Source organism: Pseudomonas sp. FW215-R2 (assembly GCF_058789255.1).
In genome coordinates this window covers 1-56829 of the sequence record NZ_JBYTBO010000002.1, presented here as the reverse complement: position 1 = coordinate 56829, position 56829 = coordinate 1, and the positions used below count along the sequence as shown (strand labels likewise).

Genomic DNA, 56829 nt, shown 5'->3' with positions numbered 1-56829 from the left:
GCTGCGCAGTTCCTGCTCGAGGTCTATGCGTCGGGCAATTTCCGAGCTCAAGCGGCGGTTGATGCGGATCACCACGGCCAGGATGATCACCAGCAGCAACAGGCCAGGCAAGCCGTAGACCAGCAGATCCGACCAGAATGTCCGATGATCGAGGACGTTGCCTACCCAATGTTCCTGAATGCTGCTGATTTCTTCCGGGGACATGTCGGCCAGGACTTTATCCAGGATGCTCACCAGCATTTTCTTGTCCCGGGGTACCCCCATGGCCAGTTGATAGCGATAGGGGGTTTCGCCGCTGACATACAGCCCGTCGAGCTTGAGCTGGCGCAGGCTCCAGACGCTGGAGGCGAGATCGCCGACCACCGCGTCTACTTCATCTGTGGCCAGGGCCTGCAGGGCCGAGCTGACATTCGGCATGGCGACCAGATTCAGGTCGGGGTGATGGGTGCGCAGCAGTTCGTGAGGGGCATAGTTTTCGACAACGGCGATTTTCAGCCCGTACAGATCCTCGATCTTGCGCGGTTGCGGGCCGCCGACGTGGGCGAGGATGACGATCGGAAAGTCGAGGTAGGGTCGGGTGAAAGCCAGGTAATTCTGGCGTTCCGGGGTGGACATGATGCCCGGCAGCAGATCGATGGTGCCGTTTTTGGCCTGTTCGAGCACCACCGTCCAGCTCACGGGTTCGATCGGTGTCAGTTTGATCGCCAGGCGCTGACGGATCACATCGATATAGTCCGCTGCCAGGCCCTGATAACGGTTCTGATCGTCCCGGAACTCAAATGGCGGCCACGATGCATCGACACCCAGGCGCAAGTCCGGGTGAGCCGCCAGCCAGCTACGTTCTTCATCGGTCAGAGTCAGCGCGTCAGCCGTTGCGGTCCAGATCATCAGTGACAGCAAAAAAAGCACGGACGCCAGTCTGGGCATAACGGTCTCGTTATGGCTCGGGGGAATGTTTCGAGTGTAGACGGGCTGTGCGCGAGGGAAGGGCGGAGCGAGGTATTTAATCTGCCCCATAAACAAAACCCCCGGCCTGGGCCGGGGGTTCTGGTGTCACTCGTCGAGGAAGGAGCGCAGATGCTCGCTTCGCGTCGGGTGGCGCAGCTTGCGCAGCGCCTTGGCTTCGATCTGACGGATCCGCTCGCGGGTCACGTCAAACTGTTTGCCGACTTCTTCGAGCGTGTGGTCGGTGTTCATGTCGATACCGAAACGCATGCGCAGTACCTTGGCTTCACGGGCAGTAAGGCCGGACAGTACTTCGCGAGTCGCTTCTTTCAGGCTCTCAACAGTGGCGACATCGATTGGCGACTGCATGGTCGAGTCTTCGATGAAGTCACCCAGATGGGAGTCTTCGTCATCACCGATCGGGGTTTCCATGGAGATCGGCTCTTTGGCGATCTTCAATACCTTGCGGATCTTGTCCTCAGGCATCTCCATGCGCTCACCCAGCTCTTCCGGGGTCGGTTCGCGACCCATTTCCTGCAGCATCTGCCGGGAAATACGGTTGAGCTTGTTGATCGTCTCGATCATGTGCACCGGAATACGGATGGTGCGGGCCTGGTCGGCGATCGAGCGAGTGATCGCCTGACGGATCCACCAGGTGGCATAAGTCGAGAACTTGTAACCACGACGGTATTCGAACTTGTCCACCGCTTTCATCAGACCGATGTTGCCTTCCTGGATCAGATCGAGGAATTGCAGACCGCGGTTGGTGTACTTCTTGGCGATGGAGATCACCAGACGCAAGTTTGCTTCAACCATCTCTTTCTTCGCGCGGCGGGCTTTCGCCTCACCGATCGACATGCGACGGTTGATGTCCTTGATCTCGGCGATGGTCAAACCGGTCTCGGTTTCCAGCGCGGTCAGCTTTTGCTGGCAACGGATGATGTCCGGTTGCACGCGGCCAATGGCTTCGGCGTACTTGCTCTTGCCTTTGGCCAGGGCGTCGGACCAGCTTTCGTCGACTTCGTTGCCCGGGAACTGGCGCAGGAAATCGGCACGCGGCATACGTGCATCACGTACGCACAATTGCATGATCGCGCGCTCTTGCTGACGCAGACGATCCAGGGCACTGCGAACACGCTCGACCAGGGCTTCGAATTGCTTCGGCACCAGTTTGATCGGCATGAACAGCTCGGCCAGGGCCAGCAACTCGGCAACGGCTGCCTTGTTGTGACGACCGTGCTTTTTCAGCGCCTTGCGGGTGATTTCCATCTGGTCAGCCACGGCGCCGAAACGCTGGGCAGCAATGACCGGATCCGGACCGCTTTCGGCTTCTTCTTCGTCATCGGAAGATTCGGCGTCATCGTCCTCGGAATCGTCGTCCGCTTTCGCGGCTTTCGCATCGATCGGCGGCGGCACTTCGGCGGCTGGCGGCGTGATGCCGTCGTCCGGGTCGATGTAACCGCTCAGAACGTCGGACAGGCGACCGCCTTCGGTGGTGACCCGAGTGTATTCGGAGAGAATGTGGTCAACCGTGCCCGGGAAGTGCGCGATTGCGCTCATCACCTCACGGATGCCCTCTTCGATACGCTTGGCGATTTCGATTTCGCCTTCACGAGTCAGAAGCTCGACCGTACCCATTTCACGCATGTACATGCGCACTGGGTCAGTGGTGCGACCGATATCGGTCTCCACCGCTGCCAACGCAGCGGCTGCTTCTTCCGCAGCGGCCTCGTCGGTATCGGCGTCGGCCAACATAAGGGCGTCCGCATCCGGAGCACTCTCGTGTACGGGGATCCCCATGTCGTTAATCATGCGGATGATGTCTTCCACCTGCTCAGGATCTGAAATATCCTCGGGCAGGTGGTCGTTGACCTCGGCGTAAGTCAGATACTTCTGCTCACGACCCAGTTTGATCAACTCAATAATACGAGACTGCTGTTGCGCTTTTCCGGACATAACACCCTATCCACTGAAGGTCTTGGCGGGCAAAAAACAAGCCGAGGATTATACCTGAGCTATGACCTCACGCGCCAGTTGAGGTCGGGTTTGATGCAGGAACATCCCGTTTAAGCAACTCGAGCAGCAAAGATTTTTCTTCGGCGCTCAAATCGCTTTGACGTGATTTCCTGGAAAGTTGTTCCAGCTTTCGCTCGCGCTGGCGGGCGGACAAGCTAGTTATGGTGTCGAAAAACTGTTGTTCAAGGTTTTCTCCGTTGATCAGCCATTCCTTTTCTGCCAGGCGGGTCAGCAATCGACCCTGCTCGGTGCCGTGCCATCGCGAGATCAACTGAAAAGAGTTTAGCTGAGGATTCTTTTGTACGGCCTCAAGCGAGGCCACCAGAAGCTGGGTGTTGGTATTGTCTTCGTCCGCGAAGTGACCGGCGGTCTCGACTTTCAGGGCCAGCTGCGGGTGGTGGATCACGGTTCGCAGGGCGGCCATGATCGGTGTTTCGACGGCGGCCGGTATCCGTGGGGCACGCGGTTGATCGCGATCACCACCACGTTTGCCATTTTTGTCCCAGGGTTTCTTGTCCCATTTCTTGCCGCCGGCGCCGGATTTCTTCGGCGTCCATTCCTGCTGCGGCACATACATGTCCTGTGCCTGCGGCTGATGGTAGTCGCTGTAGTCCGGTATTGCGTCGTAATCGATGCCTGGATCGTAGGCGGGCGGCGCTTCCTGTGGTGCGCTCTGGGCCAATTGACTGACGGTCTCGCTGCTCAGACCGGTGATTTCGGTCAGGCGCTGACGCATCAGGATGCGCAGGTTGGCCCCCGGCACCTTGTCGATCAGCGGCGCGGCAAGGGTGGCCAGGTGCGCCTTGCCTTCGAGCGAGCGAGGGTCGGCCTCTTCGGTCAGTTGCTGGAAGAAGTAGTCCGCCAGCGGTTGTGCGTGCTGGTTGATTCGCGCCCGGAAGGCGTCGGTGCCTTCGGCTCGGATCAAGGTGTCCGGGTCTTCGCCTTCAGGCAGAAACAGGAAGCGCGCGCGGCGACCGTCCTGCAGGCTGCTCAGTGTAGCTTCCAGCGCGCGCCAGGCGGCGTTGCGGCCAGCCTGGTCGCCGTCAAAACAGAACAATACGTTCGGCACGACGCGAAAAAGACGTTTCAGGTGTTCTTCACTGGTGGCCGTGCCCAGCGTCGCGACGGCATTGCGCAGGCCTTGCTGGGCCAGGGCGATGACGTCCATGTAGCCCTCGACGACGATGATTTCGTCGAGGTTGCGGTTGTTCTTGCGTGCTTCATAAAGGCCGTAGAGTTCCTGGCCTTTATGGAATACCGGGGTTTCCGGCGAGTTCAGGTATTTTGGTTTGTCGTCGCCGAGAACTCGGCCACCGAAGGCAATGATGCGCCCGCGGGTATCGCGGATCGGGAACATCACACGATCACGGAAGCGATCATAGCGTTTGCCGGTTTCGGCGTTCTCGATCAGCAGGCCGGCGTCGATCATGGCTTTCTGCTGCAGAGTGTCGCTGCTCAGGTGCTTGAACAGGTTGTCCCAGCCCGGTGGGGCAAAGCCGAGGCCGAAGTCTCGGGCAATCTCGCCGGTCAGGCCGCGACCTTTTAGGTAGTCCACGGCAGCCTTGCGTGCCGGGTGGCTCTTGAGCGCCTGCCGGTAAAAATCGGCGGCGGCGGTCAGCAGCGGATAAAGCGGCGAATCGGTCGGCTGTCGCGGTTTGTGCGAGCGGCCACCTTCTTCGCGCGGGATTTCCATGCCCGCCGCCTTGGCCAGATCCTCGACGGCCTGGGGAAAGTCCAGGTTGTCGTGATCCATGAGAAAACCAAGCGCGTTGCCGCCAGCGCCGCAGCCGAAGCAGTAATAGAACTGCTTGTCGGGGCTCACGCTGAACGACGGGGTCTTCTCTTTATGAAACGGGCAACAGGCGGTGTAGTTTTTGCCGGCCTTCTTCAGTTGCACGCGCGAGCTGACCACGTCGACGATGTCGGTGCGGTTCAGCAGGTCGTCAATGAAGCTCTGGGGAATCAGCCCGGCCATGGCGTTCTCGTCTGCGCTGTAATGGGTCCGATGCGAAGGGCGGCCGGACGATCATGGTGTGAGGCGCGCAAGATAAAGTGCGGCTCGACCAGTGTCGTTGACGTAATCGCTGTCGGGAAGTGTATCTGCCGAAAATTCACTGACGTTAGTACTCATCAGTCTTCGACTATTTGAAAGTGTTGCGCTGAATCCGCTGACGGCCGGTATGCTGGCCTCGGATAGCTCATGAAACGGGCACGCAAGCAGGTGCCTTGGGCTGATCGTCGTAAGAGGAATCAGTGGGTGTGCTCGTCAGTAGCCTTGAAAGGCTCGTCAGAAAAGACGTGCACCGCTGGCAAAAGAGCCAGGCCTGACGCGGTGAAGCGGATTTGTCTCGGTCGCGTGTGCGGCTTCGACGGTGAAGCATCAAGCGTTTTACGCAAATGCCATAAGCCCGGCTGAGGGCCGGGCTTGGCAGAAGCTTGCTACGATCGTCTGTGTATTAGTACAGACGAACGGCGCGGCGCTGTTCGCGCTGAACTTTCTTGGCGTGACGCTTAACAGCGGCTGCTGCCTTGCGCTTACGCTCAGAAGTTGGCTTCTCGTAAAATTCGCGGCTACGAACTTCAGCCAGTACACCGGCTTTTTCGCAGGAGCGCTTGAAACGACGCAGAGCTACGTCGAAGGGTTCGTTCTCTTTAACTTTGACGGCTGGCATCCAGAGCTACCTTCATTCATTACCGGGGTCAACATCCTCGCGGCAAAAGAGCACTTGAAGACGTCGGTTTTTAAGGGTTGCGGATGTTAACCCCTCAACGCTCGGAATGCAAAGCCTCTGATCGAAAACCGCTGGTCGGGGCATCCAGTGGCGACTATTATGCGCGCCTTCGAATTCAGCCTAAACAAGGCGCAAACCCATGCTAGTACTGGGATTAGAAACTTCCTGCGACGAAACCGGCGTCGCTTTATACGACAGTGAACGCGGTCTGCTGGCCGACGCATTGTTCAGTCAGATCGACCTGCATCGCGTCTACGGCGGTGTGGTGCCGGAGCTGGCCTCGCGCGATCACGTCAAGCGCATGCTGCCCTTGATCCGTCAGGTGTTGGCCGAGGCCGACTGCGTGCCGACCGAGATCGACGCCATCGCCTACACCGCGGGTCCTGGCCTGGTCGGTGCTTTGCTGGTCGGTGCTTCGTGCGCTCAGGCGCTGGCGTTTGCCTGGGGCATTCCGGCCCTCGGTGTGCACCACATGGAGGGCCACTTGCTGGCGCCGATGCTGGAGCCAAAGCCGCCGGAATTTCCGTTCGTCGCTTTGTTGGTCTCCGGTGGTCATACGCAGCTGGTTCAGGTCGATGGCATCGGCCAATACAGCCTGCTGGGCGAAACCCTTGATGACGCCGCAGGCGAAGCGTTCGACAAGACCGCGAAGATGATGGGCCTCAACTACCCGGGCGGCCCGGAAATCGCCAAATTGGCGGAGAAGGGCGTCGCAGGACGTTTCACTTTCCCGCGTCCGATGTGCGATCGCCCAGGCCTTGATTTCAGCTTCAGTGGCTTGAAGACCTTTGCCCTCAATACCTGGCAGCAGTGCGTCAGCGCCGGGGACGACAGCGAGCAAGCCCGTTGCGACATCGCGCTGGCGTTCCAGCAGGCCGTGGTGGAGACTTTGACCATCAAGTGCAAGCGTGCGTTGAAGCAGGCCGGCATGAAGCGTCTGGTGATCGCTGGCGGCGTCAGCGCCAACAAGGCGTTGCGTGTATCGCTGGAGAAAATGCTCGGCGACATGAAGGGCGATGTGTTCTATGCCCGTCCAGAATTCTGCACCGACAATGGCGCAATGATTGCGTTTGCCGGTTGCCAGCGTTTGCAGGCTGGCCAGCAGGAAAGCCTGGCGATCAGCGTGCAGGCGCGCTGGCCGATGGAGCAGTTGTCGGCGCTGTGATGAGCGGCGCTCACGTGCGGTATTTAAAAATGCCGTTCGCGCCCGGCAAACAGGTCGCGTAGATTGCCCCGGTGACGCCAGACGATCAGCAGCGTCAGCGTGCTCATCGGCAGCAGCGCCTCCGGTTCCTGCCAGGCCAGTAATGGCAGGGTCAGGGGCGTGGCGATCAGCGCTGCCAGCGAGCTGGTGCGGGTCAGATAGAACGTCAGCAGCCAGGCGCACACGGCCAGCAGCGCGGCAGGCGGATACAGGCCCAGCAGCATGCCGGCCGCCGTGGCAACGCCCTTGCCGCCGCGGAAACGGAAGTACAGCGGGAACAGGTGACCGATCACGGCGCAGACGCCGATCCAGGCCTGATCCTGTAGTGGAAGGCCCGCTGCCGAAGCGATCAGCACCGGCAGCAGGCCTTTGCACAGATCACCCAGCAGGGTCAGGATCGCGAGTTTGCGACCGGCCAGGCGCAGCATGTTGGTGGCACCGGCATTACCCGAGCCACTCATTCGCGGATCCGGATTTCCGGTCAGGCGGCTGAGCAAAATGGCGAAGGACAGCGAGCCGAGCAGGTAGGCGAGGATCGCCAGTAACCAAAACATGCTAACTATTCCGGGCGAGGACGCCCTGATTCTAACGGCGCATTGCGCCCTTGTCGTGCAGCGGAGAAAAGTGCTTGGACAGAGTGTTTATCGAGGGCCTGGAAGTCGACACCGTGATCGGTGCCTACGACTGGGAGCGCGGCATCCGACAGTGCCTGCGCCTTGATCTGAGCTTCGCCTGGGACAATCGCCCGGCTGCAGCCGGTGACGACCTGACCCTGGCACTCGATTACGCCAGTGTTTCCACGCGGATCCAGGCCTTTGCCGAGCAATCCCAGTATCAACTGGTCGAGACCTTCGCCGAGCGTCTGGTCGAAGTGCTGATGAGCGAATTCAAGATTACCTGGGTGCGTCTGAAGCTGACCAAGCCTGGCGCGGTCCCGGCTGCCAAGGGTGGTGTGGGCGTGGAGATCGAGCGCGGATGTCGCTGACTCAGGTCTATCTCGGGCTCGGTAGCAATATCGAGCGCGAAACCCATTTGCGCGCCGGTCTGGATGCCCTGGCCGGTTTTCTGGTGGATATCCGCTGTTCGGCGGTGTTCGAAAGCCAGCCGGTGGGGATCAAGAGTGGGCCTTTCTACAACTTCGTGGTCTCGGCGTTTACCGATCTGCCGTTGATGGAGCTGGATCGTCGGCTGAAATTCATCGAGGCGGATAACGGTCGTTATGCCCCGGATCGCAAGGGGCTGCCGCTGGATATCGACGTCTTGCTGTACGGCGAGCTGGCAGGCAATTTCGACGGGCTGATCCTGCCCCGGGCCGAAATTCTGAAAAATGCCTTTGTGCTGTGGCCGCTGTCGCTGATTGCGCCGGATCGGGTACATCCGGGCGTGGGGAAAAGTTTTGCCACGTTGTGGGCCGAGGCGCAGATCGATCAGGTGTTGGCCCCGGTCGGATTTGAATGGCGCGGTATTCAGCTCACGCCTTCAGATCTGTTGAACTGACTGGAGCCATCGCGAGCAGTCTCGCGATGGCTCCAGATGTTCTCAGGAAGACGCTGATTCCTTGTAAGCCTTCAACGCCTTGAGCCGTTCGCGCTTGAGCGCTTCGCCCAGTTCGGGGCCCTGGAAGCCCTTCTCCAGCAGCGGCTGAGCCGCAACGCCCCGAGCAGCGCTGGCTGCGCCGCGCAGGTAATCCGCCTGTGGATAACTGCGTTGCTCAAGTCCTTTGCGGCCTCGTGCATCCATCTCGCACGCGACGATAAATTCTTCGAAACGCTGCGGTCGGCGATAAACATCAAAGCTCTGCAGCAATTCCAGCAAGGTCGACGCCTTCAGTTCCAGGGCGCGATGACCGTGGGTGTGGTACTGGCCGACCAGCAAGGCCAGTTCCTGACAATCCTTCGGTGCCTTGAAGCGCTCGTTGACGGCTTTGATCAGCTTCAGGCCTTTGTGCTCATGGGCGATATGCCGCGGCCATTCCTCTTCAGGCGTCAGACCTTTGCCGAGGTCGTGCAGCAGGCAAGCCCAGCGCACCGTCAGCGGTTGCTGGTGCAGGGCGGCTTGCTCAAGCACGCTCAGCGTATGAATGCCGCTGTCGATTTCCGGGTGATGGGCTTCCGGTTGCGGTACGCCGAACAATGCATCGACTTCCGGCATCAGCACTTTCAGAGCGCCGCAATCGCGCAATACCTGAATGAACACCTGCGGCTGATTTTCCATCAGTGCGCGGGAAATCTCTTTCCAGCTGCGTTCGGCGGTCAGAGCCTCCAGCTCGCCGGATTCGCTGAGCTCGCGCATCAGTTCCAGCGTCTCGGGCGCCACCTTGAAGCCGAGTTCCGCGTAACGAGCTGCAAAGCGGGCAACACGCAAGACTCGCAGGGGATCTTCGGCGAACGCGGGGGAAACGTGACGCAGGATTCGATCGTCGAGATCGCGCTGGCCGTGATAGGGATCGGTCAGGTTTTGCTGATCGTCCTCGGCCATGGCGTTGATCGTGAGGTCGCGACGGATCAGGTCTTCTTCGAGCGTGACCTCGGGGCTGGCGTGAAAGGTGAATCCGCCATAACCGCGACCGCTCTTGCGCTCGGTGCGGGCGAGGGCGTACTCCTCGCCGCTTTTCGGGTGAATAAACACAGGGAAATCCGCGCCTACCGGGCGAAACCCTTGGGCGAGCATTTCTTCTGCGGTGGCGCCGACCACCACCCAATCGATCTCGGTGACCGGTTTGCCCAGCAGGCGATCACGTACTGCGCCGCCGACCTTGTAAATCTGCATAAAAAACCTCCGTTGGCCCGACAGGATAACCCTTGCGCCGGACTTTCGGAGGCCAGAACGGGATCAAAGATGAATGACGGCCAGATCGAGCCGGCCGTAATCCCCCTCGCCGTGTTCGCTGCGTGGCGGTACATGGTGGGTTTTCATGATCTGGTCGCCCTGCAGGGTTTCCAGATGAATGTCGAAACCCCACAACCGGTGCAGGTGCTTGAGTACCTCTTCGGTGGAGTCGCCCAGCGGTTTTCGGTCGTGCTGCTGGTGACGCAGGGTCAGTGAGCGGTCGCCGCGCCGGTCGATGCTGTAGATCTGCACGTTCGGTTCACGGTTGCCGAGGTTGTACTGCGCGGCCAGGGTCTCTCGGATGATCCGGTAGCCGCCCTCGTCATGAATGGCGGGCACCAGCAGATCGTCCTTCTGGTCGTCATCGAGGATGCTGAACAGTTTCAGGTCGCGGATCACCTTGGGTGACAGGTACTGCAGGATGAAACTCTCGTCCTTGAAGCTGCTCATGGCGAACTTGATGGTCGACAGCCAGTCGGTGCCGGCGATTTCCGGGAACCAGCGACGGTCTTCTTCCGTTGGTTCTTCGCACATGCGCCGGATGTCGCGGTACATGGCAAAACCCAGTGCGTAAGGGTTGATGCCGTTGTAGTAGGGACTGTCGAAACCTGGCTGGAACACCACGCTGGTGTGAGACGTGAGGAACTCCATCATGAAGCCGTCGGTGACCAGACCCTCGTCGTACAGGTCGTTCATCAACGTGTAGTGCCAGAAGGTTGCCCAGCCCTCGTTCATCACCTGGGTCTGGCGCTGTGGATAGAAATACTGGGCGATCTTGCGCACGATCCGCACGATCTCCCGCTGCCAGGGTTCCAGCAATGGCGCGTGTTTCTCGATGAAATACAGGATGTTTTCCTGTGGCTCTGCCGGGAAGCGTGCATTGTCCTTGTCGCTGTATTTGTCCGCGCCCTTGGGGATGGTTCGCCACAGGTCGTTGATCTGCTTCTGCAGATGCTCTTCGCGATCCTTCTGCCGGCGTCGCTCTTCCTCGGCGGAAATCGGGTACGGACGTTTGTAGCGGTCGACGCCGTAGTTCATCAAGGCATGGCAGGAGTCGAGCAGGTCCTCGACCGCGTCGATGCCATGGCGCTCCTCGCATTGCATGATGTACTGCTTGGCGAACACCAGGTAATCGATGATCGAGCTGGCATCGGTCCAGGTGCGGAACAGGTAGTTGCCCTTGAAGAAGCTGTTGTGGCCGTAGCAGGCATGGGCCACCACCAGCGCCTGCATGCAGATGGTGTTTTCCTCCATCAGGTAGGCGATGCACGGGTCGGAGTTGATCACGATCTCGTAGGCCAGCCCCATCTGCCCGCGGCTGTAGGATTTCTCGGTGCTGAGGAAGTGTTTGCCGTAGGACCAGTGGTGATAGCCCAGCGGCATGCCGACCGAAGCGTAGGCGTCCATCATCTGTTCGGCGGTGATCACTTCAATCTGGTTGGGATAGGTGTCCAGGGCGTACCCGGCCGCGATCCGGGCAATTTCGCGGTCGTAGGTCTGGATCAGCTCGAATGTCCATTCGGAGCCGGTGGAAATGGGTTGGCGCTTCTGCTCTTTGGCGGTCATGTCACTAACCTGCGCTGGAAGAGTTCACGGAAGACCGGATAGATATCTCCGGCCGAGACCAGCTGCTGCTGGGCAAAAGTGTCAGAAAAGGCTTCGGCGATGCGTTCGTACTCGTACCACAGGGCCTGATGTTCGCGCGGGGTGATCTCTACGTAAGTGTAGTACTGCACAAACGGCATGATCTGATTGATCAGGATGTCGCGGCAGATCGGCGAGTCGTCGTTCCAGTTGTCGCCGTCGGAAGCCTGTGCGGCGTAGATGTTCCATTCGTTGCTCGGGTAGCGCTCGGCCATGATCTCCTGCATCAGTTTCAGTGCGCTGGAAACGATGGTGCCGCCGGTTTCCCTCGAATAGAAAAACTCTTCTTCGTCCACTTCCCGTGCGCTGGTGTGGTGGCGGATGAACACGACGTCGATCTTGTCGTAGTTCCGCTTCAGGAACAGGTACAGCAGGATGAAGAAGCGTTTGGCGATGTCCTTGGTCGCCTGGGTCATGGAGCCGGAAACGTCCATCAGGCAGAACATTACAGCTTTGGAGCTAGGGTTCGGCTGCTTGATCAGCAGGTTGTACTTGAGGTCGAAGGTGTCGAGGAACGGCACACGGTGGATACGCGCGCTGAGTTTTTCGATTTCGGCTTCGAGATTCTGGATATCGCCGAAGTTGTCCGGTTCTTCGCGTTTCAGGCGGGCCAGTTCTTCCTTGGCTTCGCGCAGTTTGGCGCGGCTGCTGCCGGACAGCGCGATTCGCCGGGCGTGGGCCGAGCGCAGTGTGCGAATGATGTTGATCCGGGACGGGTTGCCCTCGTTGCTGATCCCGGCGCGGACCGTCTTGAAGGTATCGGTGCCGCTCAGGTTGCGTTTGACCAGGTTCGGCAGTTCGAGGTCCTCGAACATGAATTCGAGGAATTCTTCCTGGGTGATCTGGAAGACGAATTCATCCATGCCTTCGCCGGAGTTGCCGGCCTTGCCCGGTCCGCGACCGCCGCCGCCTCCCGGTGGGCGGGCGATGTGTTCGCCTGCGGTGAATTCCTTGTTGCCGGGGTGAACCACGGTCTGCTTGCCGCCACGGCCGTGGTGAAGCACCGGTTCGTCGATGTCGCGACCGGGAATACTGATTTGCTCGCCGTGCTCCATGTCGGTGATGGAGCGCCGGCTGACCGCCTCTTCGACAGCCTTCTTGATGTGGTCACGGTAACGCCGCAGGAAGCGCTGACGGTTCACCGTGCTCTTGTTCTTGCCATTGAGACGTCGGTCGATCACATAGCTCATGACTGCTCCTTAGAAGCTGTCCTGCAAAGGGGCGAGCGGTCATGCAGCGTTGAACCGAATGCCAAGGGACGCACACGCTCCCCCAAGCGCTTTGGGTGCTGCCTGAACCTCGCTACCGCCTTTCGAACACCTTCCAGAGGCTTGTGTAGCAGAAAATGCGTACACAAGCCTCGGGCTGACGACAACCGGTCTGACCGGCCGCGGTTTACTGTGATTTTCTGACCCGCAGATACCACTCGGAGAGCAGTCGTACCTGTTTGTCGGTGTAGCCGCGTTCGACCATTCGTGTAACGAAGTCGTTGTGTTTCTGCTGATCCTCTTTGCTGGCCTTGGCATTGAAGCTGATGACCGGCAGCAGATCCTCGGTGTTCGAGAACATTTTCTTCTCGATGACCACCCGCAGTTTTTCGTAGCTGAGCCAGGTCGGGTTCTTGCCGTTGTTGTTGGCCCGGGCGCGCAGTACGAAGTTGACGATTTCGTTGCGGAAATCCTTCGGATTGCTGATGCCGGCCGGTTTCTCGATTTTTTCCAGTTCCTCGTTGAGGGCGACGCGGTTGAGGATCTCGCCGGTTTCCGGATCGCGGTATTCCTGATCCTGAATCCAGAAGTCCGCATACAGCACGTAGCGGTCGAAGATGTTCTGGCCGTACTCGCTGTAAGACTCGAGGTAGGCGGTCTGGATTTCCTTGCCGATGAATTCGATATAACGCGGCGCCAGGTATTCCTTCAGGTAGCGCAGATAGCGCTCGCGGGTTTCGGCCTGGAACTGTTCCTGTTCAATCTGCTGTTCCAGCACATAGAGCAGGTGCACCGGGTTGGCGGCGATTTCATGCGGGTCGAAGTTGAAGACCTTGGACAGGATCTTGAACGCGAACCGGGTCGACAGACCGTTCATGCCTTCGTCGACGCCCGCCGAGTCGCGATATTCCTGGATCGACTTGGCCTTCGGATCGGTGTCCTTGAGATTTTCGCCGTCGTACACCCGCATCTTGGAGTAGATGTTGGAGTTTTCCGGCTCCTTCAAGCGTGACAGCACGGTGAACTGCGCCAGCATCTTGAGGGTGTCCGGAGCGCAATGGGCCTTGGCCAGGGAACTGTTGAACAGCAGTTTGTCGTAGATCTTCACTTCGTCGCTGACCCGCAGGCAGTACGGCACTTTGACGATGTAGATCCGGTCGATGAAGGCTTCGTTGTTCTTGTTGTTGCGGAAGGTGTGCCACTCCGATTCGTTGGAGTGGGCCAGCAGGATCCCGGTGAACGGAATCGCGCCGAGGCCTTCGGTACTGTTGTAGTTGCCTTCCTGAGTGGCGGTCAGCAACGGGTGAAGCACCTTGATCGGTGCCTTGAACATTTCGACGAATTCCATCAGACCCTGGTTGGCCCGGCACAGCGCGCCCGAGTAGCTGTAGGCATCGGCGTCGTTCTGCGGATATTCCTCGAGTTTGCGGATGTCGACCTTGCCGACCAGCGCCGAGATGTCCTGGTTGTTCTCGTCACCGGGTTCGGTCTTGGCCACGGCGATCTGGTTGAGGATCGACGGGTAGAGCTTGACCACGCGGAACTGGCTGATGTCGCCGCCGAATTCGGCCAGGCGCTTGGTCGCCCATGGCGACATGATGGTGTTCAGGTAGCGCCGGGGAATGCCGAAGTCTTCTTCGAGGATCGCGCCATCTTCGGTGGCGTTGAACAGACCCAGGGGAGATTCGAAAACCGGTGAACCCTTGATGGCATAGAAAGGCACTCTTTCCATGAGCTGTTTCAGCTTCTCGGCCAGGGAGGATTTACCACCACCGACGGGGCCGAGCAGGTAGAGGATCTGTTTCTTCTCCTCGAGGCCCTGGGCGGCATGGCGGAAATACGACACGATCTGGTCGATGCATTCTTCCATCCCGTGGAAGTCTTCAAAGGCCGGATAGCGGCGGATCACCTTGTTCGAGAAAATTCGCGACAGCCTCGAGTTGGTCGAGGTGTCGAGCAGCTCCGGTTCGCCGATGGCCATTAACAGACGTTCGGCAGCGGAAGCGTAGGCGCTACGGTCTTTCTTGCACAGCTCCAGGTACTCTTGCAGCGAGAGTTCTTCCTGGCGTGTGGACTCGAAGCGTTGTTGGAAGTGGCTAAAGATACTCATGACGTCACCTCGCTCGATACGTGGAGCCGACGCCGGATCACTCAGTCGATGCTGGCAAGCAGCCGCTAAGGCAGCTGTTGTTTACCCCCCAGAACCCCTCCGCGATCGACAACCGCGAAAGTCACTCCCGATGACCCGTGCGCCGGTGTACCGGCTCTCCCCTGTTTTGGATGGCCTGGGCTTAAGGATAGTTGGGAATTCAGGAGGTAAAGGCGAGATACGTAATTAGTTGTGGCAGACCGTTCGTCTGCCACCGCGCGAGCCCACGGGAGCCGGGGCTTGCACGTTACAAAAAAATTATTCGGAGATGCCTTGCGCGGTTTCCGAAGGAAAAGTCGTACGCCACAGCTCGAAGCCACCGTCCATGCTGTAGACGTCGGAGAAGCCCTGGCTCACGAGATACGCCGCGGCACCCTGGCTCGAGTTGCCGTGATAGCAGACCACGACGGTCGGAGCATCGAGGTCGGCCCCCTGGATGAAGGCGTGCAGGGAATGATTGTCCAGATGCTTCGAGCCGCTGATGTGCAGCGCCGCGAATGTGGCTGGGTCACGGACGTCGACCACCACGGCACCTTGCTCGCGCAGGGCCTGGGCCTGTTCCGGGGGGATACGTTTGAATTCGCTCATGGCGGGTTCCTGTGGCTCGGCTGAAAACGCAGTCTAACGCGCAGCGCTGACTGGCGAGGATTCGGTGATCAATGGTGCGACCGGGGGCAGGACGCCGCCGTGTTCGTCGCATTTGCATGACAGCCGTTCAAAGCTGTCGACGTTCATCAGGGTCAGGCTGCCGCCCCACACGCAACCGGTGTCGAGGGCTGAAATGCCGGGTTCATGGACATTGCCTTCCAGCGCCGCCCAGTGGCCGAAAATGATTCGCAGGCCACGGGTCTTGCGCTCCTTGTGCTGGAACCAGGGCTTGTAGCCCGGTGGCGCGGTGTCGAGGCCTTCCTTGCTCTTGAGGTCGAGCTTGCCCTCGGCGGTGCAGAAACGCATGCGCGTGAAATAGTTGGTGATGACCCGAAGGCGGGTGACGCCTTTGAGCTCGCTGTCCCACTTCGCCGGCTCGTTGCCATACATGCCATCAAGGAAGGCCGGGAACAGGTTGTCGTCGCGCAGGGCGGTCTCGACTTCTTCGGCGTACTTCAAAGCCTTGCGCAGCGACCATTGCGGTGCAATGCCGGCGTGCACCATGGCGACTTCACGTTGCTCGTCGTAGTGCATGAGCTTCTGCTGGCGCAGCCATTCCATCAGTTCGGCGCAGTCCGGCGCTGCGAGAATCTCGCGCAGCGTGTCGGACTTCTTCATCCGCTCGATGTTTTTCGCCGCCGCCAGCAGGTGCAGGTCGTGGTTGCCCAGTACGCAGACCAGCGATTCACGCATGCCATAAAGGAAACGCAGGGTTTCCAGCGATTGCGGGCCACGGTTGACCAGGTCACCCACCAGCCACAACCGATCCACTGCCGGGTCGAACGCGACCTGCTTGAGCAGGCACTTGAGCGGTTCGAGGCAGCCTTGCAGGTCGCCGACGGCATACGTCGCCATTAGTGCAGGGCTCCGGGAACGGCGAGGCGGAAGGGTTTGATGATTGCGTCGAAATGCTTGCCGTCGCTGGCGACCATTTCATAGCTGCCCTGCATGGTGCCGACCTTGGTGGTCATGACCGTGCCGCTGCTGTAGGTGTGGCTTTTTCCCGCGTCGATCAGTGGCTGTTGGCCCACCACGCCGGCGCCGCGCACCTCTTCGACATGACCGTCGCCATCGGTGATCACCCAATGCCGGGAGATCAGTCGGGCTGGCTGCTCGCCATTGTTCTGCACGGTGATGGTGTAGGCGAAGGCAAAGCGGTCGTGCTCGGGTTGCGATTGGTCTGCCAGATAGTGAGTTACGACACTGACATCGACCTGATAACGAGGATCAGACATGCAAAAGGCCTTAAGGACAAAGCGGAACGCGGGGTGTCGCCGATGGGTTGAGTCTAGGCAAGTATCGGGCAGGAGACCAGAGCGGTGTCCTGCCCGAGCGCAATGCTTGCCTGTCAGTCGGCAGCGGGTGTTGGTGCGGGCTGTTCGGCGAGCTTGTCGGCCAGGCGTACGAATGCCGCCAGATCAAGCTGCTCGGGACGCAAACTGCCATCGACGCCGGCGGCCTCGATTTCAGCGTTGCTCAGCAATTGCTTGAGGGTGTTGCGCAAGGTCTTGCGACGCTGGTTGAAGGCTTCGCGCACGACGCGCTCCAGCAGGCGATGGTCCTTGGCCGGGTGCGGCAGTACCGCGTGCGGCACCAGGCGGACGATGGCCGAGTCGACCTTCGGCGGCGGGTTGAAAGCACCCGGGCCGACGTTGAACAGGTGCTCGACCCGGCAATGGTACTGAACCATGATCGACAGACGGCCCCAGTCACCACCACCCGGACCTGCGGCGAGACGCTCAACCACTTCCTTCTGCAGCATGAAGTGCATGTCGCGGATGATGCCGGCGTTGTTCAGCAGGTGAAAAATCAACGGCGTGGAGATGTTGTACGGCAGGTTGCCGACCACGCGCAGGCTGTTCGGTGCGGCGTTCAGGGTATTGAAGTCGAACTTCAGCGCATCGCCCTGATGCAGGTTGAAGTTGCTCTTGCCGGCGAACTGCTGGTTGAGGATCGGGATCAGGTCCTTGTCCAGTTCCACTACGTCGAGCTGTGCACCGCTGTTCAGCAGGCCTGCGGTCAATGCGCCCTGGCCCGGGCCGATTTCCAGCATCCGGTCGTCAGGCTTGGCGCTGATGGAGCGCAGAATGCGGTCGATGACGCCGGCATCGTGCAGGAAGTTCTGGCCAAAGCGTTTGCGCGCCTTGTGTTGGTATTGCTCGGTCATAAACGGGTCTCGGCCATCTGGTAGGCGGTTTCCAGGGCGACCTGCAGGCTGCCGGTGTCGATCTTGCCGCTACCGGCCAGATCCAGGGCGGTGCCGTGGTCGACGGAGGTGCGGATGATCGGCAGGCCCAGGGTCACGTTGACCGCTGCGCCGAAGCCTTTGTACTTGAGCACGGGCAGGCCCTGGTCGTGGTACATCGCCAGCACTGCGTCGCAGTGCTCCAGATATTTGGGGGTAAACAGAGTGTCGGCAGGCAGCGGGCCACGAAGGTCCATGCCCTCGCCGCGCAGGCGCTCCAATGTGGGTTCGATGATGTCGATTTCTTCATGGCCCAGGTGTCCACCTTCACCGGCGTGCGGGTTGAGTCCGCAGACCAGGATGCGCGGTTGGGCGATGCCGAATTTGTCTTGCAGGTCGGCGTGCAGAATTCGCGTGACCCGTTCCAGTCGCTCCGGCGTGATCGCATCGGCGATGTCGCGCAGGGGCAGGTGAGTGGTGACCAGCGCCACGCGCAAACCGCGGGTAGCGAGCATCATCACGACCTGGGCGGTGTGGGTCAGGTCGGCGAGGAATTCGGTGTGGCCGGAAAAAGCGATGCCCGATTCGTTGATCACGCCCTTGTGCACCGGGGCGGTGATCATCCCGGCGAAATCGCCGTTCAGGCAGCCATTGCCGGCGCGGGTCAGGGTTTCAAGAACGAATGCGGCGTTGGCCTTGTCCAGTTGCCCGGCAACCACGGGGGCGCTGAGCGGGGTGTCCCAGACATAAAGGCTGTTGGCCGGCGCCGGAAGGTCCGGCCATTGACCGGGCGACACAGGCAGCAGACTGACGGCCAGCCCCAGCTGCGCGGCCCGCTCTTGGAGCAGGTCGCGGCTGGTGATGGCAATCAGGGGATGTGGCTGGGCTTGCGAGGCGAGCAGCAGGCACAGGTCGGGACCGATGCCGGCTGGTTCGCCGGGTGTCAGCGCGAAACGCTTGGGTTTCACTGCGCTGCCTGGTCTGCACCAGGGAGTTTGATCTCTACGTACGCTTCGTCACGGATCTGACGCAGCCAGGTTTGCAGCTCTTCATCGTATTTGCGGTTACGCAGTACGGTCATGGCTTGCTGCTCACGGGCCTGTTCGGTGCTGTCAGTGGCGCGACGGCCAAGGACTTCCAGAACGTGCCAGCCGTACTGGGTCTGGAATGGCTTGGACAGCTGACCCTGCGGGGACTTGGCCATCACGGCGCGGAATTCCGGTACCAGTGCGTTCGGGTCGATCCAGTTCAGGTCGCCGCCGTTGAGGGCAGAGCCTGGGTCTTCCGAGTATTTCTTGGCCAGTTCAGCAAAATCTTCGCCGGCCGAGATGCGGTTATACAGCGATTGAACCAGTTCCTTGGTTTTCGCTTCGTCACGGACCGGACTTGGCTTGACCAGGATATGGCGCACATGCACTTCGTCGCGCATCTGGCTTTCGCCGCCGCGTTTTTCCAGCAGCTTCAGGATGATGAAACCACCCGGAGTGCGTGCTGGCTGAGTGATTTCACCCGGCGACATGCTGCTCAGTTCGCGGTCGAACGGCGGTGGCAGTTGAGCAGCTTTACGCCAGCCCATGTCGCCGCCTTCCAGAGCGTTGTCGCTGCCGGACTTGGCAACGGCCAGTTGACCGAAATCAGCGCCTTGCTTGAGTTGCTGGTAAACCTCCATCGCCTGACGTGCGGCGCTCTGAATTGCTTCAGAGTTGGCGCTTTCCGGGGTCGGGATCAGGATGTTGGCCAGGTGCAGCTCTTCGGACAGTTGCATCTTGCCCAGGTCGGAGGCGAGGAAGTTCTTCACTTCCTGCTCCGATACCTGAATGCGTTCTGCAACACGGCGCTGACGCACGCGGCTGATGACCATTTCCTTGCGGATCTGCTCACGGGCGCCTTCGTAACTCAGGCCGTCGTGAGCCAGGGCTGCGCGGAACTGATCGACAGTCATGTTGTTGCGCTGGGCAATAGTGCCGACAGCCTGGTTCAGTTCTTCATCGGTGATGCGAATACCGGAACGTTCGCCGATCTGCAGTTGCAGGTTTTCGACGATCAGGCGCTCGAGCACCTGTTGATCCAGTACGCCCGGAGGCGGCAAGCCGCCACCGCGCTTGGCGATGGTTTGCTGAACTTCGTGGACGCGTTGATCCAGCTGGCTCTGCATGACCACGTCGTTGTCGACGATGGCCACCACTTTATCGATGGACTGCACCGCGGCGTTGGCCGCGGTACCCAGGAACAGCGCGCCCAGCATCAGCGGGCGCAGACAATCAGAAAGCTTGGTCTTCACGTTGACGATAACCTTGGATGCCTTTGTCGAGGAAGCTCTCTACCTTGGCGCCAGTAAGGCCGCCGAGTCCCTTCAGAACAATTTGTAGGAAGACGCCGTGGTCGCCTTTTTCGTTTTGCGGAGCTTCCTGACTGAACTCGTCGTAAGAAACCCAGTAACGGTTGATCAGGCGCAGTTTCCAGCAGCAGTTGTCGTACTCGAAACCACCGAAGGCTTCCAGTGTACGGTTGCGGTTGTAGTCGTACTGCCAGCGGCTGATTGCGCTCCACTGTGGAACGATCGGCCAGATGACCGAGAAGTCATGCTGCTGGATCTTGTAGTAGTCCTTCACGTAGCCAGGCTGGCCCGGGGTGCCGTAGTCGCCACCACCCACCGACCATTTGCCGGTGTTCTGGTCGTAACGAACCTGGTCGTTGCGATAGCGATAACCGAGGTTGACCACCTTGTTCGGGTTGTCTTCAGGCTGGTAGTGGAACATCGCGCTGCCGGAACGTGGGCTGCGGCTGTCCGGATCCCAGTTGTAGTCGGCAGTGGTGCGCCAGTCGCGGTTCCAGCGGTATTCGTATTCCAGCGCATAAGGCGAAACGTTGGAATGCGCATCGTCGCGGGTCTTTGGATCGATACCTGGCAGTTGGACTTCGCGATCCTTGAAGTACAAGGCCTGGCCGACACTGATGCGTTGACGTTCGAAACCGTCGTCTTCGATCCAGCGGCTGGTCACACCCAACGAAAGCTTGTTCTCGTCACCGACCCGGTCGGAACCGGAGAAGCGGTTGTCTCGGAACAGCGAGGCATAGTTGAAGGTGTATTCGCTGGTGTCGAACACTGGAATGTCTTCCTGATCCTTCTCCGGTACATAGAGGTAGAACAAGCGCGGTTCCAGGGTCTGGCGGTAGTTCTTGCCGAAGTACGACGTGTCGCGGTCGAAGTACAGGCCGCTGTCGATGCTGGCGATCGGCACGCCACGGCTCTGGTTGCTGCCAAAATTACCGTTGACGTATCGGGTGCCGTTCGCTGCTGCGAATGCCTTCTGGACAATGATGTCGTCTTTGCCCTGGCCGTCCAGGTCCAGTTGGTACTGGGTGTACTGGTACTTGAGCGATGGCTTGAGGAAACCATACGTCCAGTTCATCGGCAGGCTGACGCCAGGCTTCAGATTCAGGCGATCGCCGTTGGCACGAGCCAGGCCGGTCACGTTGGTATCCAGGCGTGGCGAGACGGTGCCGTCTTCGTTGACGAAGTCACCGGTTTTCAGATCGCGGTCAAAGCGAACGAGTTCGGTCTCGTAATCGAAGTTCAGGCCTTCCGGGTGGTACGGCAGTTTGCCATTGAAGGTGATCTGCGGCAGGCGCCCGTAAGGTGTGATGTTCGAAACGGTTGCCAGCTGATATTGCTGAGCATTCAGGATGGCGGTGTAGTTATCACCACGGTAGGCAACCAGACCCTGCTGATTCACGAAGTCCTGGCTCTTCACACCGATCTGGTCGGTGGTCAGGTCCTGGAAGTAGTACGGATCGCTGATCTTGGTGTAGTCAACCTGGGTGTACACGCGGGAGTCCAGGCCACCCTTGTGTTGCCAGTTGTACATGTAGCGATTTTTTTCGTAATCGGTCTGCTTGCTGCGATCGGTGTCTTCGTCGTTGAGGTACGCGGCGCCGAACTGACCTTCGCTGGATTTGGTCAGGTAACGGAATTCGCCTTCCACCAACATGCCGCGCTTGCTCATGTAGCGCGGGTACAACGTGGCATCGTAGTTCGGCGCCAGGTTGAAGTAGTACGGGGTGACCAGCGTGAAGCCGGTGTCGCTGCCGGTGCCGATGGTCGGCGGCAGGAAGCCCGACTGACGACGGTCGTCGATCGGGAAATAGATGTACGGGGTGTACAGGATCGGAATGTCCTTGACCCGCAGTGTCACGTTGGTCGCGGTACCGAAGCCGGTGGCAGGGTTCAGGGTGATGTTGTTGCCCTTGAGCTGCCAGGCGTTGCTGTTCGGTTCGCACGTGGTGTACGTGCCGTCCTTCAAGCGGATGATCGCGTTCTCGGCGCGCTTGGCGTACAGCGCGTTACCGCGGATGCGCGACTTGTGCATCACGTATTCGGCGTTGTCGACTTTCGCTTCACCGGTGTCGAGCTGCACATCGGCGTGGTCGCCGACGATCAGCGCGCCATTGTCGCGGATGCGCACGTCGCCCTTGAGTTCGGCGCGGCTTTCGGCCTGGTAGAGGCTCGCTTCCTGGGACTCGACCTGCATGCTGCCCTGACGCAGAACCACGTCACCGGCCAGCGTGCCGACCTGATCTTCGGTGTTATAGCGCGAGGCTTTCGCGCCGATGAAGGTCGGAGCGTCACTTTTATTCGTCTTGTCATTCATGCCAGGACGAATTGGTTCGATATAGGAACCAGAGCAGTAAGGACCTGTCTCGGCCAGTTGGGCGGCGGTGAGCTTCTCGCGCGGAACCCAGTCGAGGTGACTGTAGTCTTCGCTACGGGATTTCAGGCCGCGGCCCTTGGACTCGGTGACCAGCACGGGTTTGGGACCGGAGTCCGAAACGCTGCCGTTCTCGGCCGGGGTTTCGCCGGTGGCGCTGACAGCACTGCCGTCATGCACCGGACGCGGTGGCAATGCAGCCGCCGACGTCTTTGGCGAACAGGCCCAACCGCCCGTAGCCGAGACGGCGCAGTCATACTGCTCGGCGGCGACAACGAATGAACTGGCCAGAGGTTGCATAGCCAGCAGACTGCCGGTTACCAACAACGGAAATTTTTTACGAAACGCGGGGGATTTCAATGCCATCTTATTAGTCCGGGCTTCCTGCGTGCCATCTGCCCGCGGTGTGGGCCGCACGCCTCTCGATGGTCTGAAAAAGATGCTGGATAATAAAGCATGACCCGCTTGACGGCTAGCGCCGTCGGAGACCCTTGCAATGCCTGACCAAGATGTACGCTTGCAACACCTGAAAGTTTGGCTCGATGAGCAGTTGGCAACCCTTTTTGCCGATCAGGGCTGGGGTGTCGTACCCCCGGCCACGTTGACTGCGGCCAGCAGCGACGCGAGTTTCCGCCGTTATTTCCGTTGGGAAGGCGCCGGTCGCAGTTTCGTCGTGATGGACGCACCGCCGCCCCAGGAAAACTGCAAACCGTTCGTGGATATCGCCTTTTTGCTGGCGAAATCCGGAATTAACGTGCCGAAAATTTATGCCGAGGACCTCGAGCGCGGATTTCTTTTGCTCAATGACCTGGGCAACAAGACCTATCTCGACGTGATCGACAGCGAAAATGCCGATGCATTGTTCAGCGATGCCTTGCAGTCGCTGCTGGCATTTCAGCAGTTGCCGATGGTGGCACCGCTGCCGAGTTATGACGTCGCACTGTTGCGTCGCGAGCTGGAACTGTTCCCCGAGTGGTACGTGAAACGCGAACTGGGTGTGGAATTCGACGCCACGCAACAGCAGCAATGGCAGCAGGTCAGCGATCTGCTGATCGACAGCGCGCTGGCCCAGCCAAAAGTGCTGGTGCACCGCGACTACATGCCGCGCAACCTGATGCTCAGCGAGCCGAACCCCGGCGTGCTGGATTTCCAGGACGCGGTGTACGGCCCGGTGACTTACGACGTGACCTGTCTGTTCAAGGACGCCTTCCTCAGTTGGCCTGAAGAACGCGTACGTGGCTGGCTGGAAAACTACTGGCAGCAGGCGGCAGCGTTGAACATCCCCGTGCAGCCGGACTTCGAAGACTTCCTGCGCGCCAGCGACCTGATGGGCGTGCAACGTCACCTCAAAGTCATCGGTATCTTCGCCCGCATCTGTCACCGCGACGGCAAGCCGCGCTACCTCGGCGATGTGCCGCGCTTCTTCTCTTATATAGAAGCGGTGATTGCCCGTCGTCCGGAATTGGCGCAACTGCAGGCATTGCTGGTCAGCCTGCGTGGCGGAGTGACTGCATGAAGGCAATGATTCTGGCGGCCGGCAAAGGCGAGCGCATGCGCCCGCTGACCCTGACCACCCCAAAACCGCTGGTGCGTGCCGCTGGCGTACCGTTGATCGAGTACCACCTGCGTGCCCTGGCGGCGGCGGGTTTCAGCGACATCGTGATCAACCATGCCTGGCTCGGTCAGCAGATCGAAGATTACCTGGGCGACGGTTCGCAATTCGGCCTGAGCATCCGTTACTCGCCCGAAGGCGAACCTCTGGAGACCGGTGGCGGTATCTTCCGCGCCTTGCCGTTGCTCGGTGACGAAGCGTTCCTGGTGGTCAACGGTGACATCTGGACCGATTACGACTTCAGCGTGCTGCACCAGCCGATCACCGGGCTGGCGCATCTGGTGCTGGCGGACAATCCGGCCCATCACCCGACGGGCGATTTCTGTCTGGTCGGCGACCAGGTGCAGGACGGGCAACCGGAGACGGCGACCCTGACCTACAGCGGCATCGCTGTGCTGCACCCGCAATTGTTCGATGGCTGCACGGACGGCGCCTTCAAACTGGCACCGTTGCTGCGCAAAGCCATGGCGGACGGGCAGGTGAGCGGTGAGCGACTGAAAGGCCACTGGGTCGATGTCGGTACGCACGAGCGTCTGGCTGAAGCCGAAACCTTGATAGAAGCGAGTCGCTGATATGTTGTGGCCAGGGACTCTGATTGGAGCCGGAGCGGGTTTTGCTATCGCCAGCATTCCGGGGGCCATGCTTGGGGCTTTGTTGGGGCAGGCGCTGGATCGGCGCCTGCATTTGCAGAGCTGGGGGCATTTGCGGGAAAAACTCGGCGGCCAGCCGATGCTGCGCAACGACGAGTTGTTGTTCGTCTTGCTCGGGCGTCTGGCCAAGAGTGACGGGCGGGTCACCGACGGTCATATCCAGCAGGCGCGTCAGGAGATGCGCGCGCTGGACATGAGCGAGCCGGCGCAGCGCCGGGCCATTGCCGCGTTCAATCGCGGCAAGTCCGGCGGGGATCGCCTGCGCGGTTATCTGCGGCGTCTCAGCGCTCAGCCCCATGCGGCCGAAGGCGTGTTGCGCGCCTGCTGGCGGATGGTCTGGGCCGATGGCCGGGCCGGCAGCAGCGAACGCGAACTGCTGGCGCAATGGGGCAAGTGGCTGGGCTGGACGACTCACCAGATTCAGGCGCTGGCAGCGGATTACGAGCCGAACAAGCGCCCGATCGTCAGCGCAGCGGTGAGTTATCAGGATGCGATGCGCCTGCTCGGCGTGTCGGCGACCAGCGAACCGGCACAGATCAAACGCGCCTATCGTCGCCTGCTCAGCCGCCATCATCCGGACAAGGTGGCCGGGACCGGTGCGACGGCGGCCCAGGTACTCGAGGCAACTGAAAGAACTCGCGACTTGCACAATGCCTACACATTGATTCGCGAGCGGCGGGATTTCCGCTAGACGAAAAAAAAGATCGCAGCCCAGGCTGCGATCTTTTTTTGTGCGGTCGGTCAGTCCGGGTTTTGCGGATTCAACCAGCCGCGCACCCGGCGGAACAATTGTTCCTGCTCGGCCTTGTTGTCGGGCAACGCCTTGAGCGCGACCTGGCTGAACGCCGACGTCTTCAAGCGCTTGCTGGCCTGCAAACGCTCCAGTGCGGCGTTGCGATCCAGCAGCTTGTCCGTATAGAAGATATCGGCGGTCGGCAGCTTCAGCAGTGGCGTCAGTTCTGCCAGTTCAGGCTTGGCCTTGGGCGGCACTTGCGCGGCGACCATCACCAGTTTTTCCACTTGTGCCGTCTGCTTTTCGTTCAGGAAGCGCGCGGCCCAATAGGCACCGGTGCCGTGCCCGAGCACCACGATGCTGTGCGCGCCTTGCTGTTCGGCGTAGGCAATCGCTGCGTCGATGCGGGCGAAGATTCGTTCGGCGTCGGCCTTGGCCTGTTCTTCGGTGGTTTCGGCGACGACCTTGTCCGCCACATCCGCTTCACCGCCAGCGGCTTGCTCGATCGGTTCGGCAGTGGTCGAATCCTTGCTGCCTGCATCGGCGGTTTTCGGCGCTGCGGGCGCTTCGATCACGCGCGGTGCGATGGCATCGCTTTGCAGGTCGGGCAGGGTGATACTCAGGCTGTTCCACTCGACGTCCGGCAATTTACGCCGCAGCGGGCCGATTGCCTGGGGCCAGTCAGCGGTTTCGCCGGCGCCGGGGATGAGGATCACCACGCCTTTGGGGTCAGCCGTGTTGGCCGGTTTCCACAGCGCGAGGAAAGTGTCGCTGCCGGCCTGCAACTGTTGCTGTTCCTGGGCCGGGACTTTGCGTTCGAGTGCCGAGGCTTCTTCCTGACTACGCTCAAGCAATGGCTGGCGTTCGACCGGTTTTTCTTCGGCGGGTTTTTCCGCTGCTGCGGCGGGTGCCGGATCGGCGGCTTCGACGGAAAACGCACAAGGCAGGATCAGCGACAGGCACAATGCTGGCATTGCCAGGCGAGAGACAGGGGGCATCGGTTATTCCAGGCCAGAAAGTATCCCGGCAGCCTAATGGGTTGGTCAGAATTTGTCAGTGTATGGGATTTCAATGATGCGTTTTTGCTGCCTGTGGGTTATCGGCTGTCTGGCGTTTCCCTTGATGGGGTGGGCCGCGCCTGCGCCGCCGAGCCATGTTGCGCAGTTGTCGGCGGGCCAGCAACAGTGGCTGACCCAGCACAATGAATTGCGCGTCGGCCTGATTCTTCAGGCACCGTACGCGCAATACGACCGGCGCTTGCAGCGGCTGTCCGGGGCCAATGTCGAGTTGATGAAATGGATGGCCAAGGCCCTCGACATCGAACTTAGCTGGCGCAACTTCCCCGATCTGGAACAACTTGAAGCCGCCGCGCGGGACGGCGAAATCGATATTGCGCCGGGCCTGACCCAGACGCCCGGCTCGCTGCGTCTCTGGCAGTTTTCCGATCCCTACATGCGCGTGCCGCAACTGGTGGTCAGCGACCAGAAAGTGAGCAGTTCGGTCGAGCTGGAAAAACTCGACAGCCAGGCCCGGGTCGCCGTGCGCATGCCCAGCGTCACCGCCGATTACTTGCGCGGCAATTATCCCCACTTGAATCTGCAAGGCGTGCCGCTGGAGCGTCAGGCGTTGCAGTTGCTGTTGAGTCAGCAGGCGTCTTACGCGGTGGTGGACGAAGCGCAATTGGGGCGGCTGTCGACAGAACCGGAGTTTGCCGGGCTGGTCGTGGTCGGCGACATTGGTCTACCGCAGCTGCTGCGGGTCGCCACCCGTCGTGACTGGCCGGAGCTGGCCGGGATTGTCGAAAGTGCCTTGCGGGCGATCCCGGCAAAAGATCTGGAGCGCCTGCACACCCAATGGCTGCAACCCAAGTACCCGCGGCTTTCGGAGTCGCCGGGGTTCTGGCAGAACCTGAGCCTGTTGTTCGCCGTGTTGCTGCTCAGTTGTGCGGCGATCGTCTTCTGGCAGCGGCGCCAGCAACACAGCCTTGAACAACGCCTGCTCGCCGCCCGGGAAGACATCGCCCTGCGCGCCGCCAGCGAAGAAGCCCTGCGCCTGACCCAGTTTTCCATCGACCAGAGCACCGTCGGCATCCTCTGGGTCAACTGGGACAGCCACGTGCGCTACGCCAACCGCGCGGCGGAACACATGCTCGGTTATCCACAGGGCGCGCTGATCGAGCGACCACTGATCGACTTCGAACCCGGCCTGCACATGGATCGCTGGCTCAACCTGTGGAAACGCGCCCGGGCCAGTGAGGAAGGGCCGCTCAGCTTTGAAACGAGTTGTGTGCGCGCCGATGGCAGCATCCTGCCGGCGGATGTGTCGTTGAGTTTTCTGCGCTTTCGCGACAGCGAATATCTGGTGGTTTATCTCACTGACGTCACCGAACGCCGGCGGGCCCTGGCCGCGTTACAGGAAAGCGAGGCGCGCTTGCAGGGCATCGCCGCCAACGTGCCGGGGCTGGTGTTCCGCCTGGAGCGGGCGCCGGTGACCGGGCAGATCGACTTTGCCTACATCAGTGAGGGCAGCGAAAGTTTGGTGGGCTACGCGCCGGCCGCCATCGCTCATCGCGACATGGGCCTGCGCAGCCTGGTGCACCCGGACGACAAGGCCGGTTATCACCAGACTCAGGACCGGGCGCTGGACACCGACAGCGACTGGTCGTGGCAGGGGCGGATCCTTACGCGACAGGGCGAACAGCGCTGGGCCGAGATCAAGGCCATCACCCGGCAACTGGAGGACGGCGCCTACGTCTGGGACGGCATCGTCTGGGACATCACCGAAAGCAAGCGCATCGAACTGGAACTGGCGGCATCGCGCGAACAGCTGCGCGAACTGTCGGCGCACCTCGAAAGCGTGCGGGAAGAGGAGAAGGCGCGCATCGCCCGCGAGGTTCACGATGAGCTGGGGCAGATGTTGACGGTGCTGAAACTGGAGACATCGATGTGCGAACTGGCCTACGCGCAACTCGATCCGGGTCTGAACGAACGCCTGAACAGCATGAAGCGCCTGATCGCCCAGCTGTTCCAGTTGGTGCGCGATGTGGCGACGGCATTGCGCCCGCCGATCCTCGATGCCGGGATTGCCTCGGCAATCGAGTGGCAGGCCCGGCGATTCGAGGCGCGTACGCAGATTCCGTGTCTGGTGCAGGTGCCGGACAATCTGCCGCCGCTGAGCGATGCCAAGGCCATTGGCCTGTTCCGCATCCTTCAGGAAGCGCTGACCAACGTCATGCGCCATGCCCAGGCGCATACTGTGGAACTGACGCTGGCGCTCGAAGGCGCCGATTTGTGCCTGACAGTCAGCGATGATGGCGTAGGATTTGTCGCCGCTGCGGGCAGGCCAACATCCTTTGGGCTGGTGGGCATGCGTGAGCGGGTGTTGATCATGGGCGGTCAGTTGTCACTCGACAGCGAACCGGGCGAGGGCACCACACTGAGCGTGCGGGTGCCATTGGATGAGGAGAAGTAAGTGATCCGTGTACTGGTAGCCGAAGACCACACCATCGTTCGCGAAGGCATCAAGCAATTGATCGGCCTGGCCAAGGATCTGCAAGTGGTGGGGGAGGCGAGCAATGGCGAGCAGTTGCTTGAAACCCTGCGCAGTGTGCCGTGCGAGGTGGTGCTGCTGGATATTTCCATGCCCGGGGTCAACGGGCTGGAAGCGATTCCGCGTATCCGCGCACTGAACAATCCGCCGGCGATTCTGGTGCTGTCGATGCACGATGAAGCTCAGATGGCCGCCCGCGCGCTGAAGGTCGGCGCCGCCGGGTATGCGACCAAGGACAGCGATCCGGCGCTGTTGCTGACGGCGATTCGCAAGGTCGCGGCGGGCGGGCGCTACATCGATCCGGAACTGGCCGACCGCATGGTCTTCGAAGTCGGCCTGACCGATACACGACCGCTGCATTCGTTGTTGTCCGAACGCGAATTCTCGGTATTCGAGCGCCTGGCCCAGGGCGCCAACGTCAACGACATCGCCCAGCAACTGGCCCTGAGCAGCAAGACCATCAGCACCCACAAGGCGCGGCTGATGCAGAAGCTCAACATCACCTCACTCGCCGAGCTGGTGAAGTATGCGATGGAACACAAGCTCCTTTAATCCGCATATCCAATAACGACAGGCGCTTTTGCCGGTTCCTGCGGCTGGAACTTCAGGGCTCGCACCTGACGTGTCCAAACGCGCCATCCTTGTAGGGCAATCCCTACCCCCGGCCTTCCATCCGGCTGAGGCGATTCTCTCCTGCGCCCCGATTTGCGTGACCGCAAGCAGCCACTAGGCTTAATCCCACAGCAGTCATCAATAACAAAGGTGTGGGTATGAGCCAGGTCGAATCAAACGCAGGGGCCAGTGATGTGCTGGTCAGCTTTCGTGGAGTGCAGAAGAGCTACGACGGCGAGAACCTGATCGTCAAAGACCTCAACCTGGACATCCGCAAGGGCGAGTTCCTGACCCTGCTCGGGCCGTCCGGCTCCGGCAAGACCACCAGCCTGATGATGCTCGCCGGTTTCGAAACACCGACCGCCGGTGAAATCCTCCTGGCCGGGCGGGCGATCAACAACGTGCCGCCGCACAAACGCGACATCGGCATGGTGTTCCAGAACTACGCGCTGTTTCCGCACATGACCGTGGCCGAGAACCTGGCGTTCCCGCTGACCGTGCGCGGTCTGAACAAGAGCGACGTCAGTGACAAGGTCAAGAAAGTCCTGAGCATGGTGCAGCTCGATGCCTTCGCTTCGCGCTATCCGGCGCAGTTGTCCGGCGGCCAGCAACAACGTGTGGCGCTGGCCCGTGCGCTGGTGTTCGAGCCACAACTAGTGCTGATGGACGAACCCCTCGGCGCCCTCGACAAACAGCTGCGCGAACACATGCAGATGGAAATCAAACACCTGCACCAGCGCCTCGGCGTGACCGTGGTCTACGTGACCCACGACCAGGGCGAAGCCCTGACCATGTCCGACCGCGTTGCTGTATTCCATCAAGGTGAGATCCAACAGATCGCCCCGCCGCGCACCCTCTACGAAGAACCGAAAAACACCTTCGTCGCCAACTTCATCGGCGAAAACAACCGCCTCAACGGTCGCCTGCTCAGCCAGAGCGGCGAGCGCTGCGTGGTCGAGTTGGGGCGTGGGGAAAAGGTCGAGGCGCTGGCGGTCAACATCGGCCAGACCGGTGAACCGGTCACCCTGTCGATCCGTCCGGAGCGCGTCAGCCTCAACGGTTCGAGCGATCAATGCGTCAACCGCTTCTCCGGGCGGGTGGCCGAATTCATCTATCTGGGCGACCACGTCCGGGTGCGCCTGGAAGTCTGCGGCAAGACCGACTTCTTCGTGAAACAACCGATTGCCGAGCTCGATCCAGCGCTCGCAGTCGGCGACGTGGTTCCGCTTGGCTGGCAGGTCGAGCACGTTCGTGCACTCGACCCACTTCTAGAGGCGCATTAATCGCCCCGGCAATACCAACACCAACCCTGCACGTGGAGAGAACAATAAATGTTGAGATCCCTGAAGTTCACAGCCCTGACCCTGGGCCTGATGGGTGCGGCAAGCGCAATGGCCGCTGGCCCGGATCTGACCGTGGTGTCGTTTGGCGGGGCGAACAAGGCGGCGCAAGTCAAAGCCTTCTACGCACCGTGGGAAGCAGCAGGCAACGGCAAGATCGTCGCCGGCGAGTACAACGGTGAGATGGCCAAGGTCAAAGCCATGGTCGACACCAAGAGCGTGTCCTGGGATCTGGTAGAGGTTGAATCGCCGGAACTGTCCCGTGGCTGCGACGAAGACATGTTCGAGCAACTCGATCCTGCGCTGTTCGGCAAGACCGAAGACTACGTCAAGGGCGCGATCCAGCCGTGTGGCGTGGGCTTCTTCGTGTGGTCGACCGTGCTGGCCTACAACGCCGACAAGCTGAAAACCGCACCGAGCAGCTGGGCGGACTTCTGGGACACCAAGAAATTCCCGGGCAAGCGCGGCCTGCGCAAAGGCGCCAAGTACACCCTCGAATTCGCACTGATGGCCGACGGTGTTGCGCCGAAAGACGTCTACAAAGTGTTGGCCAGCAAAGATGGTCAGGATCGCGCATTCAAGAAACTGGACGAACTCAAGCCAAGCATCCAGTGGTGGGAAGCCGGCGCCCAGCCGCCGCAGTACCTCGCCTCCGGTGACGTGGTCATGAGCTCGGCCTACAACGGCCGGATCGCGGCGGTGCAGAAAGAATCCAACCTGAAAGTGGTGTGGAACGGCGGCATCTACGACTTCGACGCATGGGCCATCCCGAAAGGTCTGGACGCCAAGCGTGCGGAAGCGGCGAAGAAATTCATCGCCTATTCGGTGCAACCGCAACAGCAGAAGACCTATTCGGAAAACATCGCCTACGGCCCGGCCAACACCCAGGCTGTACCGCTGCTGGCCAAGGATGTCCTGAAAGACATGCCGACCACCCCGGAAAACATCGCCAACCAGGTGCAGATCGACGTCAGCTTCTGGGCTGACAACGGTGAGCAACTGGAGCAGCGCTTCAATTCCTGGGCTGCGAAGTAAGGCGTGATGCCTACGCGGCGTCACCCCAAGGGTGACGCCGTCATTCAAAAGATTTCCGGAGTACGTCATGGCCATCGCCGTTCCCCTGAACGAGGGCAACAGCCCCACCTTGAAGCAGCGGCTCAAGCACGCCGAGCGGGTCAACCGCTGGAAGGCCCAGGCGCTGATCGCGCCGCTGGTGCTGTTTCTGTTGCTGGTGTTCCTGGTGCCGATCGTGGCGCTGCTCTACAAAAGCGTCGGCAACCCGGAAGTGGTGGGCGGCATGCCACGCACCGTGGCAGCCATTGCCAGTTGGGACGGTCGCGGACTGCCCGCTGAGCCGGTCTACAAGGCCGCCGGCGAAGACCTCGCCGAAGCTCGCAAAAACCAGACCTTGGGCGATCTGTCCAAGCGCTTGAACATGGAGTTGGCCGGCTATCGCAGCCTGCTGACCAAAACCGCCCGTTCGCTGCCATTCGCCAGCGAGCCGGCCTCTTATAAAGAAGCGCTGGAAGGCCTCGACGAGCGTTGGGGCGATCCGGCCTATTGGCAAGCGGTGAAGCGCAACACCAGCAGCATCACCCCGTTCTACCTGTTGGCGGCGGTGGATCATCGCATCGACGATCTCGGCGAACTGGCCCCGGCCACCCCGGATCAGGCGATCTACCTCGACATCTTCGCCCGGACCTTCTGGATGGGCCTGATCATCACCGTGATCTGCCTGGTGCTGGCCTATCCATTGGCGTACCTGTTGGCCAACCTGCCGTCGCGTCAAAGCAACCTGCTGATGATTCTGGTGCTGCTGCCGTTCTGGACCTCGATCCTGGTACGAGTCGCCGCGTGGATCGTGTTGCTGCAATCCGGCGGATTGATCAACAGCGCGCTGATGGCAATGGGCGTGATCGATAAACCGCTGGAGCTGGTGTTCAACCGCACCGGGGTTTACATCTCGATGGTGCACATCCTGCTGCCGTTCATGATCCTGCCGATCTACAGCGTGATGAAAGGCATCTCGCCGACCTACATGCGTGCCGCGATTTCCCTGGGTTGCCATCCGTTCGCCAGTTTCTGGCGGGTGTACTTCCCGCAGACCTATGCCGGTGTTGGCGCCGGTTGCCTGTTGGTGTTCATCCTCGCCATCGGCTACTACATCACCCCGGCGTTGCTGGGCAGCCCAAACGATCAGATGGTCAGCTACTTCGTCGCGTTCTACACCAACACCAGCATCAACTGGGGCATGGCCACTGCGCTCGGCGGGCTGTTGCTGCTGGCGACCGTGGTGCTTTATCTGATCTACAGCTGGCTGGTGGGCGCCAGTCGCCTGCGCCTGAGCTAAGGGGAGTTTGAAATGCTGAGTCCTTATATGTCGCCCGTCGAGCGGGTGTGGTTCTACAGCTTGCGGATCCTCTGCGGCTTGATCCTGTTGTTCCTGATCCTGCCGGTGCTGGTGATCGTGCCGCTGTCGTTCAACTCGGGCAGTTTCCTGGTGTACCCGCTGCAAGGTTTTTCGCTGCACTGGTATCAGGACTTCTTCGCCTCGGCGGAATGGATGCGCTCGCTGAAGAACAGCATCATCGTCGCCCCGGCCGCGACGGTGCTGGCAATGGTCTTCGGCACGCTGGCGGCCATCGGCCTGACCCGTGGCGACTTCCCCGGCAAGGCGCTGGTGATGGCGCTGGTGATTTCGCCCATGGTGGTGCCGGTGGTGATCATCGGTGTGGCCAGTTACCTGTTCTTCGCGCCGCTGGGCCTGGGCAACAGTTTCTTCTCGCTGATCGTGGTGCACGCGGTGCTCGGTGTGCCGTTCGTGATCATCACGGTGTCGGCAACATTGCAGGGGTTCAACCATAACCTGGTGCGGGCGGCGGCCAGCCTTGGCGCTTCGCCACTGACCACGTTCCGCCGGGTGACCTTGCCGCTGATTGCGCCGGGGGTGATTTCCGGTGCGTTGTTTGCCTTCGCCACCTCGTTCGATGAGGTGGTGGTGACGCTGTTCCTTGCCGGCCCTGAGCAAGCGACGCTGCCTCGGCAGATGTTCAGCGGGATTCGCGAGAACCTGAGTCCGACGATTGCGGCGGCGGCGACTCTGTTGATTGCCTTCTCGGTGATCCTGCTGCTGACTCTTGAGTGGCTGCGTGGGCGTAGCGAGAAACTGCGCACCGCTCAGGTCTGACGACTGCACGATCCGGGTTGTCTGCCATTCATGCGCTGAATGACAGACAACCCGAATTCCCCAGCTACGCTTGTGCTCAGCTCCCACATCTATAAGAGGCTGCGCACGATGAGTCTTTCCTCGTTCAAGATTGCTCACAAACTGATCACCGGCGCCGGGGCCATCGAGCAACTGGCGGCCGAGCTCACACGGCTGGACATCGACAACCCGCTGATCGTCACCGATGCCGCGCTGGTCAAGTCCGGCACGGTGCAGTTGGCGCTGGCGCAGATCGGCGAGCGCGAGTACGAAATCTTCGACCGCGTGTTGCCGGATCCGGAAATCGCCATCGTCGAGGACTGCATGCGCGTCTACCGCGAGGGCGGGCATGACGGGTTGATCGGCCTCGGTGGCGGCAGTGCCATCGACATCGCCAAGAGTGTCGCGGCGTACGCCGGTTATCACGGTGCGCTGGAGGATCTGTTCGGCGTCGATCAGGTGCCGCGCAAGGGCCCGCCGCTGATCGCCATCCCGACCACGGCCGGCACGGGTTCTGAAGTGACCAACGTCGCCATTCTTTCGGACAAGGTCGCGCAATTGAAGAAGGGCATTGTCAGCGATTATCTGTTGCCGGACGTGGCGCTGGTCAGCCCGCAAATGACCCTGACCTGTCCGCGCGGCGTCACTGCCGCCAGTGGTGTCGATGCGCTGGTGCATGCCATTGAGTCCTATCTGTCGCTGAATGCCTCGCCGATCACCGATTCGCTGGCGATCGGCGCGATCAAGCTGATTGCCCGGTCATTGCCCAAGGCCTACGCTAACCCATCCAACCTGCAGGCGCGGGAAGACATGGCCACCGCCAGCCTGATGGCCGGCATGGCGTTCGGCAATGCCGGGGTTGGCGCGGTACATGCGCTGGCGTATCCGCTGGGCGGGCGTTTCAACATTACCCACGGCGTCAGCAATGCCCTGTTGCTGCCGTATGTCATGACCTGGAACAAGATGGCCTGCGTCGAACGGATGCAGGATATCGCCGAAGCCATGGGGGTGAAGACCGCTCATCTGAGCCTCAATGAAGCGGCGGACCGTGCCGTCACGGCGATGACCGAACTGTGCGCAGCGGTGGACATTCCGCAGGGTCTGCGCAGTTTCGGCGTGCCCGAAGAGGCGATTCCGGCCATGGCGGTAGAGGCTGCAGGCATCGAGCGCCTGATGCGCAACAACCCGCGCAAGCTCAGCGCCGCCGACATCGAGAAGATCTACCGGGCGGCGTACTGAGAACCTGCCGGTCATCGGTCATGGCACAACCCAATCATCGCGGTCACGGTGCGCGCGCGGAAACTTGAGGTATACAATGCGCGCCATCGTGATTTAGCTCAGAAAAGGTGCGTCATGCAGCCCTTCGTTATTGCTCCGTCGATTCTCTCCGCCGACTTCGCCCGCCTGGGCGAGGAAGTGGACAACGTTCTGGCCGCCGGTGCCGACTTCGTTCACTTCGATGTCATGGACAACCACTACGTACCGAACCTGACCATCGGCCCGATGGTCTGCGCCGCGCTGCGCAAGTACGGCGTGACCGCGCCGATCGACGCGCACCTGATGGTCAGCCCGGTGGATCGCATCGTCGGTGATTTCATCGAGGCCGGCGCCACCTACATCACCTTCCACCCGGAAGCCACGCTGCACGTCGATCGTTCGCTGCAACTGATCCGTGAAGGCGGCTGCAAATCCGGCCTGGTGTTCAACCCGGCGACCCCGCTGGACGTGCTCAAGTACGTGATCGACAAGGTCGACATGGTCTTGCTGATGAGCGTCAACCCGGGCTTCGGCGGGCAGAAATTCATCCCCGGCACCCTCGACAAGCTGCGCGAAGCGCGCGCGATCATCGATGCCTCGGGCCGTGACATCCGCCTGGAAATCGACGGCGGCGTGAACGTCAACAACATCCGTGAAATCGCCGCTGCCGGCGCCGACACCTTCGTGGCCGGCTCGGCGATCTTCAATGCGCCGAACTATCAGGAAGTCATCGACAAGATGCGTTCCGAACTGGCGCTGGCTCGCCCATGAGCGGATTTGAGCAGCTGTTCCCGGGGCAACTGCCGCGGTTGGTGATGTTCGATCTGGATGGCACGCTGATCGATTCGGTACCCGACCTGGCGGCGGCGGTGGATAACATGCTGCTCTCCCTCGGGCGCAAGCCTGCCGGTATCGAGTCGGTGCGCGAGTGGGTCGGTAACGGTGCGCCGGTGCTGGTGCGCCGTGCTTTGGCCGGCGGCATCGATCATTCCTCCGTGGATGACGTCGAAGCCGAGCATGCGCTGGAGGTGTTCATGGAAGCCTACGGCGCCAGCCATGAGCTGACCGTGGTCTATCCCGGCGTGCGCGATACCCTGAAATGGCTGCACAAGCAGGGCGTGGCCATGGCGCTGATCACCAACAAGCCGGAGCGCTTCGTCGCGCCGTTGCTGGATCAAATGAAGATCGGCCGCTACTTCAAGTGGATCATTGGCGGCGACACCCTGCCGCAGAAGAAGCCCGATCCGGCAGCGCTGTTCTTCGTGATGAAGATGTCCGGCATTCCGGCCTCGCAATCGCTGTTCGTCGGCGACTCGCGCAGCGACGTGCTGGCGGCGAAAGCAGCAGGGGTCAAATGTGTAGCGCTCAGTTATGGCTACAACCATGGTCGGCCGATTGCCGAAGAATCCCCGGCGCTGGTGATCGACGATCTGCGCAAGTTAATTCCCGGTTGCCTGGATACGGCCGCTGAGATAACGTTGCCCGACGCTTCTCAATCCCCTTCTGGAAACGCCATCGTGGTGGTCACCCGCAAACTCTGGATGAAAGTCATCAAGGCCCTGGCCCGCTGGCGTTGGCGCGCCTGACTTGTTCCTGGCCGGCCTGCCGGCGCGTTTGCACACCTGACTGATTTGCACCTCACACCACGAGGCACCCTATGATCCGCGAAGAATTCCTGCGTCTGGCCGCTGAAGGCTACAACCGCATCCCGCTGGCCTGCGAAACCCTGGCCGACTTCGACACGCCGCTGTCGATCTACCTGAAACTGGCCGACCAGCCCAACTCCTACCTGCTCGAATCGGTGCAGGGCGGCGAGAAATGGGGCCGTTACTCGATCATCGGCCTGCCGTGCCGCACCGTGCTGCGGGTTCACGATCATCACGTCAGCATCACCGTCGATGGCGTCGAGACCGAAAGCCACGACGTCGAAGACCCGCTGGCCTTCGTCGAAACCTTCAAGGCCCGCTACAACGTGCCGACCATTGCCGGTCTGCCGCGCTTCAACGGCGGCCTGGTGGGTTACTTCGGTTACGACTGTGTGCGCTACGTAGAGAAGCGCCTCGGCAAATGCCCGAACCCGGATCCGCTCGGCGTGCCGGACATTCTGCTGATGGTCTCCGATGCGGTGGTGGTGTTCGACAACCTCGCCGGCAAGATGCACGCGATCGTGCTGGCCGACCCGGCGCAGGCCGATGCCTACGAACAGGGTCAGGCGCAATTGCAGGAACTGCTGGAAAAACTGCGTCAGCCGATCACCCCGCGCCGTGGCCTGGATTTCAGCAAGCAGCAGGCGGCCGAGCCGGTGTTTCGCTCCAGTTTCACCCAGGACGACTACGAAAAAGCCGTCGACACCATCAAGGAATACATCCTCGCCGGTGACTGCATGCAGGTTGTGCCGTCCCAGCGCATGTCGATCGACTTCAAGGCTGCGCCGATCGATCTGTACCGCGCGCTGCGTTGCTTCAACCCGACGCCGTACATGTATTTCTTCAACTTCGGTGATTTCCATGTCGTCGGCAGTTCGCCGGAAGTACTGGTGCGGGTCGAAGACAACCTGATCACCGTGCGCCCGATTGCCGGCACCCGTCCTCGCGGGGCTACCGAAGAGGCGGACGTGGCGCTGGAAGAAGACCTGCTGTCCGACGACAAGGAAATCGCCGAGCATCTGATGCTGATCGACCTTGGTCGCAACGACACCGGGCGTGTTTCGGAAATCGGCTCGGTGAAGCTCACCGAGAAGATGGTCATCGAGCGCTATTCCAACGTGATGCACATCGTGTCCAACGTCACCGGCCAGTTGAAGGCCGGGTTGACGGCGATGGACGCACTGCGGGCGATCCTGCCGGCGGGCACCTTGTCCGGCGCGCCGAAGATCCGCGCGATGGAAATCATCGACGAACTGGAACCGGTCAAGCGTGGCGTGTATGGCGGGGCGGTCGGTTACTTCGCCTGGAACGGCAACATGGACACCGCGATTGCAATTCGCACCGCGGTGATCAAGAACGGCGAGCTGCACGTGCAGGCCGGTGGCGGCATCGTTGCCGACTCGGTGCCGGCGCTGGAATGGGAAGAAACCATCAACAAGCGTCGGGCAATGTTCCGAGCTGTTGCGTTGGCCGAGCAAACCCCGGACTGAGTGACGGGTGATTCAGCCATAAAAAAACGCGGCGCCTGTGAGGGCGCCGCGTTTTTTATGGCCTTCTGATCAGAAGTCGAGACTTACGCCAACATTGACCCCTTGCTGGGTAAAGTCGTCATCCTTGCGAATGTTGTAGCTGGCGCGAAGGGCCACGTCCTTGGTGAGGTTGTGGCTCACGCCCAGATTCAGGCGGTTCAGGTTGGTTTGCGGTGTGTAGCCTTCCAGGGTGTAGCGATTGTTCGGCAGGCTGTTGAGGTTCATCGTCAGATCCTGGGCGTCGTCGTTGTATTCGCGCTCGTGGGCGAATTCGCCGAATACCTGGGTCTGTGCGGTGATCTGGTATTTGCCCTGGATGCCGAGGCCGAGGCGGCGGGAGTTGCGCGATTGGTCATCGAAGGTCAGCGCAGTAGAGTCCGCGCCTTTTTCCGAGTAACCGTCGACTTCCACCTTGCCGAAATCGGCGCTGACGAAGGGCGACAGGTGCCATGGGCTGCTGGCCTCTGGCGCGATGTCGTAGCCGACACGGCCGCCGATGGCCAGTACGTAGCCGTCGGTGTCGCCTTTCTCGCCACGTTCGTTGACCCCCAGCTGGAACTTGCGCTTCAGACTGTCGTAGTCCAGATGTCCGGCGGTAACGGCCAGGTCACCCCACCAGCGGTTTTGCTGGTACTGGGCGAACGCGGTGCCCATGTAGGAGTTGAGTTTGTACTCGGAGTCGTTGTCGCCGGCTTCGATTTTCTGGTGATAGAAACCTGCCGCCACACCGACACGCCAGGCGTCGTCGAGGCGGTAGCTGCCGCCGATGTTCAGGTTGTAGCCATTGCCATCGGCACTTGCCCCGGCGTGCTGGTCATCGAAGTCCTGGTGCTGGCCGCCGCCGGCGACAATCGCCCGCCATTGGCCAACGCCTTGCCAGTTTTCCCAGTCGGCCAGCCATTGATTGCGCAGTTCGTCCTGATGCGCGCGCAACGTGCCCTGGGCCATTTCCGGCAGCAGGGTCAGCTCCCAGGGTGCAGCCAGCAACGAGTAGGCGTAATCGGCAATCAGCCGTTGCCCGGCTTCGGTCGGGTGCACCGAGTCGTTGTAGATCAGCTTGGTCGGATCCGGCGTGGCGCTGTTGATCCCGTACCGGGCGTTTTCGAGGCAACTGTTGCCGCTGAAGCAGGTCGTGACCAGATTCTGATCGGTGGCGAGGCCGAACTGTGCCGGGTTGGCAAACGTCTCTTTGAGCAATACCGGAATGTTCAGCGGGATGATGTTGGCGTTGATGGTTTGCAGTTGGCTCACCAGTTCGGTGTTGAACTGGGCGCTGAGCTGGGACGTGAACGTCTGCAGTGCGGTGCCATTGAAAGCCGGGGTAAAGCCGATGTCAGGCAGCAACCAGACCATGATGTAGCGGGCGCCTGCGCCTTGCAGAGTCCGAACACTGCTGGCCAGGCGATCAGCCGCAGCGCTGGCCTGATCGAGACTGGTGACGCGACCTTGCAGGAAGTCGTTACCGCCCCCGGTCAGGTAATACAGGGCATTCGGATCAGCACGAAAGCCGTTCGACGGCAGGTAGCCGGCGCGGGTGCGTTCGCCGGTGTCGGACGTGCTGGTGATCGAATCAAGAATCTGGTCAGTGCGGTATCCGCCCACCGCCCAGTTGTTGCCGTCCGGCAAACCCTGGCCGGCGCGTACTGCCGAGTCCGCGGAAGCGGTCTGGTCCGGCGTGAAGCCCAGCCGACCGCCGATCAATTGGGTGGCATTGAGCGAGTACAACTCACCGCTGCCGTTGTGGTAGTTCGGGCCGGTGCGGTTGGTGAATCGCTCGACTGAACCGGCGGGGCCGCCGCTGTCGGTGAACGTCCCGGCATCACTGAGGCTGTCGCCGAAGACGATGAAATTCGAATAAGGATTGGGCGCGGCATTCGCCTGGGCGCAGGCCATCGCGAGCAGGCATCCGGCGAGCGGTACAAACAACGTCTGTTTGATCATGAGCAAGTCCGTTTATTTATTGTTGTATGGAACGAAACGACAGTACCAAAAACTTCCGGCGTTTTGCCATCGGTCGTCAACCCTCCCATAGTTTTCCCCCCGTCAGGCCCGGCCATATTGCACGCTCTGCCCAGCTAAGTTACTGTGCGGGAACGTATGAACGAGACCTTCCCCGTGTTGATCACCAGCAAACTCCTGGATCAAGTCATCAAGGCACACGCCCGCTGGCGTTGGCGCGCCTGAATCTTTTCTGCCGGCCCCGCCGGATCTGTATCGCTTTGCCTTCCTTGCCCGTTTGAAATGCCGCTTTGCCGTCGCCACTTGTGCGTCCGACATCGTGCAGCGTCCTGGCAAGTCATCCGAAGGCTGTTTCCAAGTCAGAATTCAAGAGGTTCGAAACGCCATGTTGCTGATGATCGACAACTACGACTCCTTTACTTACAACGTTGTGCAATACCTCGGCGAGCTGGGTGCCGAGGTCAAGGTCGTGCGCAACGACGAGCTGACCATCGCCGAAATCGAAGCGCTCAACCCGGAGCGAATCGTGGTGTCCCCCGGTCCGTGCACACCGACCGAAGCCGGCATCTCCATCGAAGCCATCAAGCACTTTGCCGGTAAACTGCCGATCCTCGGCGTCTGCCTCGGCCACCAGTCCATCGGCCAGGCCTTTGGCGGTGACGTGGTGCGTGCCCGGCAAGTGATGCACGGTAAGACTAGCCCGGTATTCCACGAGGACAAGGGCGTATTCGCCGGCCTGAATCGTCCGCTGACCGTCACCCGCTATCATTCCCTGATCGTCAAGCACGAGACCTTGCCCGATTGCCTGGAGCTGACCGCGTGGACTCAGCACGATGACGGCTCGGTGGATGAAATCATGGGCCTGCGTCACAAGACCCTGAACATCGAGGGCGTACAGTTCCACCCGGAATCGATCCTCACCGAGCAGGGCCACGAACTGTTCGCCAACTTCCTCAAACAAACCGGCGGCACGCGCTAAGGACTCTCCATGAATATCAAGACAGCCCTGAGCCGTATCGTCGATCACCTCGACCTCAGCACCGATGAAATGCGCGACGTGATGCGCGAAATCATGACCGGCCAATGCACGGACGCGCAGATCGGCGCGTTCATGATGGCCATGCGCATGAAGAGCGAAAGCATCGACGAAATCGTCGGCGCGGTGTCGGTAATGCGCGAGTTGGCCGACCAGGTCGAACTCAAGACCCTCGACGGCGTGGTCGATGTGGTCGGCACTGGCGGTGATGGCGCAAACATTTTCAACGTGTCTACCGCTTCATCCTTCGTCGTTGCCGCTGCCGGCTGCACAGTGGCCAAACATGGCAACCGCGCGGTGTCGGGCAAGAGCGGCAGCGCCGACCTGCTGGAAGCGGCCGGGATCTACCTCAACCTGACCCCGGTTCAAGTGGCGCGTTGCATCGACAACGTCGGCATCGGTTTCATGTTTGCCCAGACTCACCACAAGGCCATGAAATACGCCGCCGGCCCGCGCCGCGACCTTGGCCTGCGTACCCTGTTCAACATGCTCGGCCCGCTTACGAATCCGGCCGGCGTCAAACATCAGGTCGTCGGTGTCTTCACTCAGGCACTGTGCCGGCCATTGGCCGAAGTCTTGCAGCGTCTGGGCAGCAAACATGTGCTGGTGGTGCATTCGAAGGACGGTCTGGACGAATTCAGCCTTGCTGCGCCGACTTTTGTGGCCGAGCTGAAGAACAACGAAATCACCGAATATTGGGTCGAGCCGGAAGATCTGGGCATGAAGAGCCAGAGCCTGCATGGCCTGTCGGTCGAGGGTCCGGAGGCTTCGCTGGCGCTGATCCGCGATGCGCTGGGCAAGCGCAAGACCGAGAACGGCCAGAAGGCTGCGGAAATGATCGTGCTCAATGCCGGTGCGGCGCTGTACGCCGCCGATCTGGCAACAAGTCTGAAAGAAGGCGTGGCACTTGCCCACGACGCTCTGCACACCGGTCTCGCTCGGGAAAAACTCGAGGAGTTGGGTGCCTTTACCGCGGTATTCAAAGTGGAGAATGAGGGATGAGTGTACCGACGGTTCTGGAAAACATTCTGGCCCGAAAGGTTCAGGAAGTCGCCGAGCGTAGCGCCCGTGTGAGCCTGAGCGAGCTGGAAAGTCTGGCCAAGGCGGCCGATGCACCCCGTGGTTTTGCCCGTGCCTTGCTGGCGCAGGCCAAGAAAAAACAACCGGCAGTGATCGCCGAAATCAAGAAGGCTTCGCCGAGCAAAGGCGTGATCCGCGAGAACTTCGTTCCTGCCGATATCGCCAAAAGCTACGAGAAGGGCGGGGCGACCTGTCTGTCGGTACTGACGGATATCGACTACTTCCAGGGCGCTGATGCTTATCTGCAGCAGGCCCGTGCCGCGTGTTCGCTGCCGGTGATCCGCAAGGACTTCATGATCGATCCGTACCAGATCGTCGAAGCCCGTGCGCTGGGCGCCGACTGCGTGCTGCTGATTGTCTCCGCTCTGGATGACGTGAAAATGGCCGAGCTGGCTTCGGTGGCCAAAGGCGTCGGTCTCGATGTGCTGGTGGAAGTCCACGACGGCGATGAGCTGGAACGCGCATTGAAGACCCTCGACACGCCGCTGGTCGGGGTCAACAACCGCAACCTGCACACCTTCGACGTGAGCCTGGAAACCACCCTCGACCTGCTGCCGCGCATTCCGCGCGATCGTCTGGTGATCACCGAGAGCGGGATCCTCAACCGTGCCGATGTCGAACTGATGGAAATCAGCGACGTTTATGCGTTCCTGGTCGGTGAAGCGTTCATGCGCGCCGAAAGCCCTGGCATCGAACTGCAACGCCTGTTCTTCCCTGAGCGCGGCGTTCCGGTGAGCGGTTCGACCCTCGACTGATCGACTCTTCGCGGGCGCCCGTATCCCTGTGGGAGCGGGCTTGCCCGCGAAGGCAGCATAAGATTCACCTCAGGCTCAACGTCCTATGGAAACCTTATGATCCCCACTTCCCTGACCATCGAAGCCGGCCTGCAAGCCGAGCAGGATCTGCTGGCCTCGGTCTGCGCCGGTGATGCTGAATTCGGTCTGCTGTTCTGGCAGCCCAGTGATCGCGCTCTGGTCATGCCGCGCCGCTTGAATCGCCTTCCTGGATTCGATCACGCCTGTGAAGTCTCCGCCGCTGCCGGCTGGCCGGTGTTGTTGCGTGAAACCGGCGGTGAACCTGTTCCGCAATCCGCTTCGACGATCAACATTGCACTGGTCTACGCGCCGCCTCGCAGCGAAGGCGATCTGAACCGCATCGAAACCGGTTACCGGCGTCTGTGTGATCCGATCTGTGAGTTGCTGGATGAGTTGGGCGGCAGGTCGTCGTTGGGTGAAATCGACGGTGCGTTCTGCGACGGTCGTTTCAACGTCAACCTCGACGGTCGCAAGATGGTCGGCACCGCTCAGCGCTGGCGCCAGAGTCAGGGTGGCCAGCGCCCGGTGGGTTTGGTGCACGGTGCGATGCTGCTGGATGACGAGCGCGAATCGATGGTCGCGGCGGTCAATCGCTTCAACGAAGCGTGTGGCCTGGAGCAACGGGTACGTGCCGCCAGCCACATCGCGTTGCATGAGAAATTCCCGGCGCCCCATGCATTGGCGCGACTCGATGAACTCTTTCGTTTAATGCTGGCGCAGATCTACGCCGCCTGAGCGTTCGAACTCAGCGAGTGCCGAAGACCACCATGGTCTTGCCTTTCACATCCACCAGGTTGCGTTCCTCAAGATCTTTGAGCACGCGGCCGACCATCTCCCGCGAACAACCGACAATCCGCCCGATTTCCTGACGGGTCACCTTGATCTGCATGCCGTCCGGGTGGGTCATCGCATCGGGTTGCTTGCACAGCTCCAGCAGGCAGCGGGCCACACGGCCGGTGACATCGAAGAACGCCAGATCGCCGACCTTGCGTGTGGTGTTGCGCAGGCGTTGTGCGATTTGTCCGCTGAGCACGTAAAGAATGTCTGGATCCTGCTGCGACAGCTCACGGAATTTGGCGTAGCTGATTTCCGCAACCTCGCACTCGACCTTCGCCCGCACCCAGGCACTGCGCTCCTGTTCCTGGCCGGCCTGTTCGAACAGGCCCAGCTCACCGAAGAAATCCCCGGCATTCAGGTAAGCGATGATCATCTCGCGGCCGTCGTCGTCCTCGATCAGGATCGTGACCGAGCCGCGGATGATGAAGTACAGCGTGTCCGAGCGATCCCCGGCGCAGATGATGTTGCTCTTGGCCGCATGGCGCCGGCGCTGGCAATGCATCAGCAGTTTGTCGAGGTTCTTGATTTTAGGTGTGGGGGTAATACCAACCATGGTTGTATCCCGAAAAGACTGCACGGTTATATTTGGTTTTTATATGAGGCGCTGAGGCGGTCGCTACAAATACTGGCTAGGCGCCAGTGAATTGGCGCCAGCTTACCAGACACTTCGTCGAAAATTCGAGAAATTACCTACGCGGTAAAGGCATCCGTCCTAGGATCACCGCTCGCAGTCAAACCGGGGCCCTGTGCTAAGCTGGCGACCCTTTTTTCTACAGTGGAGTCTTGGCGATGAAGGCACGCATCCAATGGGCTGGCGAAGCCATGTTCCTCGGCGAATCCGGCAGCGGTCATGTCGTGGTCATGGACGGTCCGCCGGACGCCGGTGGTCGCAATCTGGGTGTTCGCCCGATGGAAATGCTCCTGCTGGGCGTTGGCGGTTGCAGCAATTTCGACGTGGTCAGCATCCTGAAGAAGTCCCGTCAGGCCGTTGAAAGCTGCGAAGCTTTCCTGGAAGCCGAACGCGCGACCGAAGATCCGAAAGTGTTCACCAAGATCCACATGCACTTCGTGGTCAAGGGTCGTGGCCTGAAAGAAGCCCAGGTCAAACGCGCCATCGAGCTGTCGGCGGAGAAGTATTGCTCGGCCTCGATCATGCTCGGCGCAGCCGGCGTGGCAATCACCCACGACTATGAAATCGTCGAACTCGGCTGAGCCGACATTCAACTATCATAAAAGCAGTGCAGACTCTGGCGATCCCCCGCTGACGTCTGCATAATGCGCCACTTTTTTCAGGGCAGTGATCGGTCAGCCGACGGGTCTTCCGCCTGAACAGATAACCAAAATCGCCATCGCGAAGAGGTGTTAACCGTCCTACGCAGGTGCGTCGTTCGCACTTGACGGGCATGCTTGATCACGCGGCCGGGCCGCATACATAGAGAGTTTTTAACGGTGAAAAGCAAACTCAAGCTCCACGGGTTCAATAACCTGACAAAGACCTTGAGCTTCAACATCTATGACATCTGCTACGCGGAAACCCCGCAAGACCAGCAGGCTTACGTCGAGTACATCAATCAAGAGTACAACGCGGAACGCCTGACGCAGATCCTCACGGAAGTTGTCGAAATCATTGGTGCCAACATTCTGAACATTGCCAGTCAGAACTATGAGCCTCAGGGTGCCAGCGTCACGATTCTGATCTCGGAAGAACCGGTCACCCCGACCGAAAGCCAGATCGAAGAGTCCCCGGGTCCGCTGCCGGAAATCATCCTGGCCCACCTCGACAAGAGTCACATCACGGTGCATACCTATCCGGAAATCCATCCGGACGCCGGTATTGCGACGTTCCGTGTGGACATCGACGTGTCGACCTGTGGAGTCATTTCACCGCTCAAAGCGCTCAACTTCCTGATTCACCAGTTCGATTCGGACATCGTGACCGTGGATTACCGTGTGCGCGGCTTCACCCGTGACGTTGAAGGCAACAAGCACTTCATCGACCACGAGATCAACTCGATCCAGAACTACCTTTCCGAAGACACCCGCGACGCGTACCAGATGACCGACGTGAACGTGTACCAGGAAAACCTGTTCCACACCAAAATGCTGCTGAAGAACTTCGAACTGGATAACTACCTGTTCGGCGATGCCACCAGCAATCTGTCGTCTGAGCAACGCGCCCAGGTGACCGAGCGCGTGAAGCACGAAATGCTGGAAATCTTCTACGCGCGCAATATGCCGAGCTAAGACGTCCAGGCACAAAAAAGGCGACTGCTTTGCGGCAGTCGCCTTTTTTATGGGCGGTTTTCAGATTCGGTAAGTGCTTTTGGTCATCACTTTGGCCAGCAGGCTCATGCCGAACTTCACCGGTGCCGGGAAGCGGAAACCGCCAGCCTCCAGCGCACTTTCTGCGTGATGTTCTTCATCGATACGCATCTGTTCCAGAATTGCCCGGGATTTCTCATCCTCGGCCGGCAGTTGTTCCAGATGCTCGTTCAGGTGCTTGCACACCTGATGCTCGGTCGCCGCGACAAAACCGAGGCTGACCTTGTCGCTGATCAGCCCGGCGACTGCGCCGATCCCGAACGACATGCCATAGAACAGCGGATTGAGCACGCTGGTGTGGCTGCCCAGCTGATGAATGCGTTGTTCGCACCAGACCAGATGATCGATCTCTTCTTCGGCCGCATGCTCCATGGCTTCGCGAACCTGCGGCAGCTTGGCGGTCAGGGCCTGACCTTGGTACAGCGCCTGGGCACAGACTTCACCGGTATGGTTGATGCGCATCAGGCCGGCGACGTGGCGGGTGTCTTCGTCGCTCATCTGCACATCGGGCTGCACGATGGCCGGCGACGGACGGTACGGCTGGCCGCTGAAGGGCAGCAGGGTTCGCATTGCGGCATCGGCTTGCAGAAGAAGACGGTCAATTGGCGAATAGTGACGTTGGGTAGTCATGCTGACCTCCGGGAAGAATCTCGGCGGCCAGTTTAACCGAATCGGCCGGGGAAGGTTTGCGCTGGGTCATGTGGGAGCAGGGCGCTCCCACAGATTTTGAGGTCGATCAGCCCGGCGGCCAGTTCATCTGGCGCTGACCGAGTACGTGCATATGAATGTGGTAGACCGTCTGCCCACCCTTTTCATTGCAGTTCATCACCACCCGGAAGCCTTCCTCGCAACCCAGCTCCAGCGCCAGGCGCTGGGCGGTGAACAGGATGTGCCCGGCCAGTGCCTTGTCGTCTTCCGTCAGGTCATTGAGGGTGCGCACCGGTTTCTTCGGGATCACCAGAAAATGCACCGGTGCCTGTGGGGCGATGTCGTGGAACGCCAGAACCTGGTCGTCCTCGTAGATGATCTTCGCCGGGATTTCCCGGTTGATGATCTTGGTGAACAGAGTATCCACAGCTGTTTTCTCCGTTGTGTGAGCTGGGCTGAGTGTACCCACGAGGGATCACCGCGCCCAGCCATTTGCCTGCCGGCCCTTCAGCGCGGGCAGTAAGCTTTGTTGACCATGCCGACGATGGTGCGGTTGAGCCAGCGCGAACCCAGTCGTGGCAGAAAGGCGAACCAGCGGTTTCTGCGCCCGGGAATGATGATCGCGCGGTTTTTCTCCAGGGCGCGCACGGTGTATAGCGCGACCTCTTCGGGGCTCATCAGCAGTTTGCTGGCGTTGAGTTTGTCGTTGTTCAGTTGCGCCGTGCGAAAGAACGCCGTGCGCGTCGGGCCTGGGCAGAGCACCGAGACTTTCACGGCGCACTTTTTCAATTCCACCCGCAACGCTTCGGAGAAGTGCAGAACGTAGGCCTTGCTGGCGTAGTAAGTGCTCATCCACGGGCCGGGATTGAACGCGGCGACCGATGCCACATTGAGAATCTGCCCGCCACCCTGCAGGGCCATGCTGTTGCCGATCGCGTGGCACAGGCGGGTGAGGGCGAGGATGTTCACCTCGATCAGGTCCTGCTCGGTCATCCAGTCCTGAGCCAGGAAAGGGCCGCAGGTGCCGATGCCAGCGCAGTTCACCAGCAGATCGATCTGCCGGTCACCTTCTTCAAGCTCCAGCAGAAACCCGGACAGTCGCAACGGCTCGCCCAGATCGCAGGCCCGGAACAGTACCTCCACGCCGAAACGCTGGGTCAGTTCAATCGCAATGCTTTCCAGCTGATCACGCTGTCGGGCCACCAGAATCAGGCTGCGGCCACGGCGGGCCAGGGCTTCGGCCATGGCCAGGCCGATGCCGCTGGAGGCGCCAGTGATCAGAGCGTAACGGGTCATGCAGTTCTCCATCGCAACAGCTCCGCGCCGTGGACGCAGGTGTCACGGCGGGGAGCGCTGTTCATTCTTTCGCAGAGTCTACAGGGGCCGGCGCGGCTTCGGCTGCATCGTCCACCGAATTCGACGCGGGCTCGACTTCGACATCGACTTCATCAGCGGTCACCGAACCGCTCTCATAACTGCTTTCGAGGCTGGTTTCGTACTCCTGCTGGATCGCGGAGATCCCGCCCAGCATTCCGCCGACGAAGAACAATCCGATAAAGACGATCCACAGAGAGCACAGCACTTTGACGGCTGTGCTGTTCGGTGGCGGTGGCGGGCCATAGCGATTGGCGCCGGTATTGCCCGGCATGACCATGATCACCAGCGGGAAGAAGCTGCCCACGAACGGTACCAGGGTCAGTAGCCAGAGCCAGCCTGACCAGCCGATATCGTGCAGACGCTGAATGCTGAACAGGACGCCGACGATCGCGAAAGCCAGGAACAGGAAGAAGGCGAAGATACCGCCAATGATCAGCCCTGAAGTCGAATCGGCGCTCACCAGGCCCAGACCGATCAGCGCAAACACACCGATGATTGGCAGGGTCACCAGACTCAGTACCATCGACCATGCCAGGTAGCGCAGGCGTCCGATCCGTCCTTCGACGCTCAATGGCTTGAGCGCTGCGAACTCCGGCAGGTGTTCACCGACACTGGCCCGAGGCGGTGCATAGGGTGAGTCGGGCTCAGTCACGGCAGCGGAGTGTTCCTGGACATCGGACAGATTCAGTTCGATGGCTGTTTCTGTCTCGATCCGGGCGTCGATCCCGGTCTTGCCCAGCGCTTGCAAATAAGCCTGGGCGTCGCTGTGTGACAGGTCGCGCTTGAGGGCAACGGCGCGTCCATTGAACAGGCGCTCGATGCCGGCCACGTCACTCTTGAACAGGTCGGCCAGATTGAGTTTGGCCGTGGTGATATCGACGCCAGGCTGAAGGGCTCCGTCGAAAACGATCTTGTAACGCGGTTCGCTCATGACCGAGGCATCCTTGTCGCGAAAGAAATTGAATTGAAGCGTGTTGCAGTCGCCAAGTGTAAGGCCAGTCGGGCAATGACTGGCCGGAATTTTCTCAGCGTGGCCAGCGTTTCGGAAGTTGCGCCGCGTGTTCCAGCGCCTGGCGATACTCGGCATCGAGGCGTGCCACCAGTTGGTCCACGCTCGGCAGATCGTCGATTTCGCCTACCCCCTGACCGGCCGACCACACGGTTTTCCAGGCCTTGGCCTCATCGTTGATCGGTTTGAGCTTGTCGCCGAAGTTCACTTCACCTTTGCCTTGCAGCGCAGCCGTATCGAAACCGGCAGCTTCCAGGCTTTGACGCATGAAGCTGGCCGGTACTCCAGACACGGCAGGAGTATGAATGATGTCCGCTGCCTTGGCTGTCAGGAGCATCTCCTTGTAGGCGTCGGGCGCATGACTTTCAGTCGTACCGATGAATCGTGTTCCGAAGTAGGCCAAATCCGCGCCAAGCAACTGTGCGGCGAGAATCTCATGGCCGTGGTTCAAACATCCTGCAAGCAGCAGCGTCTTGTCGAAGAACTGACGAATCTCGGCAATCAGCGAGAACGGGCTCCAGGTGCCGGCATGGCCACCGGCGCCGGCGGCAACGGCGATCAAGCCATCGACGCCGGCTTCAGCGGCTTTTTCCGCATGGCGGCGAGTCGTCACGTCGTGGAACACCAGGCCGCCATAGCTGTGCACGGCGTCCACCAACTCCTTCACCGCACCGAGGCTGGTGATGACGATGGGTACTTTGTGTTCGACGCAGATGTTCAGATCCGCCTGCAGACGCGGATTGCTCTTGTGAACAATCAGGTTCACGGCATAAGGCGCCGGGTTATCCAGTGTCGCCAGTCCCGCTTCGATCTGTTCCAGCCAGGCCTTGAATCCGCTGCTTTCGCGTTGGTTGAGCGCCGGAAAGCTGCCCACCACGCCATTGCGGCAGCACGCGAGCACCAGTTCGGGATTGGAAATCAGGAACATCGGCGCAGCCACGACTGGGAGGCGCAGACGTTGTTCGAGCAGAGCGGGCAGCGACATCGGAAGTACCCCGGAAAGTTGAACCAGTTGAAGTTAGAACGGCTTGACCACGACCAGAATTACGATAGCCAGCAATATCAGAACCGGCACTTCATTGAACCAGCGATAAAAGACATGGCTGCGGGTGTTCTCGCCACGGGCAAAACGTTTTACCTGCGCGCCGCACATGTGGTGATAACCGATCAACAACACGACCAGGGTCAGTTTGGCGTGGATCCAGCCACCGCTGCTGAAGATGCTCGGGTTCAGGTAAATGAGCCAGCCGCCGAAGATCAACGCGGCGATCATCGCCGGGCCCATGATGCCGCGATACAGCTTGCGCTCCATGACGCTGAAGCGTTCCTTGCTGATCGTGTCTTCACTTTGTGCGTGATAAACGAACAGTCGTGGCAGGTAGAACAGCCCGGCAAACCAGCACACGATGCTGACGATATGAAGCGCTTTGATCCACAGATAGAGCATTTTTGTTTATTCCCTCATTCACGGTAGGCCGGATAGTAGAGGCTTGAGCGTCCGCACGTCACCTTGACGGTTGTCGCAGGGGCGCGCGGCCCCTATTATCGACGGCTTTCCAGTGGGTTCGTTGAGGGCAGGTTTATGGTCAAGGTCGGTATCGTCGGCGGCACGGGTTACACCGGTGTCGAACTGCTGCGTCTGTTGGCACAGCATCCGCAGGCAGAAGTGGTGGTGATCACTTCCCGATCCGAGGCCGGTCTGGCCGTGGCTGATATGTACCCGAACCTGCGCGGTCACTACGACGGTCTGGCATTCAGCGTGCCGGACATCAAGACCCTGGGCGCCTGCGACGTGGTGTTCTTCGCCACTCCACACGGGGTTGCCCACGCACTGGCCGGCGAATTGCTGGCTGCGGGCACCAAGGTCATCGACCTGTCGGCGGATTTCCGTCTGCAGGACGCGGATGAATGGGCCAAGTGGTACGGCCAGCCGCACGGTGCGCCGGAGCTGCTGGACGAAGCGGTTTATGGCTTGCCGGAAGTCAACCGCGAGCAAATCAAGAAAGCACGCCTGATCGCGGTGCCGGGTTGCTATCCGACCGCAACGCAGCTGGGTTTCCTGCCGTTGCTTGAGGCAGGTCTGGCCGATACTTCGCTGCTGATCGCCGACTGCAAATCCGGTGTCAGCGGTGCCGGCCGTGGTGCTTCCGTGGGCTCGCTGTATTCCGAGACGTCGGAAAGCATGAAGGCCTATGCGGTGAAAGGTCACCGTCATTTGCCGGAAATTCGTCAGGGGCTGCGTCGTGCGGCGGGCAAGGATGTCGGTCTGACCTTCGTGCCACACCTGACACCGATGATTCGCGGCATTCATTCCACGCTCTATGCGACCGTGGTTGATCGCTCGGTGGATCTGCAGGCACTGTTCGAAAAGCGTTATGCCAATGAACCGTTCGTCGACGTGATGCCGGCCGGCAGCCATCCGGAAACCCGTAGCGTGCGCGGTGCCAACGTCTGCCGAATTGCGGTTCACCGTCCACAGGATGGTGATCTGGTGGTGGTGCTGTCGGTGATCGACAATCTGGTCAAGGGCGCGTCGGGTCAGGCGGTGCAGAACATGAACATCCTGTTCGGTCTGGATGAGCGCTTTGGTCTGTCCCACGCGGGCATGCTGCCTTAACGGTTTGTTGTACGCGTAAAAAAGGCCCGTTGAACGGGCCTTTTTGCATTCTGGTCGGTTGATAAGCTTTATTGATATACCGTAACAATAGTTGACCGATTTTCTAGGACAAGCGGATAATGCGCGTCATCACGCATTATGGCGGCGTAACGCCGGGAGATAGTCAGCATGAGCGTCGAATCCTTCACCCCCACGGCTTTGCAATTCACCCAGGGTGCCGCGCACAAGGTGAAGAGCCTGGTCGATGAAGAGGGGAATGATCGCTTGAAGCTGCGCGTATTCGTTACGGGCGGCGGTTGTTCAGGGTTTCAGTACGGCTTCACCTTCGATGAGGATGTGGCCGAGGACGACACCATCGTCGAGCGCGAAGGCGTGAGTCTGGTGGTTGATCCGATGAGCTTCCAATACCTGGCAGGTGCCGAGGTGGACTACCAGGAAGGTCTGGAAGGTTCGCGGTTCGTGATCAAGAACCCGAACGCCACCACGACTTGTGGTTGCGGCTCTTCGTTCTCGATCTGATTTCGCTTCAACGTACACAATAAAACGCCGCAGAACTTCACGGTTCTGCGGCGTTTTGTTATCTGCATTTTGCCTTAGTTGGGGTAGATGGCGCCGAGAACGCGCAAGCCCTTTGCGCCGGTGACACTGGGGCGATTGGCGGTGATGCCCTCCAGGCAGCAATGGGCCAGCCAGGCGAAGGCCATGGCTTCAACCCAGTCTGGATCGACACCGTGAGTTGCAGTGCTGGCGACTTTCGCGTTGGGCAGTAGTTCGGCGAGGCGCTTCATCAGCGTGGCGTTGTGGGCGCCGCCGCCGCAGACCAGAAGTTCTTCGGTATCTGTTTGAGCGCTTTGCAGCGATTCGACGATGGTCAGCGCCGTCAGCTCGAGCAGCGTTGCCTGTACGTTTTCGGGTGCGAAACCTGGAAGGTGGGACAGATGCTGTTCCAGCCAAGGCAGGTTGAACACTTCCCGGCCGGTACTCTTCGGGCCTTGGGTCGAGAAGAAGGGATCGCTCAGCAATGCCTTGAGCAGGACCGGCTCAACCTTGCCGCTGGCTGCCCATTGACCGTTGCGATCATAGTTTTCCCCGCGTTGCTGGTGAATCCACGCATCCATCAGAACATTCCCGGGGCCGCAGTCGAATCCGGCTACAGGCTTGTTCGGCTCGATCAGGCTGAGATTGCTGAAACCGCCGACATTCAGGACCGCGCGGTTACCGGTACGCTCTTCGAACAACGCTTCGTGGAAGGCAGGAACCAGAGGGGCGCCTTGACCGCCGGCGGCCACATCACGGCTGCGGAAGTCACTGACGACCGTAATGCCGGTCAGTTCGGTCAGCAGGGCAGGGTTGCCGATCTGTACGGTGAAACCGCGTGCCGGCTCATGGCGAATGGTCTGGCCGTGGCTGCCGATCGCGCGAATGGCTTCGGGTTTGAGCTGTTGCTGCTCGAGCAGGGCGTGGATCCCTTGGGCCGCAAGCCTCACCCAGTTCTGCTGGGCAATGGCCGAGCGGGCGATCTCGTCGGGGCCGCTGGCGCACAAGCCAAGCAGCTCGGCGCGCAGGGAGTCAGGCATGGGAATGTAGTGCGTGGCGATCAGGTTGATCGCCGAGGTCTGCTCGATCAGGGCGATGTCCAGACCGTCGAGGCTGGTTCCGGACATCACGCCGATATAGAGAGCCATTGCTTAACGCTTGCTCGAGGCCAGCATGGTGGCCTTCTCTTGGTCCATGCGAGCCATCAACGGCTGGCTCTGTGCCAGGAAGCGGGCGCGTTCGGCTTTGGCAATCGGGTCGGCCATTGGCAGCTTCTGGCCCAGTGGATCGACGTGAACACCGTTGACCTGGAACTCATAGTGCAGGTGCGGACCGGTGGACAGGCCGGTGGTGCCGATGTAGCCGATCACCTGGCCCTGCTTGACGGTACCGCCGGTTTTCACTCCTTTGGCGAAACCCTGCATATGGCCGTACAGCGTGCGGTAGGTATTGCCGTGCTGAATGATCACGGTGTTGCCGTAACCGCCACGACGACCGGCCAGCAATACTTTGCCGTCACCGGCAGCCTTGATTGGCGTACCGCGCGGGGCGGCGTAATCGACACCTTTGTGGGCGCGGATCTTGTTGAGGATCGGGTGTTTGCGGCCCATGGAAAACTTGGAGCTGATGCGGGCGAAGTCCACCGGCGTGCGGATGAACGCCTTGCGCATGCTGTTGCCATCGGCGGTGTAGTAGCTGCTGTTGCCCTGCTTGTTGGTGTAACGCACGGCGGTGTAGGTCTTGCCGCGATTGGTGAAGCGGGCGGACAGGATCGGGCCGTTGCCGACGGCTTTGCCATTGACCACTTTCTGTTCGTAGATCACGTCGAACTCGTCGCCCTGGCGGATATCCTGGGCGAAGTCGACGTCGTAGCCGAAAACGCTGGCCATATCCATGGTCAGGCTGTGGGACAGGCCGGCGCGGGCGGCGGACTGTGACAGCGAGCTGTTGATCACGCCGTGGACATAAGCAGTACGAACGGTAGGTTTGGCGGTTACGCGGTTGAATACATAACCCTTGTCGTTCTTGGTCAGGGTGATGGTTTCGACGTCGCTGACCTTGCTGTGCAGGTTGGTCAATTGGCCTTGCGGGTTGAGCTCGAATTCGAGTTTCTGGCCGTGTTTGAGCTGGCTGAACTGCTTGGCCTGTTTGTCGCTGGCCAGCACGTCATGCACGGCTGCAGCGGGAAGGCCGACCTTCTCGAACAGTGTCGAAAGGGTATCGCCCTTGGAGACGATCACTTCCCTGTGGCCTGGAGCCTTCTTTTCAGGAGCGACCGGAGCAGGCGCTGGCGCGGCCTGGGCGGTTTGAGGTGCGTCTTCTGCGCTGTTTTCGATCTGCGCGAAGGGCGAGGCTACTGGCTCATTTGTGGCTTGAACCGCGTCAGCAGCGTCTTGATCTTGTGTCAGTTGTTCAGCAGGACTTTCCAGTTCAAGGCTCAGGGTCGTCTTTTTGGCTTCAACATCACTGGAAGGAAATACCAGGAGCGCCAGGCTGAGAAGGGCGGCGATCCCACTTGCGGCAAGCAGGTGGGTCTTCGGGTAAAGCGGTGGCGCTTTAGACGGTTCAGTGGTCATAAGTAGTTTTGACTTTGAAAAGATGAATTGGAAAAGATGAATGACATGATGAAGATGAAATAACTGTATAAAATATAACCAAATCATCTCTGAGGCAAGTCCGCAGGCATCTCGCCCGTGGATTGGTGTCCGTGCGCCGGGCAAAACTTGTAATTGGTGCGCGATCTTGTATGGTTGGTTCCCTTTGAATCTGAGCCTTGCGGGTCTGTTATGAAGTCGGTTGAAGAGCAGCTAGCGCTGATTAAACGTGGTGCGGAAGAATTGTTGGTCGAGTCCGAGCTGATCGAAAAGCTCAAGCGTGGCCAGCCGCTGCGAATCAAGGCCGGCTTCGATCCAACGGCGCCGGATCTGCACCTTGGTCACGCCGTGCTTATTAATAAGCTGCGCCAGTTCCAGGAGCTGGGGCATCAGGTGATCTTCCTTATAGGTGACTTCACCGGAATGATCGGGGACCCGAGTGGCAAGAGTGCAACTCGTCCTCCGCTGACCCGTGAGCAGGTTCTGGAAAATGCCGAGACCTACAAGACTCAGGTCTTCAAGATTCTTGATCCGGCGAAAACCGAAGTCGCGTTCAACTCCACCTGGATGGATCAGATGGGGCCAGCGGACTTTATTCGCCTGACTTCGCAGTACACCGTGGCTCGTATGCTTGAGCGTGATGACTTCGACAAGCGCTACACCACCAATCAGCCAATCGCCATTCATGAGTTCCTCTATCCGCTGGTTCAGGGGTATGACTCGGTTGCATTGCGCGCGGACGTGGAGCTGGGCGGTACTGATCAGAAGTTCAACCTGTTGATGGGGCGCGAGCTGCAGCGTGGTTATGGTCAGGAAGCTCAGTGCATTCTGACGATGCCGCTGCTCGAGGGGCTGGATGGCGTTAAGAAGATGTCCAAGTCGTTGGGCAACTACGTCGGTATCCAGGAGGCGCCGGGCGTCATGTATAGCAAGCTGGTTTCGATCCCGGATGCGTTGATGTGGCGTTACTTCGAACTGCTCAGCTTCCGTTCGATGGATGAGATCAATGCTTTCCGTGCTGATGTAGAGGCGGGTGCCAATCCTCGCGACATCAAGATCAAGCTGGCTGAAGAAATTGTTGCGCGTTTCCATGGTGAAGAGGCTGCTGCCAATGCTCACCGTGGTGCGGGTAACCGTATGAAGGATGGCGAGTTGCCGGATGATTTGCCGGAAGTCGAACTGACTGCTGCCGAAGATATGCCGATTGCTGCCGTCCTTAATAAGGCGGGCCTGGTGAAGAACTCGGCTGCTGCTCGTGACCTGCTGGCTTCTGGCGGTGTACGTGTAGATGGTGAGGTTGTCGATCGTTCCTTTATATGCGTGCTGGGTGCGACTCATGTTTGCCAGGCCGGCAAGAAGGCTTTTGCACGGATTACACTGAAATCCGAGTAAGGTTGAAATTAGGGGTTGACGGCAGATTCTGGAGGCCTATAATTCGCCCCACTTCCGGCGCAGTCGAAACGGAAAACTCCTTGAAACTCAATGAGTTGCGCGGTTTTCGACAGCGGCTTGCTTCAGGTCATCGAAGCCTGGAAGGAGTTGAAAGAGTGGTGATGTTTGGCTCTTTTGACGTTTCGATCTTCTCGGTCGAAAGCG

Annotated in this window: 52 protein-coding genes (1 of these 52 only partly in view); 25 read left to right on the top strand and 27 right to left on the bottom strand. The window is 60.2% G+C overall.

The genetic code is table 11. The annotated features are described in order from the left end of the window. The 4 genes from AC3WRD_RS02790 to rpsU form a co-directional block, all read right to left on the bottom strand. Positions 1 to 927 carry the start of a bifunctional diguanylate cyclase/phosphodiesterase gene (locus AC3WRD_RS02790; protein WP_102619783.1) on the bottom strand. The gene continues 2820 nt to the left of window position 1, outside the view, so the window shows 927 of its 3747 coding nt (coding positions 1–927); its start codon is at positions 925 to 927; its stop codon lies off the left edge, out of view. A gap of 126 nt (positions 928 to 1053) precedes the next feature. Beyond that, complete coding sequence (gene rpoD / locus AC3WRD_RS02785) at positions 1054 to 2901, bottom strand: RNA polymerase sigma factor RpoD (RefSeq protein WP_102619784.1); 1848 nt, start codon at positions 2899 to 2901, stop codon at positions 1054 to 1056. A gap of 67 nt (positions 2902 to 2968) precedes the next feature. Then, on the bottom strand, positions 2969 to 4936 hold the full coding sequence (dnaG, locus tag AC3WRD_RS02780) for a DNA primase (protein ID WP_102619785.1): 1968 nt from the start codon (positions 4934 to 4936) through the stop codon (positions 2969 to 2971). 481 nt (positions 4937 to 5417) lie between these two features. Beyond that, entirely contained in the window at positions 5418 to 5633 is a 216-nt protein-coding gene (gene rpsU, locus AC3WRD_RS02775; RefSeq protein WP_002551877.1) for a 30S ribosomal protein S21, read from the bottom strand. Between the two features lie 199 nt (positions 5634 to 5832). On the opposite strand from rpsU, the gene tsaD reads away from it, so the two are divergent. Continuing rightward, positions 5833 to 6858 carry a tRNA (adenosine(37)-N6)-threonylcarbamoyltransferase complex transferase subunit TsaD gene (gene tsaD, locus AC3WRD_RS02770; protein ID WP_039768071.1) on the top strand — a complete coding sequence of 342 codons (1026 nt, stop codon included), beginning with the start codon at positions 5833 to 5835 and terminating at the stop codon, positions 6856 to 6858. A 23-nt stretch (positions 6859 to 6881) separates the two neighbouring features. On the opposite strand, the gene plsY is transcribed toward tsaD, so the two are convergent. Then, a complete protein-coding gene (plsY, locus tag AC3WRD_RS02765) occupies positions 6882 to 7451 on the bottom strand; it encodes a glycerol-3-phosphate 1-O-acyltransferase PlsY (RefSeq protein ID WP_096817882.1) in 570 nt (189 codons plus the stop codon). Between the two features lie 74 nt (positions 7452 to 7525). Between plsY and folB the strand changes: the two genes are divergently transcribed. Together folB and folK are read left to right on the top strand one after the other, a co-directional pair. Beyond that, entirely contained in the window at positions 7526 to 7882 is a 357-nt protein-coding gene (folB, locus tag AC3WRD_RS02760; RefSeq protein WP_064599849.1) for a dihydroneopterin aldolase, read from the top strand. Next, complete coding sequence (gene folK, locus AC3WRD_RS02755; RefSeq protein WP_096817884.1) at positions 7873 to 8394, top strand: 2-amino-4-hydroxy-6-hydroxymethyldihydropteridine diphosphokinase; 522 nt, start codon at positions 7873 to 7875, stop codon at positions 8392 to 8394. The genes folB and folK overlap by 10 nt, the downstream gene beginning before the upstream one ends. Positions 8395 to 8436: 42 nt before the next feature. Here folK and AC3WRD_RS02750 read toward each other — a convergent pair whose 3' ends face one another. From AC3WRD_RS02750 to AC3WRD_RS02700, 11 genes are all read right to left on the bottom strand, one after another. Continuing rightward, entirely contained in the window at positions 8437 to 9666 is a 1230-nt protein-coding gene (locus AC3WRD_RS02750) for a multifunctional CCA addition/repair protein (protein WP_102619786.1), read from the bottom strand. 63 nt (positions 9667 to 9729) lie between these two features. Continuing rightward, the gene (locus tag AC3WRD_RS02745; RefSeq protein WP_096817887.1) at positions 9730 to 11292 is read right to left on the bottom strand and encodes a SpoVR family protein; all 1563 of its coding nucleotides are present in this window, start codon (positions 11290 to 11292) and stop codon (positions 9730 to 9732) included. Next, positions 11289 to 12560, bottom strand: a complete 1272-nt coding sequence (locus AC3WRD_RS02740) for a YeaH/YhbH family protein (RefSeq protein WP_096817889.1) — start codon at positions 12558 to 12560, stop codon at positions 11289 to 11291. Before AC3WRD_RS02740 ends, AC3WRD_RS02745 begins: the two co-directional genes overlap by 4 nt. A gap of 205 nt (positions 12561 to 12765) precedes the next feature. Next, positions 12766 to 14688: a PrkA family serine protein kinase gene (locus AC3WRD_RS02735; protein WP_096817891.1), complete on the bottom strand. Its 1923-nt coding sequence runs from the start codon at positions 14686 to 14688 to the stop codon at positions 12766 to 12768. 297 nt (positions 14689 to 14985) lie between these two features. Then, positions 14986 to 15315: a thiosulfate sulfurtransferase GlpE gene (gene glpE / locus AC3WRD_RS02730; protein ID WP_102619787.1), complete on the bottom strand. Its 330-nt coding sequence runs from the start codon at positions 15313 to 15315 to the stop codon at positions 14986 to 14988. A 33-nt stretch (positions 15316 to 15348) separates the two neighbouring features. Further along, the gene (locus AC3WRD_RS02725; RefSeq protein WP_102619788.1) at positions 15349 to 16230 is read right to left on the bottom strand and encodes a symmetrical bis(5'-nucleosyl)-tetraphosphatase; all 882 of its coding nucleotides are present in this window, start codon (positions 16228 to 16230) and stop codon (positions 15349 to 15351) included. Then, positions 16230 to 16610: a Co2+/Mg2+ efflux protein ApaG gene (gene apaG / locus AC3WRD_RS02720; RefSeq protein WP_096817894.1), complete on the bottom strand. Its 381-nt coding sequence runs from the start codon at positions 16608 to 16610 to the stop codon at positions 16230 to 16232. Before apaG ends, AC3WRD_RS02725 begins: the two co-directional genes overlap by 1 nt. Before the next feature lie 113 nt (positions 16611 to 16723). Further along, complete coding sequence (rsmA, locus tag AC3WRD_RS02715) at positions 16724 to 17542, bottom strand: 16S rRNA (adenine(1518)-N(6)/adenine(1519)-N(6))-dimethyltransferase RsmA (RefSeq protein WP_096817896.1); 819 nt, start codon at positions 17540 to 17542, stop codon at positions 16724 to 16726. Then, positions 17539 to 18528, bottom strand: coding sequence for a 4-hydroxythreonine-4-phosphate dehydrogenase PdxA (gene pdxA, locus AC3WRD_RS02710; protein WP_102619789.1), 990 nt, complete (start codon positions 18526 to 18528; stop codon positions 17539 to 17541). Before pdxA ends, rsmA begins: the two co-directional genes overlap by 4 nt. Then, positions 18525 to 19841: a peptidylprolyl isomerase SurA gene (gene surA / locus AC3WRD_RS02705; protein ID WP_146013067.1), complete on the bottom strand. Its 1317-nt coding sequence runs from the start codon at positions 19839 to 19841 to the stop codon at positions 18525 to 18527. The genes pdxA and surA overlap by 4 nt, the downstream gene beginning before the upstream one ends. Next, positions 19822 to 22635, bottom strand: a complete 2814-nt coding sequence (locus AC3WRD_RS02700) for an LPS-assembly protein LptD (RefSeq protein WP_102619790.1) — start codon at positions 22633 to 22635, stop codon at positions 19822 to 19824. The genes surA and AC3WRD_RS02700 overlap by 20 nt, the downstream gene beginning before the upstream one ends. A 130-nt stretch (positions 22636 to 22765) precedes the next feature. Between AC3WRD_RS02700 and AC3WRD_RS02695 the strand changes: the two genes are divergently transcribed. The 3 genes from AC3WRD_RS02695 to AC3WRD_RS02685 are packed head-to-tail and all read left to right on the top strand — an operon-like array spanning position 22766 to position 25222. Further along, positions 22766 to 23785 (top strand): aminoglycoside phosphotransferase family protein, encoded by a 1020-nt coding sequence (locus AC3WRD_RS02695; RefSeq protein WP_102619791.1) that lies wholly within the window; start codon positions 22766 to 22768, stop codon positions 23783 to 23785. Further along, complete coding sequence (gene murU / locus AC3WRD_RS02690; RefSeq protein WP_102619792.1) at positions 23782 to 24453, top strand: N-acetylmuramate alpha-1-phosphate uridylyltransferase MurU; 672 nt, start codon at positions 23782 to 23784, stop codon at positions 24451 to 24453. Before AC3WRD_RS02695 ends, murU begins: the two co-directional genes overlap by 4 nt. 1 nt (position 24454) lies before the next feature. Further along, complete coding sequence (locus tag AC3WRD_RS02685) at positions 24455 to 25222, top strand: TerB family tellurite resistance protein (RefSeq protein WP_102619793.1); 768 nt, start codon at positions 24455 to 24457, stop codon at positions 25220 to 25222. A 50-nt stretch (positions 25223 to 25272) separates the two neighbouring features. Here AC3WRD_RS02685 and AC3WRD_RS02680 read toward each other — a convergent pair whose 3' ends face one another. Further along, positions 25273 to 26262 carry an alpha/beta hydrolase family protein gene (locus AC3WRD_RS02680; protein WP_102619794.1) on the bottom strand — a complete coding sequence of 330 codons (990 nt, stop codon included), beginning with the start codon at positions 26260 to 26262 and terminating at the stop codon, positions 25273 to 25275. 73 nt (positions 26263 to 26335) lie between these two features. On the opposite strand from AC3WRD_RS02680, the gene AC3WRD_RS02675 reads away from it, so the two are divergent. The 10 genes from AC3WRD_RS02675 (at position 26336) to trpE (ending at position 38363) form a co-directional block, all read left to right on the top strand. Beyond that, positions 26336 to 28735 (top strand): PAS domain-containing sensor histidine kinase, encoded by a 2400-nt coding sequence (locus tag AC3WRD_RS02675; protein ID WP_096817909.1) that lies wholly within the window; start codon positions 26336 to 26338, stop codon positions 28733 to 28735. Continuing rightward, positions 28736 to 29365, top strand: a complete 630-nt coding sequence (locus tag AC3WRD_RS02670; RefSeq protein WP_003228820.1) for a response regulator — start codon at positions 28736 to 28738, stop codon at positions 29363 to 29365. 218 nt (positions 29366 to 29583) lie between these two features. Next, positions 29584 to 30708 (top strand): ABC transporter ATP-binding protein, encoded by a 1125-nt coding sequence (locus tag AC3WRD_RS02665; protein WP_085667439.1) that lies wholly within the window; start codon positions 29584 to 29586, stop codon positions 30706 to 30708. A gap of 48 nt (positions 30709 to 30756) precedes the next feature. After that, a complete protein-coding gene (locus AC3WRD_RS02660; protein ID WP_096817911.1) occupies positions 30757 to 31800 on the top strand; it encodes a polyamine ABC transporter substrate-binding protein in 1044 nt (347 codons plus the stop codon). A gap of 67 nt (positions 31801 to 31867) precedes the next feature. Further along, positions 31868 to 33115 (top strand): ABC transporter permease, encoded by a 1248-nt coding sequence (locus tag AC3WRD_RS02655; protein ID WP_102619795.1) that lies wholly within the window; start codon positions 31868 to 31870, stop codon positions 33113 to 33115. A gap of 12 nt (positions 33116 to 33127) precedes the next feature. Continuing rightward, the gene (locus AC3WRD_RS02650; RefSeq protein WP_096817915.1) at positions 33128 to 33952 is read left to right on the top strand and encodes an ABC transporter permease; all 825 of its coding nucleotides are present in this window, start codon (positions 33128 to 33130) and stop codon (positions 33950 to 33952) included. A 108-nt stretch (positions 33953 to 34060) separates the two neighbouring features. After that, positions 34061 to 35209, top strand: a complete 1149-nt coding sequence (locus AC3WRD_RS02645) for an iron-containing alcohol dehydrogenase (protein ID WP_102619796.1) — start codon at positions 34061 to 34063, stop codon at positions 35207 to 35209. 114 nt (positions 35210 to 35323) lie between these two features. Beyond that, positions 35324 to 35998, top strand: a complete 675-nt coding sequence (rpe, locus tag AC3WRD_RS02640) for a ribulose-phosphate 3-epimerase (RefSeq protein WP_007918813.1) — start codon at positions 35324 to 35326, stop codon at positions 35996 to 35998. Next, positions 35995 to 36813, top strand: coding sequence for a phosphoglycolate phosphatase (locus AC3WRD_RS02635; RefSeq protein WP_096817919.1), 819 nt, complete (start codon positions 35995 to 35997; stop codon positions 36811 to 36813). The genes rpe and AC3WRD_RS02635 overlap by 4 nt, the downstream gene beginning before the upstream one ends. A gap of 71 nt (positions 36814 to 36884) precedes the next feature. After that, a complete protein-coding gene (trpE, locus tag AC3WRD_RS02630; RefSeq protein WP_102619797.1) occupies positions 36885 to 38363 on the top strand; it encodes an anthranilate synthase component I in 1479 nt (492 codons plus the stop codon). Positions 38364 to 38432: 69 nt separating this feature from the next. On the opposite strand, the gene estP is transcribed toward trpE, so the two are convergent. Beyond that, complete coding sequence (estP, locus tag AC3WRD_RS02625; RefSeq protein ID WP_102619798.1) at positions 38433 to 40343, bottom strand: esterase EstP; 1911 nt, start codon at positions 40341 to 40343, stop codon at positions 38433 to 38435. Positions 40344 to 40746: 403 nt separating this feature from the next. Between estP and AC3WRD_RS02620 the strand changes: the two genes are divergently transcribed. The 4 genes from AC3WRD_RS02620 (at position 40747) to AC3WRD_RS02605 (ending at position 44027) form a co-directional block, all read left to right on the top strand. Continuing rightward, positions 40747 to 41340, top strand: coding sequence for an aminodeoxychorismate/anthranilate synthase component II (locus AC3WRD_RS02620; protein ID WP_007956309.1), 594 nt, complete (start codon positions 40747 to 40749; stop codon positions 41338 to 41340). Positions 41341 to 41349: 9 nt separating this feature from the next. After that, positions 41350 to 42399 carry an anthranilate phosphoribosyltransferase gene (gene trpD / locus AC3WRD_RS02615; RefSeq protein WP_096817925.1) on the top strand — a complete coding sequence of 350 codons (1050 nt, stop codon included), beginning with the start codon at positions 41350 to 41352 and terminating at the stop codon, positions 42397 to 42399. Beyond that, positions 42396 to 43232 (top strand): indole-3-glycerol phosphate synthase TrpC, encoded by an 837-nt coding sequence (gene trpC, locus AC3WRD_RS02610; RefSeq protein WP_096817929.1) that lies wholly within the window; start codon positions 42396 to 42398, stop codon positions 43230 to 43232. The genes trpD and trpC overlap by 4 nt, the downstream gene beginning before the upstream one ends. 96 nt (positions 43233 to 43328) lie before the next feature. Then, entirely contained in the window at positions 43329 to 44027 is a 699-nt protein-coding gene (locus AC3WRD_RS02605) for a lipoate--protein ligase family protein (protein ID WP_102619799.1), read from the top strand. Positions 44028 to 44037: 10 nt separating this feature from the next. On the opposite strand, the gene crp is transcribed toward AC3WRD_RS02605, so the two are convergent. Next, on the bottom strand, positions 44038 to 44682 hold the full coding sequence (crp, locus tag AC3WRD_RS02600) for a cAMP-activated global transcriptional regulator CRP (RefSeq protein WP_085709238.1): 645 nt from the start codon (positions 44680 to 44682) through the stop codon (positions 44038 to 44040). Positions 44683 to 44918: 236 nt separating this feature from the next. Here crp and AC3WRD_RS02595 point away from each other — a divergent pair, with 236 nt between their 5' ends. Both AC3WRD_RS02595 and speD read left to right on the top strand, forming a co-directional pair. Continuing rightward, positions 44919 to 45341, top strand: coding sequence for an OsmC family protein (locus AC3WRD_RS02595; RefSeq protein ID WP_003228794.1), 423 nt, complete (start codon positions 44919 to 44921; stop codon positions 45339 to 45341). A 237-nt stretch (positions 45342 to 45578) separates the two neighbouring features. Further along, positions 45579 to 46373, top strand: a complete 795-nt coding sequence (speD, locus tag AC3WRD_RS02590) for an adenosylmethionine decarboxylase (protein WP_007956315.1) — start codon at positions 45579 to 45581, stop codon at positions 46371 to 46373. 60 nt (positions 46374 to 46433) lie between these two features. Here speD and coq7 read toward each other — a convergent pair whose 3' ends face one another. From coq7 to hemJ, 6 genes are all read right to left on the bottom strand, one after another. Further along, a complete protein-coding gene (coq7, locus tag AC3WRD_RS02585; RefSeq protein ID WP_007956317.1) occupies positions 46434 to 47081 on the bottom strand; it encodes a 2-polyprenyl-3-methyl-6-methoxy-1,4-benzoquinone monooxygenase in 648 nt (215 codons plus the stop codon). 106 nt (positions 47082 to 47187) lie between these two features. Next, positions 47188 to 47526, bottom strand: a complete 339-nt coding sequence (locus AC3WRD_RS02580; protein ID WP_003228789.1) for a histidine triad nucleotide-binding protein — start codon at positions 47524 to 47526, stop codon at positions 47188 to 47190. Positions 47527 to 47606: 80 nt separating this feature from the next. Further along, positions 47607 to 48395, bottom strand: a complete 789-nt coding sequence (locus AC3WRD_RS02575) for an SDR family NAD(P)-dependent oxidoreductase (protein ID WP_007956321.1) — start codon at positions 48393 to 48395, stop codon at positions 47607 to 47609. Between the two features lie 61 nt (positions 48396 to 48456). Further along, positions 48457 to 49407: a DUF805 domain-containing protein gene (locus AC3WRD_RS02570; protein ID WP_102619800.1), complete on the bottom strand. Its 951-nt coding sequence runs from the start codon at positions 49405 to 49407 to the stop codon at positions 48457 to 48459. A gap of 94 nt (positions 49408 to 49501) precedes the next feature. Further along, entirely contained in the window at positions 49502 to 50470 is a 969-nt protein-coding gene (locus AC3WRD_RS02565; RefSeq protein ID WP_096817937.1) for an NAD(P)H-dependent flavin oxidoreductase, read from the bottom strand. A 33-nt stretch (positions 50471 to 50503) separates the two neighbouring features. Next, a complete protein-coding gene (gene hemJ, locus AC3WRD_RS02560) occupies positions 50504 to 50932 on the bottom strand; it encodes a protoporphyrinogen oxidase HemJ (RefSeq protein ID WP_085709241.1) in 429 nt (142 codons plus the stop codon). 135 nt (positions 50933 to 51067) lie between these two features. Here hemJ and argC point away from each other — a divergent pair, with 135 nt between their 5' ends. Together argC and erpA are read left to right on the top strand one after the other, a co-directional pair. Beyond that, the gene (argC, locus tag AC3WRD_RS02555) at positions 51068 to 52102 is read left to right on the top strand and encodes an N-acetyl-gamma-glutamyl-phosphate reductase (protein WP_096817941.1); all 1035 of its coding nucleotides are present in this window, start codon (positions 51068 to 51070) and stop codon (positions 52100 to 52102) included. A gap of 168 nt (positions 52103 to 52270) precedes the next feature. Beyond that, positions 52271 to 52621, top strand: coding sequence for an iron-sulfur cluster insertion protein ErpA (gene erpA, locus AC3WRD_RS02550; RefSeq protein ID WP_003228776.1), 351 nt, complete (start codon positions 52271 to 52273; stop codon positions 52619 to 52621). A 74-nt stretch (positions 52622 to 52695) separates the two neighbouring features. On the opposite strand, the gene AC3WRD_RS02545 is transcribed toward erpA, so the two are convergent. Both AC3WRD_RS02545 and AC3WRD_RS02540 read right to left on the bottom strand, forming a co-directional pair. Next, positions 52696 to 53787, bottom strand: a complete 1092-nt coding sequence (locus AC3WRD_RS02545; protein WP_102619801.1) for an anhydro-N-acetylmuramic acid kinase — start codon at positions 53785 to 53787, stop codon at positions 52696 to 52698. A 3-nt stretch (positions 53788 to 53790) separates the two neighbouring features. Continuing rightward, entirely contained in the window at positions 53791 to 55215 is a 1425-nt protein-coding gene (locus AC3WRD_RS02540; protein WP_096817945.1) for a peptidoglycan DD-metalloendopeptidase family protein, read from the bottom strand. Positions 55216 to 55425: 210 nt separating this feature from the next. Here AC3WRD_RS02540 and tyrS point away from each other — a divergent pair, with 210 nt between their 5' ends. Further along, positions 55426 to 56625 (top strand): tyrosine--tRNA ligase, encoded by a 1200-nt coding sequence (tyrS, locus tag AC3WRD_RS02535; RefSeq protein WP_102619802.1) that lies wholly within the window; start codon positions 55426 to 55428, stop codon positions 56623 to 56625. Positions 56626 to 56829 lie beyond the last annotated feature (204 nt).

Excerpts from the sequence above, each read along its gene's own strand:
- AC3WRD_RS02635 (WP_096817919.1), top strand. The coding sequence starts at position 35,995 with ATGAGCGGATTTGAGCAGCTGTTCCCGGGGCAACTGCCGCGGTTGGTG.
- AC3WRD_RS02545 (WP_102619801.1), bottom strand. The coding sequence starts at position 53,787 with ATGGCTCTCTATATCGGCGTGATGTCCGGAACCAGCCTCGACGGTCTG.
- AC3WRD_RS02660 (WP_096817911.1), top strand. The coding sequence starts at position 30,757 with ATGTTGAGATCCCTGAAGTTCACAGCCCTGACCCTGGGCCTGATGGGT.
- AC3WRD_RS02695 (WP_102619791.1), top strand. The coding sequence starts at position 22,766 with ATGCCTGACCAAGATGTACGCTTGCAACACCTGAAAGTTTGGCTCGAT.
- AC3WRD_RS02665 (WP_085667439.1), top strand. The coding sequence starts at position 29,584 with ATGAGCCAGGTCGAATCAAACGCAGGGGCCAGTGATGTGCTGGTCAGC.
- AC3WRD_RS02575 (WP_007956321.1), bottom strand. The coding sequence starts at position 48,395 with ATGACCCGTTACGCTCTGATCACTGGCGCCTCCAGCGGCATCGGCCTG.
- hemJ (WP_085709241.1), bottom strand. The coding sequence starts at position 50,932 with ATGCTCTATCTGTGGATCAAAGCGCTTCATATCGTCAGCATCGTGTGC.
- AC3WRD_RS02570 (WP_102619800.1), bottom strand. The coding sequence starts at position 49,407 with ATGAGCGAACCGCGTTACAAGATCGTTTTCGACGGAGCCCTTCAGCCT.
- erpA (WP_003228776.1), top strand. The coding sequence starts at position 52,271 with ATGAGCGTCGAATCCTTCACCCCCACGGCTTTGCAATTCACCCAGGGT.
- coq7 (WP_007956317.1), bottom strand. The coding sequence starts at position 47,081 with ATGACTACCCAACGTCACTATTCGCCAATTGACCGTCTTCTTCTGCAA.
- AC3WRD_RS02565 (WP_096817937.1), bottom strand. The coding sequence starts at position 50,470 with ATGTCGCTGCCCGCTCTGCTCGAACAACGTCTGCGCCTCCCAGTCGTG.
- AC3WRD_RS02680 (WP_102619794.1), bottom strand. The coding sequence starts at position 26,262 with ATGCCCCCTGTCTCTCGCCTGGCAATGCCAGCATTGTGCCTGTCGCTG.
- rpe (WP_007918813.1), top strand. The coding sequence starts at position 35,324 with ATGCAGCCCTTCGTTATTGCTCCGTCGATTCTCTCCGCCGACTTCGCC.
- AC3WRD_RS02675 (WP_096817909.1), top strand. The coding sequence starts at position 26,336 with ATGATGCGTTTTTGCTGCCTGTGGGTTATCGGCTGTCTGGCGTTTCCC.
- apaG (WP_096817894.1), bottom strand. The coding sequence starts at position 16,610 with ATGTCTGATCCTCGTTATCAGGTCGATGTCAGTGTCGTAACTCACTAT.
- AC3WRD_RS02700 (WP_102619790.1), bottom strand. The coding sequence starts at position 22,635 with ATGGCATTGAAATCCCCCGCGTTTCGTAAAAAATTTCCGTTGTTGGTA.
- estP (WP_102619798.1), bottom strand. The coding sequence starts at position 40,343 with ATGATCAAACAGACGTTGTTTGTACCGCTCGCCGGATGCCTGCTCGCG.
- AC3WRD_RS02605 (WP_102619799.1), top strand. The coding sequence starts at position 43,329 with ATGATCCCCACTTCCCTGACCATCGAAGCCGGCCTGCAAGCCGAGCAG.
- AC3WRD_RS02735 (WP_096817891.1), bottom strand. The coding sequence starts at position 14,688 with ATGAGTATCTTTAGCCACTTCCAACAACGCTTCGAGTCCACACGCCAG.
- AC3WRD_RS02645 (WP_102619796.1), top strand. The coding sequence starts at position 34,061 with ATGAGTCTTTCCTCGTTCAAGATTGCTCACAAACTGATCACCGGCGCC.
- AC3WRD_RS02620 (WP_007956309.1), top strand. The coding sequence starts at position 40,747 with ATGTTGCTGATGATCGACAACTACGACTCCTTTACTTACAACGTTGTG.
- trpC (WP_096817929.1), top strand. The coding sequence starts at position 42,396 with ATGAGTGTACCGACGGTTCTGGAAAACATTCTGGCCCGAAAGGTTCAG.
- crp (WP_085709238.1), bottom strand. The coding sequence starts at position 44,682 with ATGGTTGGTATTACCCCCACACCTAAAATCAAGAACCTCGACAAACTG.
- trpD (WP_096817925.1), top strand. The coding sequence starts at position 41,350 with ATGAATATCAAGACAGCCCTGAGCCGTATCGTCGATCACCTCGACCTC.
- rpsU (WP_002551877.1), bottom strand. The coding sequence starts at position 5,633 with ATGCCAGCCGTCAAAGTTAAAGAGAACGAACCCTTCGACGTAGCTCTG.
- AC3WRD_RS02595 (WP_003228794.1), top strand. The coding sequence starts at position 44,919 with ATGAAGGCACGCATCCAATGGGCTGGCGAAGCCATGTTCCTCGGCGAA.
- AC3WRD_RS02650 (WP_096817915.1), top strand. The coding sequence starts at position 33,128 with ATGCTGAGTCCTTATATGTCGCCCGTCGAGCGGGTGTGGTTCTACAGC.
- argC (WP_096817941.1), top strand. The coding sequence starts at position 51,068 with ATGGTCAAGGTCGGTATCGTCGGCGGCACGGGTTACACCGGTGTCGAA.
- rpoD (WP_102619784.1), bottom strand. The coding sequence starts at position 2,901 with ATGTCCGGAAAAGCGCAACAGCAGTCTCGTATTATTGAGTTGATCAAA.
- AC3WRD_RS02750 (WP_102619786.1), bottom strand. The coding sequence starts at position 9,666 with ATGCAGATTTACAAGGTCGGCGGCGCAGTACGTGATCGCCTGCTGGGC.
- trpE (WP_102619797.1), top strand. The coding sequence starts at position 36,885 with ATGATCCGCGAAGAATTCCTGCGTCTGGCCGCTGAAGGCTACAACCGC.
- AC3WRD_RS02655 (WP_102619795.1), top strand. The coding sequence starts at position 31,868 with ATGGCCATCGCCGTTCCCCTGAACGAGGGCAACAGCCCCACCTTGAAG.
- AC3WRD_RS02725 (WP_102619788.1), bottom strand. The coding sequence starts at position 16,230 with ATGGCGACGTATGCCGTCGGCGACCTGCAAGGCTGCCTCGAACCGCTC.
- rsmA (WP_096817896.1), bottom strand. The coding sequence starts at position 17,542 with ATGACCGAGCAATACCAACACAAGGCGCGCAAACGCTTTGGCCAGAAC.
- tsaD (WP_039768071.1), top strand. The coding sequence starts at position 5,833 with ATGCTAGTACTGGGATTAGAAACTTCCTGCGACGAAACCGGCGTCGCT.
- plsY (WP_096817882.1), bottom strand. The coding sequence starts at position 7,451 with ATGTTTTGGTTACTGGCGATCCTCGCCTACCTGCTCGGCTCGCTGTCC.
- folK (WP_096817884.1), top strand. The coding sequence starts at position 7,873 with ATGTCGCTGACTCAGGTCTATCTCGGGCTCGGTAGCAATATCGAGCGC.
- AC3WRD_RS02540 (WP_096817945.1), bottom strand. The coding sequence starts at position 55,215 with ATGACCACTGAACCGTCTAAAGCGCCACCGCTTTACCCGAAGACCCAC.
- AC3WRD_RS02745 (WP_096817887.1), bottom strand. The coding sequence starts at position 11,292 with ATGACCGCCAAAGAGCAGAAGCGCCAACCCATTTCCACCGGCTCCGAA.
- AC3WRD_RS02685 (WP_102619793.1), top strand. The coding sequence starts at position 24,455 with ATGTTGTGGCCAGGGACTCTGATTGGAGCCGGAGCGGGTTTTGCTATC.
- murU (WP_102619792.1), top strand. The coding sequence starts at position 23,782 with ATGAAGGCAATGATTCTGGCGGCCGGCAAAGGCGAGCGCATGCGCCCG.
- glpE (WP_102619787.1), bottom strand. The coding sequence starts at position 15,315 with ATGAGCGAATTCAAACGTATCCCCCCGGAACAGGCCCAGGCCCTGCGC.
- tyrS (WP_102619802.1), top strand. The coding sequence starts at position 55,426 with ATGAAGTCGGTTGAAGAGCAGCTAGCGCTGATTAAACGTGGTGCGGAA.
- dnaG (WP_102619785.1), bottom strand. The coding sequence starts at position 4,936 with ATGGCCGGGCTGATTCCCCAGAGCTTCATTGACGACCTGCTGAACCGC.
- AC3WRD_RS02740 (WP_096817889.1), bottom strand. The coding sequence starts at position 12,560 with ATGAGCTATGTGATCGACCGACGTCTCAATGGCAAGAACAAGAGCACG.